At 32.9% G+C, this 40,833-nt stretch carries 43 protein-coding genes, 6 tRNA genes and 2 other annotated features; of the genes, 4 read left to right on the top strand and 45 right to left on the bottom strand.

The genetic code is table 11. The annotated features are described in order from the left end of the window. The first annotated feature begins 200 nt into the window (after positions 1–200). Positions 201–277, top strand: a tRNA-Pro gene (locus C3E88_RS10095). Between the two features lie 240 nt (positions 278–517). Here the strand turns inward: C3E88_RS10095 and spoIVA are convergent. The 6 genes from spoIVA to glyA all read right to left on the bottom strand — a co-directional run bounded on the left by spoIVA (position 518) and on the right by glyA (position 7,782). Beyond that, positions 518–1,996, bottom strand: coding sequence for a stage IV sporulation protein A (gene spoIVA, locus C3E88_RS10090; RefSeq protein ID WP_236910057.1), 1,479 nt, complete (start codon positions 1,994–1,996; stop codon positions 518–520). Between the two features lie 115 nt (positions 1,997–2,111). Further along, positions 2,112–3,146 carry an NAD(P)H-dependent glycerol-3-phosphate dehydrogenase gene (locus C3E88_RS10085; RefSeq protein ID WP_236910056.1) on the bottom strand — a complete coding sequence of 345 codons (1,035 nt, stop codon included), beginning with the start codon at positions 3,144–3,146 and terminating at the stop codon, positions 2,112–2,114. Positions 3,147–3,163: 17 nt separating this feature from the next. Further along, positions 3,164–3,760, bottom strand: a complete 597-nt coding sequence (plsY, locus tag C3E88_RS10080; RefSeq protein ID WP_236910055.1) for a glycerol-3-phosphate 1-O-acyltransferase PlsY — start codon at positions 3,758–3,760, stop codon at positions 3,164–3,166. Between the two features lies 1 nt (position 3,761). Beyond that, a complete protein-coding gene (gene der, locus C3E88_RS10075) occupies positions 3,762–5,078 on the bottom strand; it encodes a ribosome biogenesis GTPase Der (RefSeq protein ID WP_236910054.1) in 1,317 nt (438 codons plus the stop codon). A gap of 9 nt (positions 5,079–5,087) precedes the next feature. Continuing rightward, positions 5,088–6,419 (bottom strand): DUF512 domain-containing protein, encoded by a 1,332-nt coding sequence (locus C3E88_RS10070; RefSeq protein WP_236910053.1) that lies wholly within the window; start codon positions 6,417–6,419, stop codon positions 5,088–5,090. Between the two features lie 130 nt (positions 6,420–6,549). Continuing rightward, entirely contained in the window at positions 6,550–7,782 is a 1,233-nt protein-coding gene (glyA, locus tag C3E88_RS10065; protein ID WP_236910052.1) for a serine hydroxymethyltransferase, read from the bottom strand. A 157-nt stretch (positions 7,783–7,939) separates the two neighbouring features. On the opposite strand from glyA, the gene C3E88_RS10060 reads away from it, so the two are divergent. Both C3E88_RS10060 and C3E88_RS10055 read left to right on the top strand, forming a co-directional pair. Then, positions 7,940–8,725, top strand: coding sequence for a threonine/serine ThrE exporter family protein (locus tag C3E88_RS10060; protein WP_236910051.1), 786 nt, complete (start codon positions 7,940–7,942; stop codon positions 8,723–8,725). Beyond that, complete coding sequence (locus C3E88_RS10055) at positions 8,725–9,162, top strand: threonine/serine exporter family protein (protein WP_236910050.1); 438 nt, start codon at positions 8,725–8,727, stop codon at positions 9,160–9,162. The genes C3E88_RS10060 and C3E88_RS10055 overlap by 1 nt, the downstream gene beginning before the upstream one ends. Here the strand turns inward: C3E88_RS10055 and C3E88_RS10050 are convergent. From C3E88_RS10050 to C3E88_RS09890, 33 genes are all read right to left on the bottom strand, one after another. Next, positions 9,159–9,437, bottom strand: a complete 279-nt coding sequence (locus C3E88_RS10050; protein WP_236910049.1) for a metal-sensitive transcriptional regulator — start codon at positions 9,435–9,437, stop codon at positions 9,159–9,161. The two genes, C3E88_RS10055 and C3E88_RS10050, sit on opposite strands and share 4 nt — an antisense overlap. Before the next feature lie 29 nt (positions 9,438–9,466). Continuing rightward, entirely contained in the window at positions 9,467–9,892 is a 426-nt protein-coding gene (locus C3E88_RS10045) for a SoxR reducing system RseC family protein (protein WP_236910048.1), read from the bottom strand. Then, positions 9,867–10,604, bottom strand: coding sequence for a tRNA threonylcarbamoyladenosine dehydratase (locus C3E88_RS10040; protein WP_236910047.1), 738 nt, complete (start codon positions 10,602–10,604; stop codon positions 9,867–9,869). The genes C3E88_RS10045 and C3E88_RS10040 overlap by 26 nt, the downstream gene beginning before the upstream one ends. Positions 10,605–10,636: 32 nt before the next feature. Beyond that, positions 10,637–12,415, bottom strand: coding sequence for an aspartate--tRNA ligase (aspS, locus tag C3E88_RS10035; RefSeq protein WP_236910046.1), 1,779 nt, complete (start codon positions 12,413–12,415; stop codon positions 10,637–10,639). A gap of 44 nt (positions 12,416–12,459) precedes the next feature. Beyond that, positions 12,460–12,657, bottom strand: a binding site (T-box leader). A gap of 35 nt (positions 12,658–12,692) precedes the next feature. Then, positions 12,693–14,168, bottom strand: coding sequence for a coproporphyrinogen dehydrogenase HemZ (gene hemZ, locus C3E88_RS10030; RefSeq protein WP_236910045.1), 1,476 nt, complete (start codon positions 14,166–14,168; stop codon positions 12,693–12,695). 11 nt (positions 14,169–14,179) lie between these two features. Further along, complete coding sequence (locus C3E88_RS10025; RefSeq protein ID WP_236910044.1) at positions 14,180–14,350, bottom strand: hypothetical protein; 171 nt, start codon at positions 14,348–14,350, stop codon at positions 14,180–14,182. A 52-nt stretch (positions 14,351–14,402) separates the two neighbouring features. Beyond that, positions 14,403–15,023, bottom strand: coding sequence for an MBL fold metallo-hydrolase (locus C3E88_RS10020; RefSeq protein WP_236910043.1), 621 nt, complete (start codon positions 15,021–15,023; stop codon positions 14,403–14,405). 11 nt (positions 15,024–15,034) lie between these two features. Continuing rightward, positions 15,035–15,484: a D-aminoacyl-tRNA deacylase gene (dtd, locus tag C3E88_RS10015; RefSeq protein WP_236910042.1), complete on the bottom strand. Its 450-nt coding sequence runs from the start codon at positions 15,482–15,484 to the stop codon at positions 15,035–15,037. 16 nt (positions 15,485–15,500) lie between these two features. Beyond that, positions 15,501–17,666: a RelA/SpoT family protein gene (locus C3E88_RS10010; protein ID WP_272878532.1), complete on the bottom strand. Its 2,166-nt coding sequence runs from the start codon at positions 17,664–17,666 to the stop codon at positions 15,501–15,503. 167 nt (positions 17,667–17,833) lie between these two features. Further along, a complete protein-coding gene (gene recJ / locus C3E88_RS10005; RefSeq protein ID WP_236910058.1) occupies positions 17,834–19,606 on the bottom strand; it encodes a single-stranded-DNA-specific exonuclease RecJ in 1,773 nt (590 codons plus the stop codon). A gap of 35 nt (positions 19,607–19,641) precedes the next feature. Beyond that, on the bottom strand, positions 19,642–20,067 hold the full coding sequence (locus tag C3E88_RS10000; protein ID WP_236910041.1) for a LapA family protein: 426 nt from the start codon (positions 20,065–20,067) through the stop codon (positions 19,642–19,644). A gap of 94 nt (positions 20,068–20,161) precedes the next feature. Beyond that, positions 20,162–21,034: a protein translocase subunit SecF gene (gene secF / locus C3E88_RS09995; RefSeq protein ID WP_236910040.1), complete on the bottom strand. Its 873-nt coding sequence runs from the start codon at positions 21,032–21,034 to the stop codon at positions 20,162–20,164. Positions 21,035–21,045: 11 nt separating this feature from the next. Continuing rightward, positions 21,046–22,308, bottom strand: a complete 1,263-nt coding sequence (secD, locus tag C3E88_RS09990; protein ID WP_236910039.1) for a protein translocase subunit SecD — start codon at positions 22,306–22,308, stop codon at positions 21,046–21,048. A 39-nt stretch (positions 22,309–22,347) separates the two neighbouring features. After that, entirely contained in the window at positions 22,348–23,709 is a 1,362-nt protein-coding gene (gene scfB, locus C3E88_RS09985) for a thioether cross-link-forming SCIFF peptide maturase (protein ID WP_236910038.1), read from the bottom strand. A 68-nt stretch (positions 23,710–23,777) separates the two neighbouring features. After that, positions 23,778–23,918: a six-cysteine ranthipeptide SCIFF gene (scfA, locus tag C3E88_RS09980; protein ID WP_236910037.1), complete on the bottom strand. Its 141-nt coding sequence runs from the start codon at positions 23,916–23,918 to the stop codon at positions 23,778–23,780. 71 nt (positions 23,919–23,989) lie between these two features. Next, positions 23,990–24,367, bottom strand: a complete 378-nt coding sequence (locus tag C3E88_RS09975; RefSeq protein WP_236910036.1) for a TIGR04086 family membrane protein — start codon at positions 24,365–24,367, stop codon at positions 23,990–23,992. Between the two features lie 105 nt (positions 24,368–24,472). Then, entirely contained in the window at positions 24,473–24,793 is a 321-nt protein-coding gene (gene yajC, locus C3E88_RS09970) for a preprotein translocase subunit YajC (protein WP_236910035.1), read from the bottom strand. A gap of 72 nt (positions 24,794–24,865) precedes the next feature. Next, on the bottom strand, positions 24,866–25,984 hold the full coding sequence (tgt, locus tag C3E88_RS09965) for a tRNA guanosine(34) transglycosylase Tgt (RefSeq protein ID WP_236910034.1): 1,119 nt from the start codon (positions 25,982–25,984) through the stop codon (positions 24,866–24,868). 14 nt (positions 25,985–25,998) lie between these two features. Next, positions 25,999–27,024 (bottom strand): tRNA preQ1(34) S-adenosylmethionine ribosyltransferase-isomerase QueA, encoded by a 1,026-nt coding sequence (queA, locus tag C3E88_RS09960; protein WP_236910033.1) that lies wholly within the window; start codon positions 27,022–27,024, stop codon positions 25,999–26,001. A gap of 23 nt (positions 27,025–27,047) precedes the next feature. Then, positions 27,048–28,412: a SpoIID/LytB domain-containing protein gene (locus C3E88_RS09955; protein WP_236910032.1), complete on the bottom strand. Its 1,365-nt coding sequence runs from the start codon at positions 28,410–28,412 to the stop codon at positions 27,048–27,050. Between the two features lie 10 nt (positions 28,413–28,422). After that, positions 28,423–28,632: a DUF2905 domain-containing protein gene (locus C3E88_RS09950; protein ID WP_236910031.1), complete on the bottom strand. Its 210-nt coding sequence runs from the start codon at positions 28,630–28,632 to the stop codon at positions 28,423–28,425. A gap of 10 nt (positions 28,633–28,642) precedes the next feature. Further along, a complete protein-coding gene (gene ruvB, locus C3E88_RS09945; protein WP_236910030.1) occupies positions 28,643–29,656 on the bottom strand; it encodes a Holliday junction branch migration DNA helicase RuvB in 1,014 nt (337 codons plus the stop codon). Between the two features lie 20 nt (positions 29,657–29,676). Beyond that, positions 29,677–30,258 carry a Holliday junction branch migration protein RuvA gene (ruvA, locus tag C3E88_RS09940; RefSeq protein WP_236910029.1) on the bottom strand — a complete coding sequence of 194 codons (582 nt, stop codon included), beginning with the start codon at positions 30,256–30,258 and terminating at the stop codon, positions 29,677–29,679. Positions 30,259–30,273: 15 nt separating this feature from the next. Then, a complete protein-coding gene (gene ruvC / locus C3E88_RS09935) occupies positions 30,274–30,768 on the bottom strand; it encodes a crossover junction endodeoxyribonuclease RuvC (protein WP_236910028.1) in 495 nt (164 codons plus the stop codon). Positions 30,769–30,849: 81 nt separating this feature from the next. Further along, positions 30,850–31,446 (bottom strand): BofC C-terminal domain-containing protein, encoded by a 597-nt coding sequence (locus C3E88_RS12460; protein WP_236910027.1) that lies wholly within the window; start codon positions 31,444–31,446, stop codon positions 30,850–30,852. A gap of 66 nt (positions 31,447–31,512) precedes the next feature. After that, on the bottom strand, positions 31,513–32,145 hold the full coding sequence (locus tag C3E88_RS09925; RefSeq protein ID WP_236910026.1) for a CBS domain-containing protein: 633 nt from the start codon (positions 32,143–32,145) through the stop codon (positions 31,513–31,515). A gap of 26 nt (positions 32,146–32,171) precedes the next feature. Further along, positions 32,172–32,906, bottom strand: a complete 735-nt coding sequence (locus tag C3E88_RS09920; RefSeq protein WP_236910025.1) for a hypothetical protein — start codon at positions 32,904–32,906, stop codon at positions 32,172–32,174. A 247-nt stretch (positions 32,907–33,153) separates the two neighbouring features. Further along, positions 33,154–33,561 (bottom strand): hypothetical protein, encoded by a 408-nt coding sequence (locus C3E88_RS09915; protein WP_236910024.1) that lies wholly within the window; start codon positions 33,559–33,561, stop codon positions 33,154–33,156. A gap of 46 nt (positions 33,562–33,607) precedes the next feature. Then, positions 33,608–34,585: an aspartate--ammonia ligase gene (asnA, locus tag C3E88_RS09910; RefSeq protein WP_236910023.1), complete on the bottom strand. Its 978-nt coding sequence runs from the start codon at positions 34,583–34,585 to the stop codon at positions 33,608–33,610. A 33-nt stretch (positions 34,586–34,618) separates the two neighbouring features. Beyond that, positions 34,619–34,873, bottom strand: a binding site (T-box leader). A gap of 60 nt (positions 34,874–34,933) precedes the next feature. Next, positions 34,934–35,152 (bottom strand): DUF3006 domain-containing protein, encoded by a 219-nt coding sequence (locus C3E88_RS09905; protein ID WP_236910022.1) that lies wholly within the window; start codon positions 35,150–35,152, stop codon positions 34,934–34,936. Positions 35,153–35,163: 11 nt separating this feature from the next. After that, positions 35,164–36,201, bottom strand: coding sequence for an MBL fold metallo-hydrolase (locus C3E88_RS09900; RefSeq protein ID WP_236910021.1), 1,038 nt, complete (start codon positions 36,199–36,201; stop codon positions 35,164–35,166). Positions 36,202–36,269: 68 nt separating this feature from the next. Continuing rightward, positions 36,270–36,914, bottom strand: a complete 645-nt coding sequence (locus tag C3E88_RS09895) for a zinc dependent phospholipase C family protein (protein ID WP_236910020.1) — start codon at positions 36,912–36,914, stop codon at positions 36,270–36,272. Between the two features lie 115 nt (positions 36,915–37,029). Continuing rightward, complete coding sequence (locus tag C3E88_RS09890) at positions 37,030–37,566, bottom strand: O-acetyl-ADP-ribose deacetylase (protein ID WP_236910019.1); 537 nt, start codon at positions 37,564–37,566, stop codon at positions 37,030–37,032. A gap of 124 nt (positions 37,567–37,690) precedes the next feature. Here C3E88_RS09890 and sfsA point away from each other — a divergent pair, with 124 nt between their 5' ends. Further along, a complete protein-coding gene (gene sfsA, locus C3E88_RS09885) occupies positions 37,691–38,377 on the top strand; it encodes a DNA/RNA nuclease SfsA (RefSeq protein WP_236910018.1) in 687 nt (228 codons plus the stop codon). Here the strand turns inward: sfsA and C3E88_RS09880 are convergent. From C3E88_RS09880 to C3E88_RS09855, 6 genes are all read right to left on the bottom strand, one after another. Further along, on the bottom strand, positions 38,369–40,021 hold the full coding sequence (locus C3E88_RS09880) for a glycosyl hydrolase family 18 protein (protein WP_236910017.1): 1,653 nt from the start codon (positions 40,019–40,021) through the stop codon (positions 38,369–38,371). The genes sfsA and C3E88_RS09880 overlap by 9 nt on opposite strands. A gap of 178 nt (positions 40,022–40,199) precedes the next feature. Then, positions 40,200–40,276, bottom strand: a tRNA-Arg gene (locus C3E88_RS09875). Between the two features lie 12 nt (positions 40,277–40,288). After that, positions 40,289–40,363, bottom strand: a tRNA-Cys gene (locus C3E88_RS09870). A gap of 58 nt (positions 40,364–40,421) precedes the next feature. Continuing rightward, a tRNA-Gly gene (locus tag C3E88_RS09865) sits at positions 40,422–40,495 on the bottom strand. Positions 40,496–40,612: 117 nt separating this feature from the next. Beyond that, positions 40,613–40,687: transfer RNA gene (locus C3E88_RS09860), tRNA-Gly, on the bottom strand. Positions 40,688–40,735: 48 nt separating this feature from the next. Then, positions 40,736–40,821: transfer RNA gene (locus C3E88_RS09855), tRNA-Tyr, on the bottom strand. Between the last annotated feature and the right edge of the window lie 12 nt (positions 40,822–40,833).

Raw genomic sequence — 40,833 nt, 5'->3', positions numbered from 1 at the left:
TTTTTTCTTTTAATACAACTAATATATACCCCAATATATTAATAATTAATACCATAACCAAAATCTTTTGAATATATGTTAGCAAAACAAAATCTACCTCCACTTAATCTTTAATGTATATTAAGTATACCACAACTATTCTATAGGTTAAACCTACTTTACAAATTTAATATTTTGATATATAATATTAAGTGTAAATTCGGGATGTAGCCCAGTCAGGTAGGGCACAAGTCTGGGGGACTTGGGGTCGCTGGTTCGAATCCAGTCATCCCGACCATTTTGCATTTTGATACGTTAAGGTAGTCTTGAAAAAGACTCTAGGGATTTAACCTAGAGTCTTTTTGTTCATAATAATTAATATAGTTATATTTTTTACAATTCAATTTTAACTCATTGAATTGAATTGTATATATTTTAAAGCATAGCGATATTCCGCTTACTCATCTAGATCATATCTGTATACTAAGGGTAGAAAATTATGTTTTCTACCCTTCAATATAATCTTGGTGCTATAATATTAGATAATAATACAAATCAATCCACCATTGCCATCGTTAATAATCCTTTCTAATGCCCTTCTCATCTTATGTCTAGCATCCTCTGGCATACTATTTAATTTACCCTGTAGTTGCTCATTTACTAAATCGTACAAGGACTTACCAAATAGGTTGGATTGCCATATCTTTGATGGATCCTCTTCAAACTCATCTAAAAAGTATTTGACCAGTTCCTCAGATTGTTTTTCCGTTCCTATTAAAGGAGATACCTCCGTTGTTATATCGCAACGAAGTAAATGAAGAGAGGGGGCTTTTGCTTTTAGTTTTACCCCAAATCGATTCCCTTGCCTATATATTTCCGGTTCAGCTAGTTCTAAGTCCTCCAAACTTGGACTTACTAAACCATATCCAATTTCATTAGCTTCAATCAAGGCTCTTTCTATTCTATCGTATTCCTTTTTCGTATGAGCAAGCTTATTAACCAATCCAAGTATCTGATAATCACCTTCTATCTTATATCCAGTCATCTCCTTTAATACTTGATAGAATAATTCATTATCTATTACCAAGTCTACATTTACTACTCCTTCTCCTAAATTGATCTCTTTAATATCAATCTTTTCAACTATATCCAATTCATTTAGAGTTTCTAAAGAATATTCTACCTCGTTTAATTTCTGTAAAGTCTTAATGGACTCTCTAATGGAATCAAAGATGCCCATTTTTATCCAATGACTTCTTGGTAAACCTTCAATCCACCCAGGTAGATTTATCGTAATTTCTTTTACTGGAAACTCAAATAATAGTTTTTCAAAAACCTTTTCCACATCTTCTATGTCCATCTTTAAACAATCAATGGTTAAAACTGACACTCCGTACTTTTCTTCCAAGCTTTCTCTAAGGGCTATGGTGCTATCTAAATTGGGATGTTTTGTATTAAGTATTATAACAAAAGGCTTCTCCAACTCCTTAAGTTCTGATACAACCCTTTCCTCTGCCTTTATATAATTTGAACGATCTATATCCGTAATTGAACCATCAGTAGTTACAACAATCCCTATAGTTGAGTGATCTGCTATTACCTTCCTTGTTCCTATTTCTGCAGCCTCTTCAAAAGGAATTTCCTTTTCATACCAGGGAGTTGTCACCATCCTAGGTATTTCATCTTCTATATGGCCTAAGGCTCCCTTGACTAGATACCCTACACAGTCTACCATTCGGACTTTAAATTTAACATTTTCTTTTAATGTCAGCTCAACGGCTTCATTTGGAACAAATTTAGGTTCAGTAGTCATAATAGTTTTACCTGCACCACTTAAAGGCAATTCGTCTATTGCTCTTTCTTTCTTATATTTATTTTCGATATTAGGCAATACTAATAGCTCCATAAATCTTTTGATAAATGTAGATTTACCAGTCCTAACAGGTCCTACTATACCAGCATATATATCTCCTTCAGTCCTTTCGGCAATATCCTTGTATATGTCAAATCTATCCATGTTTTCCCTCCTTATCTATCATATATAATAATATTTAACATTATATATATATGTGGCAAGTTCTATTTTATGATAAGGATTATAAAAACCTGCTAATATTAGCAGGTTTTAAATATTACCAATCCTTTATTTGTTCTTTTATGACCTCTTCCATTTCATGTTTTTTGTCCCTAAGCATTAGGTTTGTCACAGAATTTTTAACATCCTTTCCTTCATATAGTACTTGATAGATCTCTTCGGTAATAGGCATAACTACTTGCTTTTTCTGTGCCAATTCATAGGTAGACTTGGTAGTTTTTATTCCCTCCACCACCATGCCTACAGAATCTATAGCTTCATCTAGGGTATTGCCTTGTCCTATTAATATGCCAGCCCTTCTATTTCTACTATGCATACTAGTACAGGTTACGATTAAATCCCCAATTCCAGTAAGTCCAGCAAAGGTAGCACTATTAGCTCCCATCTTCTCACCAAGTCTTGCCATTTCAATTATCCCTCGAGTCATCAATGCAGCTTTAGTATTATCGCCATATTTTAGCCCATCGGAAATGCCTGCACCTAAAGCTATGACATTTTTTAAGGAACCTCCTAATTCTACCCCTACTACATCTGGGTTAGTATATACTCTAAAATAAGGAGACATAAATACATCCTGGACATATCCAGCTATCCTTTTGTCTTTTGAAGCCGATACTACGGTAGTAGGCAGATTTTTAGCTACTTCCTCTGCATGTGATGGTCCGGACAGTACTGCATAAGGATTCCAAGGGAGTATTTCTTCTACTATCTCTGAAACCCTAAGCAGGGTATCGTTTTCTATCCCCTTTGCTACATTAACTATTACCTGATCTTTCTTAATAATATTTTTAGTACTATTTAAAACATGTCGAACTCCATGAGAAGGGACGGACAATAATATTAATTGTTTATTATGTACTGCTCTAGATATATCGTTAGTTGTATTCAAATTAGGGGGAAATGTTATCCCTGGGAGATATTTCTTGTTCTCCCTTGACTCCTTCATCTCCCGCAATTGTAAACTGTCCCTCACCCACATATCCACATTATGTCCATTGTTTGAAAGCAAAATTGCTAAAGCAGTTCCCCAGCTTCCTCCACCAATAACACCAATATTTATATAATTATTCATACCCTATTCACCTCTATCTATATCCTTTCTCCAAGCTTGAACTCCTCTCCATTGATCAATCTTTTAATATTATCTTTATGTCTACATATTGCTAGAATAGCCAATATCAATGTAGTTATGAAGAAATCCTTATTGAAAGGTCTGTTTGCAACTATACCTATAATAGGTACTAGACCTGCAGCTACAATAGAGCCTAGTGAAACGTACCTTGTAATAATAATAACCAGTACACCTATCCCAATACATATAATAGCAGTAGGCCAGTGTAATGAAACTACAACTCCTAGGGAAGTAGCAATACCCTTTCCCCCTTTAAACCTTAAAAATATAGGCCAGTTGTGTCCTAATACAACTAAAACTCCCGCAATTAACTTACCCCTATCTCCTAACAGCAAGCCACCAATATAAACGGCCAATATACCCTTGAATACATCCAATATAAATGCAAATAATCCCACTTTCTTTCCAAATACCCTTAAAGCATTAGTTGCACCAGCATTCCCACTGCCAAATTTCCTTATATCCTTATTTTCAAACCTTTTCCCCAAGATATAAGCTGATGAAAAATTCCCTATTAAATAGGATATTAGAGCAACAAAAAATGGATTTTTCAATCTAATCACCCTTTTCCCTAAACTCAAATCGAATTGGTACCCCCTCAAATCCAAAATATTGTCTTATCTGATTTTCCAGGTACCGTTGATAGGAAAAATGCATTAATTCCCTTTTGTTGATAAATACTACAAACTTAGGAGGTCTAACAGACACTTGGGTACCGTAGTATATTTTAAGCCTAACTCCTTTATCTGAAGGAGGTTGGTTCAATATAACCGCCTCGTTTATTATATCGTTTAAAACTCCCGTGCTTATTCTTAAATTATAGTTGTTATTTACCACCTTTATAAGTTCCAATAGTTTATTTACTCTTCTACCAGTTTTAGCAGAAATAAACACAATAGGTGCATAAACTATAAACCCTAGCTTATTCCTAATGTCTTTCTCAAACTCCCAATAAGTATTGGTTTCTTTATCTACAATATCCCATTTGTTTACCGCTATAATAATTCCCTTCCCATTTTCATGGGCGTATCCAGCAATCTTTGTATCCTGTTCTGTAACTCCTTCGGTACCATCAATCACCAATATACATAAATCAGATCTATCTATAGCAGCTAAAGTACGAACTACGCTGTATCTTTCTACATTTTCGTAAATACTCCTTTTCCTTCGCAAACCTGCTGTGTCAATAAATACGTATTTTTCATCATCATAGGTAAAATAGGTATCTATAGCATCTCTGGTAGTCCCTGGTATATTTGTAACTATAACCCTTTCTTCTCCTAATATATTGTTTATTAAGGAGGATTTTCCTACATTAGGCTTGCCGATAACCGATACCTTGATAATATCTTCCTCATAGTCCGTATCCTTATCTTCTGGGAAATGCTCTATTACTTCGTCTAATAGATCTCCAATCCCCAAACCCTGTTCTGCAGATATTACTATAGGCTCACCAACGCCTAGTTCATAAAACTCAAATATTGCATCTGGGGTTTTGTGGGTATCGATTTTATTACACACAAGCAATACTTCCTTCCCCGATCTACGCAATATACTGGCTATTTCTATATCAGTTGTAGTAACTCCATCTATACCATCTACCACAAATAATATTACATCAGCAGTATCTATAGCTACCTCAGCTTGCCTTCTAATATTTAGGGGGATTATCTCTTCTGATTCTGGCTCTAGTCCACCTGTGTCTATTAAAATAAAATATCTATTAAGCCACTCCGCCTCAGAATAAATTCTATCCCTTGTAACTCCCGGGTTGTCTTCGGTAATTGCAATTCTTCTGCCAACTATTCTATTAAACAATGTAGATTTCCCTACATTAGGTCTTCCAACTATACAAACAACTGGTCTATTCATAATATCACCTCATGCTTTCCTAAATAAATCGACAAAATCTTTGCCTGATACTTCTACTGGAATTATTTTAACCTTTAATTTGTTTTCTATATCTTTTATAGTTAAATCATCTAAAAAAACGTCGCTATCTTGTCTTAACATGGATTTTGGTATAATAATACCGTCTATACCATCATATATCTCTAGCTGCTCCACTATATCCTGGCCAGTTATTAGGCCTGATACAGTAATAGTTGTGCCAAAAAAATTGTTTTTTATAGGAACCACCTTAAGATCCAAGTCGCTAAATTTACTCATTATATGACTCTTTATATGATTCATAAAGCCCTCAGCAAGTGTACCTGTAGCAATTACATATTTTTTACCTACCGAAATCTTCTCCCTTACACTGGACAGTTCTTCCTCTACTTCATATTCAAAGGATCTCATAAGCCCCACTCCATTTTCTAGTTGCGGAAATCCCTCATAAGCATCATAATTTGGTAAAGCTCTACCAGACATAGCATAAAATTCATCAGATGCAAATACAAAACGTGTTCCTAATTTATTCAAAAATTTATTTTGAGTCTTCTCTATTAAATATAATAATTCCTTTGAGCCATCACTGTCAAAAGGATCTATTTCATATAAACCTTCCCTATATTTAGTTACGCCTACTGGTACAACGGCCACAGATCTTACACTTGGATATAAACTAGATAATTCCATCAAAGTCCTATTTAATTCTTCTCCATCGTTAACACCTGGTACTAATACTATCTGACAATTCACCTCTATATCCGCCTCTTTAAATCTTTCAAGTATTGGAAAAATTTTACCTGCATTTTTATTGTTTAACATCTTTATCCTAAGTTCTGGATTTGTTGTATGGATAGAAATATTTATTGGGCTTAACCTGTAGGCAATTATCCTGTCTATGTCTTCATCGCTCATATTTGTTAATGTAATAAAATTCCCCTGTAAAAAGGATAATCTTGAGTCATCATCTTTAAAGTATAAGGTTTCCCTCATATTTGGTGGTAATTGATCTATAAAACAAAAAATGCATTTGTTTCTACAGGATTTTGCTCTATCGATTAGAGGATTTGAAAATTCAATTCCTAGATCCTCATCGAAATCCTTCTCAATTTCCAACTCCCATATATCCCCATTGGCCTTTTCTATTTCTACTACTACGTATTCGTCTGAAATCAAATATTTATAATCTATTATATCTCTAACTTTTCTACCATCAATAGATATTAATATATCACCACTTTGAATACCAAGTTCCTCGCCTATGCTATTTTGTTTTACCTTTTCTATTATGTTTTTATTATTATCAATGTTTTTTAATTCCATATTCCATCCTTCCATCTATTGGTTCTAATTACTATCTATTATATTATAGCAAAATACCTAATCAATAGATAGTGTATTATATTATGATATTTAAAACATATAAGCCTACATAATTGTAGGCTTATATGTTTTATTCATATAGTGGGAATCTAGAACACAATTCTAGAACTTTGTTTTTAACTAATTCTCTATCATTACTCTCATCTAATGCTAAATCGATTATTTTCGCAATTTCCTTCATTTCTTCTTCTTTCATGCCTCTAGTTGTAACAGCTGGAGTGCCTATTCTTACACCACTAGTTACAAAGGGGCTTTCTGGATCAAAGGGGATAGTATTTTTATTGGTAGTTACATTAACCGCCTCTAATAATTCCTCAGCTTTTTTCCCAGTTAACCCTTTAGTCCTTACATCTAACAGGATTAGATGATTATCTGTACCCCCAGATACCAACCTAAAACCTCTTTCTTTCAAGCTATCTGCTAGTACCTTAGCATTTTTAATAATTTGCTTTTGATATTCCTTAAAACCATCTTCCAAAGCTTCCCCAAAGCTTACAGCTTTTGCTGCAATTACATGCATTAATGGTCCACCTTGAATACCTGGGAATATGGCTTTGTCTATCATCTTTGCATATTGTTCCTTGCAAAGTATTGCCCCACCCCTAGGTCCCCTTAATGTCTTATGGGTAGTGGTAGTAACAAAATCAGCATAGGGTACTGGATTCGGGTGAAGACCTGCAGCAACAAGGCCGGCTATATGAGCCATATCCACCATTAAATAAGCACCAACTTCATCTGCTATCTCCCTGAACTTCTTGAAATCGATTGTTCTTGGATATGCACTAGCTCCAGCTACAATCATCTTTGGTTTTTCTTCTAAAGCGATTTTTCTTACATTTTCGTAGTCAATCATCTCAGTTTCTTTGTCTACCCCGTAATCAACGAAATTATAGTAAACACCCGATATATTTACTGGGCTGCCATGAGTTAAATGCCCACCTTGAGACAAATTCATTCCTAATACCTTATCTCCTGGTTTCAGCACTGCAAAATATACGCCTAGATTTGCATTAGATCCTGAATGGGGTTGGACATTAGCATGTTCAGCACCAAATAGTTCTTTTAATCTATCCCTTGCTAAATCCTCTACCATATCTACATATTCACAACCACCATAGTATCTTTTTCTAGGATAACCTTCAGCATACTTGTTAGTCAATTGACTACCCATAGCTTCCATAATCTGTGGTGTAACAAAGTTTTCCGAGGCAATTAATTCAATATGTTCCCTCTGTCTCTTTGTTTCTAATTCAATAATTTCCATTACCTTTGGGTCAAACTTTTTTAAATTGGTGAAATCCATTATATTCGATCCCCCTTCTTTGGTATAATAAATTTAATCCATTGATTAATCATAGAATAGTACTATAATATAATCATACAAAATCCTTTTCTTCCAAATTAATTATATAGTTAATTCTTATTATTTACAACTCTATTATACTTATGAGGTGAAATTTATGGATAATATCAATAATAAAAGAAAAGAGGCAAAACAATTATTACTGTTAGCAGCTTTAACTGGTAAAACAATGTTAAAAAACGGTGCTGAAACCTATAGAGTAGAGGATACTATTGAAAGAATCTGTAAATCTAGAATGAACATCAAATACGCAGATGCATTTGTAACTCCTACGGGAATCTTCGTTTCCTTGGAGTACGAAGGGGAGATGATGACCTATTTGATAAGGGTTAAAACCATTAAAATCGACTTGAATAAAATCGATCTTTTAAATCAATTTTCTAGGGAATTCGTAAACTCTACTATATCACCAGACGAAGGTATTGCAAAGCTAAAGAAAATAAATAAAATGGGAAATTATACTCCAAAAACTAAAATGCTATTTGGTAGTTTGGCTTGCGCATTTTTTTCCCTGTTATTTGGTGGAACTTTTTTAGATTTCCTAGTCACTTATATTATTAGCTTAATTGTACTGATAACCATAAATAAGATTGATAGATATAAGATGACCTTTTTTGTTAATAATTTTATTGGGGCTGCACTAGCTTCCTTTTTATCTGTCATATCAACTACTATAGGTTTTGGTCGGAATATGGATATAATAATCATAGGTTCCATTATGTCTTTAGTACCTGGCGTTGCAATTACCAACGCTTTAAGGGATACTATATCAGGAGACTTTGTATCAGGATTGTCTAGAGGAATGGAGGCCATATTTTCAGCCTTAGCCATTGCTTTTGGAGTAGGTTTCGTATTAAATATTTATTATAAGGGGTTGATTTAATGTCTATTTTAAAACAATTTTTGTTTTCTTTTTTATCCACCATAGGATTTGCCATGCTATTCGGCATCCCCAAAAATTCAATTTGTAAATCCGGCATAGCAGGCGCACTAGGCTGGGTAACCTTTTATATTATATCCATTAATTTCAACAGTTATATATCCGGTACATTCTTTGCTGCCATAGTAGTGGGCATATTAGGAGAATTATTAGCAAGGCATTATAAAAAACCAGCAACCGTATATATAATACCAGGAATAGTTCCCCTGGTTCCGGGTGCTGGCATGTATTATACTATGTTAGCTTTGGTAAGGAAAGACTTTTATGTTGCTATAAGCAAAGGAACTGAAACCTTCTTTATAGCAGCTGCCATATCCTTAGGAATAATTATCTCTACCTCCCTATCTAGATCTATAAAGCGAGTTAAATATAAAGGTTAATTTTGTTTTGCATATTTGATCATTACATCTACTAAGCTATCCAATGTTTCATCTCCTGCATCACCATCTAGATAGCTTTTTAGACAATCCTTCATATGGTTCTCCAATATTAATCCACCAACAGAGTTCATGGCAGATCGAACAGCTGCCACTTGTATTAATATATCACCGCAACATTTTTCCTCTTCAACCATCTTTTGAATACCCTTTACCTGTCCTTCAATTCTTCTTAATCTTTTGATTATGGCTTCATTATCATTTGTCCTCAAAGTCAACCCCACTTCCTCCCTTTATCTAGTACAAGTTATTTCAATACTCGTACCATTTCCATGGCACTTTCATTTTTCTTTTTAATAGAAGTATCTATTTTTTTTATTATTATAAAAGAAATTCCTAAAAATAGTAGTCCCACAAAAAAACTATAGGTTTCATAATTGACTATATCCATGGACTTAAATAAACTCATACTCAAAATTATTCCTAATATCAACATAACAAAAGGTATCATATAAACTATTAGAGCGTATCTGATGATCTTGTTGGATTTAGCTTTAATTTCCACATAATCTCCAGGTTTTGCATCTATTAGGTTTTCTATTGCTATTATTAGACTGGGAGCATTGCAAGAACCTCCACAACTACTACAACCACCACCACAACCTGAAATCCTTCTCACTTCTACTTCTGCCATGCCATTAGTGGTATTACGTACATAGCCTATTTGTTCCATGAGAATCACCTCCATATACCAAGTCTTTAATAACTTCAGAAGCAAGAATTAAACCCGCTACGGAAGGAACAAAGGAAACACTTCCTGGTACCGATTTTCTAACATTATTTTTTTCTAAATTAACTTTTATGGGTTTTTCCCTGGACCATACAACCTTTAGATCTTTTATTCCTCTTCTTTTCAACTCTTTTCTCATTACCTTAGCCAAAGGGCAAGTATTAGTTTCATATATGTCACCAATTTGAAACATAGTAGGATCCAATTTATTTCCTGCTCCCATACAGGATATGATAGGAATGTTCATAGCCTTGCAGTTTTCTATCAAGTTTAACTTAGAAGAAACCATATCTATTGCATCTATTACATAATCCCAATCTGAGGATAGGAAGTTTTGACTTTTCTCCTCAGAATAGCATTGATTGTAAGTGGTTATATTTAGATCTGGGTTTATCTCAAGCAATCTATCTTTCATCACATCTACCTTTGGCAATCCTACAGTCTTTAATGTAGCGTGAATTTGCCTATTAATATTAGATACATCTATTATATCATAATCTATGAGAATAATATTGCCTAATCCTGACCTAACTAGGGCTTCGGAAGCAAAGGAGCCCACACCTCCTATACCAAATACGGCAATCTTGGACTTATCTAATGTTTCCATTGCTCTTGCTCCCAATAATAATTCTGTCCTTGAAAACTGTTCCTTCATCCCTATCTCCTTTCATCTAATAGCAAAAATTACTATTCTAAATCCAAATTTATATGAAGTTCTTCTAACTGCTCTTTCGAAACATTCGTAGGAGCTTTAGTTAATAAACATGTGGCAGACTGAGTCTTAGGAAATGCTATTACATCTCTTATATTGTCGTTACCTGTTAATAACATTATCAATCTATCGAAACCATAAGCTATACCACCATGAGGAGGAGTGCCATATTTAAAAGCTTCTAATAGAAAACCGAATTTATCCAAAGCTTCTTCTTCTGAAAAGCCAAGAGCCTTAAACATCTTTTTCTGCAAATCTTGATTGCTAATCCTAATACTACCACCGCCTATTTCGTCTCCATTAATAACTATATCATAGGCTTTAGCTCTAACTTTTTCTGGTTCTTCCTCTAACAAATGTATATCCTCTTCCATTGGGTGGGTAAAGGGATGATGTTTCGCAACATACCTTTCTTCTTCATCATCATACTCAAATAATGGAAATTCTGTAATCCAAACTAGTTTTAGCTCTTCACCATCTAAAAGATTAAGTCTTCTTGCCACTTCATTTCGTAAATTACCCAAACTATCAAAAACAACTGATGGTTTATCAGCAACAAACAACAGTAAATCTCCTTCTTCACCACCCATTCTATCTAATATGCCATCTAGTTCTTCTTCCGATAAAAATTTAGCAATAGGAGATGTTATTCCATCAGGAGTAATCTTTATCCAAGCCAATCCCTTAGCTCCAAAGTCCTTTACATAGGATTCAAGATTTGAAATATCCTTTCTTGTAAACTCTTCTCCATAGCCTTTTACATTAATTCCTCTTACACAACCATTATTTTTAACGGTACCACTAAACACTTTAAATTCAGAATTTGCTACTATATCCGTAATATTGACCAATTCAAATCCAAACCTCAAATCTGGTTTGTCTATTCCAAACCTTTCCATTGCTTCCCTGTAAGTCATTCTCTGTATAGGCAGTTCTATTTCTATACCTTTAAGTTCCTTAAATAATCTATATAGTAATCTTTCATTTAGTTCTATCACATCATCTACATCCACAAAGGACATCTCTATATCTATCTGAGTAAATTCGGGTTGCCTATTCGCCCTCAAATCCTCATCCCGGAAACATTTTACTATTTGGTAGTATCTATCCATACCTGATACCATTAAAAGCTGTTTCATAAGCTGTGGTGACTGTGGAAGAGCATAAAAATGGCCTGGATTTACCCTGCTTGGCACTAAATAGTCCCTAGCTCCTTCTGGTGTCGGTTTTGTTAACATAGGAGTTTCAATTTCAACAAAATGATTTTCATCTAAAAAATCTCTAACTAGCTTAGCAGTTTTATGTCTCATCTTTAAGTTATTTTGCATAGATGGTTTTCTCAAATCCAAATATCTATGTTTTAATCTCATAGTCTCGGAAACATTATCATCATCTTTTATATATATAGGCGGTGTATCAGCTGTATCCAATATCCTCAGTTCTTCCGCCAAGACTTCTATTTCTCCAGTAGGGATCTCCTTGTTTATAGATTCTCTTTTTCTTACCTTCCCTCTTACAGCTAATACAAATTCACTTCTAACTTTTGCTGCCTTATTAAATATTTCTTTAGAAACTGTACTATCAAATACAATTTGACATATACCTGTAGTATCCCTCAAGTCGACAAATATCAATGAACCTAAGTTTCTTTCCCGTTGAACCCAGCCCATCAGTATAACTTCTTTATCTACATCTGATGTTCTTAAATCTCCACACATATGACTTCTTCGTAAACTTCCCATATTTTCTCTCATCTAATTACCTCCCTATAAATAATAAAAACCCCTCATCTCTGTGTTTCAGGGACGAGAGGCTATTTCTCGCGGTGCCACCCTAATTAGGCTTTTACCTCGCTTATAACTGTAACGCAAATTATGCGAACAAACCAAGTTTGTTAACTCAGAAGTGTCTTCATTAAATATTGGCATCAGTTTCCACCAGTCCTGACTCTCTATAACCAAGGGATTTAACTACTCTTCTTCTTCATAGTTCTTATGTTTTTAATCATTATAAGATATATTTTATATGATGTCAAGATAATAGATTTCTCTTTCTTTCTACCATTTCCTCTACTCTATCCAGATATTCCTTTAAACTTTTAACATTTGGAACCCTTTCTATTCTATCTTCCTTAGGGTAGAATATTTTGGACACTCCCCCCATACCTGCTGCTATTACTGTCTCCTTCTCTTCCATCATAATGATATTATAAATACATTCCTTATCTTCTTTTGAATAACCAATATTCTCAAGATTACCTAGGATCTGCTTTTGTCTATATAGATAGTAAGGTTTAAGATTCATATATCTTGCATATTCCATAGTACTTTCCAACATCTCATTTATTATCCTTTGGCTATTAATCTGGTATTTGTCCATAGTCTCTTTAAATTTTGATCCTCTTTTTACTGACAATGTATGAACTGTTAAGTTTTCTGGATCTAACTTTTTTATCTTATGTAATGTATTTCTTATCTCACATAATCCCTCCGAGGGAAGGCCGATTATCAAGTCCATGTTTATAACTTCAAAGCCGATCTCCCTTGCAAGATAATAAGCATTAACTATATCTTTAGAAGTATGGTCTCTACCAATAAGTTTTAATGTGTGATCATTCATACTTTGCGGATTTATGCTAATCCTTTCTACATTGTTTTGATTGAGCATCTCTAGCATCTGTCTATCGATAGTATCTGGTCTACCAGCTTCCACCGTTATTTCCTTAATATTATCATAGCCAAAATACTTATATACCGATTGAATTATATTCTCTAAATTATTTACAGGAATTGCGGTAGGAGTCCCACCTCCAAAATATACCGTAGAAATGTTCTTTCCCTTCATCATATCGCCAATCATACTAATTTCATAAATCAGCCTATCCGTATATTCATCAATATATTCTCCATATTTAGATACATTGCATGTTGGAAAAGAACAATATAAACATCTTGTCGGACAAAAAGGAATGCTCACATATAAGCTAAATCTACTCTCATCTAAAGGGTATATATATTTTCTTTGTCTTTTGCATATATCTAATATCAATCTTGCCTTATCAGAAAATAACCTATATTCGTGAGTCAGTATATGAAATATCTTCCTATTATCCACCCCCTTATCCATTAGACTATGAACTATCTTAATAGGTCTAATTCCAGTTAGTATACCCCATGGGGCAGATATTTCTGATATTTGTATTAAGATGTCATATATACTCTGTTTAATTCCCATCTTTACTTTCTTCTTAACATCATCTTGTTCAATCTTTATATCTTTTATGTTTTTAACATATTGACTAGCGATAAGTTCACCATCTTTATATACTACAGTAGTTGAGCTTAATTGACCATTATCGTTAGACAATATACTTTCAATAAGTAAACTCCTACCTTCATATTCATCTTTACTATGTATAAAAATTATATCTTCATTGAAAAAGAAAACTTTAAGCAATTCTCGAACATCATATTCAAAATCATGGCCATTTAAATAAACATAGATCATAGTTACTCCCTTCAATAATCGTCATAATAATCATCAATCATCTTTTGAATATATTTTTTTGAAATTCCAAATTCCTTAGATATCTCTTCCCTATTTAAGCCCATTTCTATTAATTCGTGAACATCATGTAAATCTACAGCTCTTTTACGTCTCTTGTAGTTTTCCTTTTGTTGCTTTCTCAACTAAGCCACCTCCTATGGCATAAGATTCCCAAAAAGGTGGCTATTAATTCTTTTATCTTAAAAAAGGATTTGTAACTTTCTCTGTCTTAATAGTAGAAGAAGGACCATGCCCTGGATATACTACGGTATCTTCTGGATATTCAAGTATCTTGTTCTTTATTGAATTTATTATATCTTCAAAAGAGCCTCCCTCAAAATCTGTTCGGCCAATAGATCCTGCAAATAAAGTATCTCCTGTAAATATGCTGTTTTCAATTTTAATGCTAATTCCGCCTGGAGTATGACCTGGAGTATGCAGTATTTTTGCATTTAGATTCCCAAAAGATATTTCGTCCTCATCATCAAGTAATATATCTGCAGTTAACTCCACCGCTCCCATAGCCATAATGCTAGATAGATTGTCCTTTCCATTCTTTAGCAGGTGTTCATCATCCTTATGAATAGCCACTGGCGCATTAGTATATTCTTTAATTTCCCTAACCCCTGCAATATGATCCCCATGACCATGGGTTAGTATTATATATTTAATATCCAATCCTAAGTTCTTTATTTCAGCTATTATATCATCTGCATCTCCACCTGGATCGATGATAATCCCTTCCTTATTGCTTTCAGAATAGACTAGATAACAGTTTGCTGCATAAATTCCCGCAGGTATCCTTACAACTTTCAATAATATCCCTCCTAAAAAATTTTTTTACTATCAATTAATATGGTTACAGGACCATCATTGATAAGCTCTACCTTCATATCAGCCCCAAATATCCCTTCTTCAGCCTTTATTCCCCTCTCTTTGCACATTGCAATAAATTTATTATACATACTCTCTGCCATTTCTGGACGAGCCGAAGAAGAAAAACTAGGCCTTTTCCCTTTTCTAACATCCCCATATAGAGTAAATTGAGATATAACTAATATTTCTCCCTCAACATCCAAAAGAGATAAGTTCATCTTGCTATTAGTATCTTCAAATATTCTCAATCCCAAAATCTTTTCTACCATATATTCTAAATCTTTATTATCATCATCCTCTCCAATACCAAGGAAAACTAACAAGCCTTTCCCTATCTTACCAACTGTATCCCCATTAACTTTTACATTGGCATTTAATACCCTTTGTACTACTGCTCTCATAAATACCGTCCTTTCTCTAACTGATCACTCTATATACATCTATTACACCTTTTAGTTTCTTAATTCTTTTCATAAGATCACTCAATTGATCTGTATCCTTTATTTCCAAAGTCATATTTATTAAAACGAGCTTTTCCTTATTGGTCCTTGCATTTAATGATAATAAGCTAATATTCGAATCCGTAATCCTCTGAGTAATTTCCGTTAACAATCCAGACCTATCGGTGGCCTTTATCTGTATTTCAACTGGATACTCAGCCTTTTCGCTATTATCCCATTCTACATCAATAAATCTTTCCTGTCCAGTTAAGTCAGATATATTAGGGCAGTCTTTCCTATGAATAGACACTCCCCTTCCTCTAGTTATATAACCTATTATTTCATCACCTGGTACAGGATTACAACATTTAGAAAATCTCACCTTAATATTGTCTACCCCTTTGATGCTTATACCTTGTGTAACCTTCTTTTCTTTTTTATGGAGAGGTTGCTCCTTAGTTTTTTGGTCAATCCCCATCCTATCGTCATCAATTTTATAGTATTCTCTATAGAACTCCTTTAACCTTGGAATTACTTGAGATAGAGTAACACTGCCATAACCCAAGGCTGCATATAAATCGTCAGAAGTATTTAAGCTAAGTTTATTGGCAATATTTTTCAACCAATCCTCTTTTAATATATCCGTAAACTTATATCCCTGTCTTTTTATTTCCTTTTCTAACATCTCCTTACCTCTATTAATATTTAAGCCACGTTCTTCTCGTTTAAACCACTGACGAATTTTAGTTTTAGCTTGACTACTTTTTACAATTTTAAGCCAATCCCTACTAGGCCCAGTGCTGCCAGAAGATGTTAACACTTCAACGATGTTGCCATTCTTAAGCTTATAGTCTAGGGGAACTATCCTACCATCAACCTTTGCACCAACACAGCTATTGCCTATAGCTGTATGAACTCTGTATGCAAAATCTATAGGAGTAGAGCCATTAGGTAGATTGATTACATCCCCTCTAGGCGTAAATACAAATACTTCATCCGTAAAGAAATCTATCTTCAAAGTTTCCATGAACTCCTGTGGATCCTTTAAATCCTTTTGCCACTCTAACAATTGTCTCAACCATGTCAACTTCTCATCAAAGTTATCCGTTTTAACTGTTCCCTCTTTGTATTTCCAATGGGCTGCAATTCCATATTCTGCCGTTCTATGCATATCCCAAGTCCGAATCTGTACTTCAAATATCTCCCCTTCTGGCCCTATTACCGTAGTATGAAGGGATTGGTACATATTAGGTTTAGGCATAGCAATATAATCCTTGAATCTCCCTGGAATAGGTTTCCACATTGTATGAACAATGCCTAGAACTCCATAGCAATCCTTTACACTATCCACTATAACTCGTATAGCAGTTAAATCAAATATCTGTTCAAAAGATTTATTTTGATATACCATCTTCTTATAGATGCTGTAAAAATTCTTGGGTCTACCGCTAATGTCCCTAGAAATATACATTTCCTCTAACTTTTCATCTAAATCATTTATTATTCTCTGAATATAAGCTTCTCTTTCCCTTCTACGCTTGGATACCTTATCCACTAAATCATAGTAACCTTCTGGATCAAGGTATCTTAAAGATAAGTCCTCTAATTCCCATTTGATTTTTGACATACCTAATCTATGAGCTAAAGGCGCATAGATTTCCAGAGTCTCAATAGCTTTTTCCTTTTTCTTTTCTTCGCTCATGTATTCAAGGGTTCTCATATTATGAAGCCTATCTGCCAACTTTATTATGATAACTCTAATATCCTTTGCCATAGCCATTACCATTTTTCTTAAGTTTTCCGCTTGATTTTCTTGCTTAGTCTTATATTGCAGTTTTTTTAATTTTGTTACACCTTCCACTAGATCTGCAACTTCTTGACCAAACTCTACCACTAAAGTATCATATGTTACTTCTGTATCCTCTATTACATCGTGTAATAGACCAGCAGTAATAGTAGTAGCATCCATGCTTAAATCTGTCAGAATCATAGCCACATTATATGGATGTACAAAAAACTTCTCCCCTGAATTTCTAAATTGTCCCTCATGAGCAGATTCTGCAAAGTTGTAAGCTTTTATGATTTGTTCCACATTTACATTAGGATTGTACTGCTCAATCTTTAACAACAAATTTTCGATCATTACTTTCACCTGCTTAAAATTAATTATGACCTATTATTATAAACTTAAATCCATTTTCATAAAAGTAAAATAATTTTGATTATTTATAAGAATACAGTTACAGTCATAGATATATTATAGCAATAATACGTCAATATTAAAGTTTTTTCTTCAATTTATTTTAATAACTATCGATAATTTTGAATATTGACTTGTAGACTTCTATTGCCCATATATTCATTTATCATAGGCGTATATATGATGTCTAGTACAACTTCACTACCTGTACCTTTAAACATTTTATTCAATTCTTCCTGGCTAAACTTTCTAGCCATCCTCCATTCAAACTCTTTAATATCACCAAAATATATACCCTCCATTATCCTGCCACTATTAGTTAAAAGCAACAATTTAAGTACATTTTGATTCTTCCCTAGAATAAACCCCCTTTTAACCCTTATGTTCTTTTCAGCAAATAAGGGCTTAGGATTTCCTTTTCCAAAGGGTTCCATTTTCTTTAGTTCTTCAACCAAACCAAAGCTTATATAGTCCAATGGAAGTTGCATATCTATATATACCTTTGGCATCAAGTCCTCAACTGTTAAAGACTCTTCTCCATTTAATCTATATCTAAATTCATCTATATTAGATATATCTAATGAAAGACCAGCTGCCATTGGATGACCTCCGAATGCCAACAATAGATCCTTATGATTAGATATCTCATCAAACATATTATATTCCTCTATAGATCTTCCAGATCCTTTAGCAATATTTTCTTCCTTAGATTTAGTCAAAACAATAGTGGGTCTATAATATTTGTCCTTAACTCTCCCAGCAATAATACCTGCTACACTTTCATGTATCTTCGGTTCAAATACTACCAACACATCATCTTCCTTTAGATCTGTAGATTCTATCTTTTCTACTATCCTTTCATACCCTTCCGTTGTCATAGATTTTCTTTCTTCGTTCAAAAAGTGAAGTTTATTAGCATATGTTTCAGCCTTTTCTGGATCCTCCGTTAAAAATAGCTCTACAGCAATATCAGCGCTATCTAGTCTTCCTGAAGCGTTAATACATGGTCCTATTACAAATCCTAAGGAATAGGTGTTGATAGATCTCCCTTCTAATCCTGTGGCATTAATAAGGGCTTTTAGCCCTATGTTATTTGTACTATTTATCCTTCTCAATCCTTCTTTTACTATGATCCTATTTTCATCTATTAAATCCACCACATCACAAACAGTCCCCATTGCAACAAACTCTAATAATTCGTAAGATTCCCTAATATCTATATTCATCTCATCGTAAAGGGCTTGTATTAACTTAAAAGCCACTCCTGCACCACATAGTTCTTTAAAAGGATATTTGCAATCCCATCTTTTAGGATTGATGATGGCTTCTGCTTCTGGTAATTTATATTGTTTATCACCCTGCTCATCCTCAATATAGGCTATATCATGATGATCCGTTACAATAACCTTTATTCCCAAATTCTTCGCCAATTTTATGGGTTCAAAAGCAGATATCCCATTATCACATGTTATGATTAAATCTATTTCATCCTTTTTTGCCTCTTTGACCATCCTTTCATTTATTCCATAACCATCCATTATCCTATGAGGAATTACATAATCAACCTTTGCACCGCATCTTTCCAGCCCCTTATAAAGGGTCAATATAGCCGAATTGCCATCTTGGTCATAATCCCCAGCAATTCTAATATATTCACCTTTATCAATGCTATTTTTGATGATATTTATACCTTTATCCATATCTTTCATTAACCACGGATTATGTAATTTATCTAAACTTGGGTTTATAAAGCTGTCCATCAATCTATAGCTTGTAATATCTCTATTTACCAGTAATTTAGATAAGAGCTTGCTTATCCCTAAGGTTTTGGATATCCTGTCTAAATCTGTCTTTACATTTCTTAAGTACCATCTTTCCAAAATTTAATCACTCCTACTATGTCTAACCTTCAAACCTATTATTCTAAACTGGAATTCTCTGTAACAGGACCGTCTTCCATTAATTTATTAATCTCTTCATCCTTTTCTTTAAGAAGAGTATAAAGTTTGTCTTTCTCTGCTTCTATGTCATCCATCATGTCTTTTAATCTAGCAATTTCTTCTCCTCTATTTTCTAGTAAGGATTCTATATCCTTCTTTTCTTCTTCAAGAGGTTCGATTTTTTTGTTTAATTCTTTTATCTCCTTTTTAAACTTTAAATTTTTGACTCCACCTAATATTGCCACTATAACTGCACCTAATATGGCTGACAAGAATATAACAATAGCTTGGGATATTTCCACTTTAGTAAATATAAAATCTATAAGTACTTTATCTCCATTCTTTAATGCAAAAACAGCCACAATAGCTGCAAATATTAATGAGAATATAAACCCTCTCTCCATAGTTCTCCTCCTTATATAGTATATTTAATACAATATTACAAGATTTCTACCCAATTTTAAAGGATTAACTACATAAAACTGCCATATGGCAGTTTTATGCTCTTTTAGTATTTAATTTTTCTCTGTTTTTCAATGCATACCATATAGGGCTGGCAATAAACAAAGATGAATAAGTTCCAGACATTATCCCAAATATAAGGGGTAATGCTAGCACCTTAACATCTTCAACTCCCACTATATACAGTATTATAACTGCCACTAAAGTAGTCAAGGAAGTGTTGATTGTCCTAGTTAAGGATTTCTTGATGCTTCCGTTTATCGTATCCTCTATAGACTGTCTTGGATTCAATTTAGATTCTTCTCTTATTCTATCAAATATTACAATAGTATCGTTTATAGAATACCCTAATATAGTTAGTATAGCAGCAATAAAGGCACTATTTACAGGTATCCTAAAAATTGCATATACAGAAAATGTTATCAACACATCATGAATCAATGCAACGATTGCTGCTAAAGCAAACTTAAACTCAAATCTCCAACTAATGTATATCAGCATGGCAATAACAGCAATAATTGATGATAATAAGGCCTTTTTCTTAATTTCTCTTCCCATAAATGGACCAAATTTTTCTGATTGAAATTCCTTTTCTTTTATATCATATTTTTCTGCAAATTTATCAATAATTTGGTTGATTTCATCATTTGTAAAATCCTTTTTACTTCTAATCATTATTTCGTCTTTATTTGTACCAATATGAAGAATACTTGCTTCTTTATCGTACTCATCTATTATTTCTCTAGCCTCGTCTACAGTTATCATCCTACCTATTTTGATTTGGATTGAAGTACCACCTGTAAAATCAATACCGTAGTTTAGACCATTAATCAACATCATAGCTAAACCTAATATGATGATTGCTAAAGAAATTATATAATATATCTTCCTATTCTTTATAACATTCATCTCCTCACCCCTTACATACCGTATAATTTTGTATTCTTGGTATTAGTCATACTAACTGTTAACTTCAATAGTTGTTTTGTAATAAAAACCGATGTTATCATGGATGCAATAATACCAAGGATTAATGTTACTCCAAATCCTTTAATAGGTCCAATACCAAAGTAATATAATACAATACCTGCAATTAATGTAGTAATATTTGAGTCTAATACAGAAGATAATGCTCTGTTAAATCCATGATCTATAGAAGCTCTAATGGATTTACCATTTCTTAGTTCTTCCTTTATCCTTTCAAATATCAATACATTGGCATCTACCGCCATACCAACTGATAGTATAAGACCTGCAATACCAGGTAAAGTCAATTTTACACCTAAAAATTTCATAGCATACACTACAATTAATATATATATAGTCAATCCAATATCTGCTACCAATCCAGGTATTTTATAGTAAATCAACATAAATAAAAATATAATTAAAATTGCAATGGCTCCAGCCTTTATACTTTTGTCTAAAGCTTCTAGACCTAATGTAGGCCCTATAATAGAAGTTTGAAGTTCTGACATTTCCACAGGTAGTGCACCTGCTCTAATTAATGTGGCTAACCTATTAGCTTCTTCCACATCAAATTCACCTTCAATTACAGCTTTTCCATCTGTAATTGCAGCATTTACAATAGGGGCTGAAATTACCTGTTCATCTAATACTATATATATTATCTTCTCTTGCATAACGTCTTTTTCTACCAATCTTGAAGTAGCTTCTTTAAACCTTTCTGCCCCTTCCTTATCAAACTCCAAGGATACTACTGGCTTATCTCCCATTTCAGTCTGATGAAAACTTACATCGGAACCTTTTACATTCTTACCAGTCAATATCTCTTTTCCATCTGGATCTACAAATTGCAATTGAGCAGTTTTACCAATTAGATCTATAGCTTCTTGAGGATTTTCAATCCCTGCTAGCTCTATTCTAATCCGTTTATTGCCCTCTATGGTTATATTTGGCTCTGCAACTCCAAGACTATCAACCCTTTCATTTATTATCATCTTGGATTGCTCCATAGCTTTTTGTAATTCTGCTCCTTGTAAATCCGTTTGAGCCTCTAGAACCACATAAACACCACCAGCTAAATCCAAACCTAAGTCGATGGAATCTTTAACTTTAGAAATCTTCATCTTACCAACTTCTATACCATTTATGGCTGTAAAGGAAAATAAACCTACTATAGCAATAATTAGTATAAAAAGTATGGTTTTTTTCATATTCATTACCATTACCTCCCATAATAAATTTCACTACATTGATTCTTATTCTTGTAGATTGGCTAAAATTGAAATAGCACATTCGATCCTTTTTTTCTCCATTTCACAGCCAATTTCATAAGGCTTCATTATATCCTCGTGATGATTGTACGCATTAGCATGGCAACCCCCACTACAATAAAACCTTGCCCAACAATTTCTACATTCATCTTTGTTATAAACATTCGCTTTTTTAAATTCTTCCCTTATTTCAGTATTTGAAATACCTTCATATACATTTCCCATTATAAACTTTTCATCCCCTACAAATTGATGGCAAGGATATAGATTCCCTTCTGGTGTTACTGCCATATATTCGGAACCAGCACCACAGCCTACAGCTCTTTTTACAATGCAAGGTCCTTGGTCTAAATCAATCATAAAGTGGAAAAATAAAAAGTCCTCATTCCTTCTCTTTATCTTTATATATTCTCTTGAAAAGTTTTCATATTCTTTCAATATAGCTCCCATATGCTCTTTCCTTAAAGCATAATCCTTGTCAGGTGAAGTAACTACCGGTTCAATAGATATCTTTTTAAATCCTTTATCATAAAAATCTAAAGCATCTTTAGAAAAATCTAAGTTATAATTAGTAAAAGTTCCTCTCACATAATAATCCTTGTCCCCTCTTTTTGCAACCATTTCTTGAAACTTAGGAAGTATGATGTCATAGCTACCTTCACCAGAGATGGTCTTTCTCATATTGTCATTTGTCTCTTTTCTGCCATCAAGGCTTAGCACCACATTGTCCATGTGTTCATTTATAAAGTCCATCTTATCCCTATCTAACAAAACTCCATTGGTAGTTATAGTAAATCTAAAATGTTTATTATGGTCCTTTTCCAAACTTCTACCATACTGTACCAATTCCTTGACTAAATCAAAATTCATCAGTGGCTCTCCACCAAAGAAATCTACTTCTAAATTTCTTCTATTTCCTGAATGTTCTATCAAAAACTCTAATGCTCTTTTTCCTACTTCTAAAGACATTAAAGATCTATCTCCTTTAAAGTCCCCTTGAGAAGCAAAACAATAATTACATCTTAAGTTACAATCATGAGCTACATGGAGACAAAGGGCTTTAATAATATTGTCTTCGTTGTATTTTAGTTCACCTATAGGAATTCCTTCTGAGAAAAGAACTCCTTCTTCTTCTAGCATGGATATCTCTTCGTAAGCTTCAGCTACAATATATTTATCATATTGACCTTCAAATAACCTTATTATCCCCTCTAATGTATGACTTTTATAATAATCTAGCATACTATATACTATATCATCTACTATATGAACAGCACCACTGTTTATATCTATTACTATATTTTTGTCATTTAGTATATATTTATGAATTCTTACCTCATTATTCATATTTATCCTCCTAAAACTAAAATACAGATAAATTAAAAAGGAGTGGTATAAACCACCGCCTTTATAGTTTATCTATTTTCGCATTTCTGGTTTCCTACTGTGCAGGAAGTTTTACATGCAGACTGACAAGATGTCTGACATTCCCCACAGCCACCTTTTTTTAATGTATCTTTTAAATTACTACCAGATATGGTTTTTATATGTTTCATTTCACAACCTCCTCAATAGCTGGAATAATACCTTCATTGATTATATCATATAAATATTATTATTTAAAGTTCTATTTCATATTTATCCCTATAATCCCTCCTATAATTCCTGTAATTAAAGATAATATAAACTTGCCAGTTAAATACAGATCCAATACAAGGGATTTCATAAATAGATAGTTTAGTAATACTAATATTATAAAATAGACAACTCCAACGATCCCACCGTTTATCCAGCCTTTTTCCCCTATTTTAATTGAAGCATAAATACTACCAATAGTTATGCTAACAATCATTATTATCGTATTAAATAAGGGTATGTTAGATTCTTTAAAAGGGGTGTACAATAATATTAATGATAAGATAAATATTAAGAACATTGTTAATAATAAGGATAAAGCTAGACCCTTCATTACATAAGTTGTATTATTTAGATTTTTTTCTTTCATAAACTCCACCTCCCATCCTACTTTAAATCTATTTTGTTTTGGTGAAGTTTATTACAAAATAAAAAACTTCCCTGTCAACAAGGAAGTTTTATGTTGTATTTCCAATTAATCTTCTTTTGTATCTTTCTCATCTTTTGATTCATTTTTATTGATTACTGTACCTATTGCCCATTTTGTTAGCTCAAGTTTAATCTTATTTGAACCAACTTCTATAGTAACCATATCGTCCTTAACTTTTACTATCTTCCCATAAATACCTCCTATGGTTATTATCTGGTCCCCTACTCTTAAGCTTTCTCTCATTTCTCTGATTTCTTTTTCTCTTTTCTTCTGTGGTCTTATTGCAAATAGATAGAAAAAGACTAAAAAAGCTATAGGTATAATTAATCCTCCTATACTTGCACCACCTGGATTTGCTGCTGCCATAAATATTTCCTCCTTTTCCTTTTTGTTATTTAAATACTATATTCAATTAATTTAATAAAAAACCTTTTTTAACTAATCTATATATCCATATTTTTTGTAAAATTCTTCTTTATATTCTAACAATCTATCCTCTTTTATAGCCTCTCTAATGTTTTCCATAAGCTTAATTAAGAAATATAGATTGTGAATTGTAGCAAGCCTTGCACCAAGTATTTCATTTACATTAAATAAATGCCTTATGTATGCTCTAGAATAATTTGTACAAGCATAACAATCACACTCTGGATCCAATTTACCAAAATCCTTAGAATATGTAGCATTTCTAATAGTCAATCTTCCTTGACTAGTCATAACTGTACCATTTCTAGCAATTCTAGTAGGCAATACGCAATCTGCCATATCTACACCATTAATAACCGCTTCAAAAAGATAATCTGGTGACCCTACGCCCATTAAATACCTAGGTTTATCCCTTGGTAACAAAGGTGCAGTAAATTCAAGCATCTCGCACATCAATTTTTTTGGCTCTCCTACGCTTAGACCACCTATAGCATAACCTGGGAAACCTATATCTGTTATATCTTTAACACTCTGCTCCCTTAAATCCTTATACATTCCCCCTTGTATTATACCAAACAATCCTTGATTTTCCCAGTCTTTATGATAATTTTTACATCTTCTTGCCCATCTTGAGGTCCTTTCCATGGATTTCTTTGCATATTCATATGTGGCAGGATAAGGTGTACACTCATCAAAAGCCATCATAATATCTGAACCTAATGAATTTTGAATCTCAATGGATTTTTCAGGACTAATAAAATGTTTAGAACCATCAATATGGGATCTAAACTCTACACCTTCCTCAGTAATCTTTCTTAAATCTCCAAGGCTAAAAACTTGAAAACCCCCACTATCCGTTAAAATAGGACCATGCCAGTTCATAAATTTATGCAATCCACCAGCTTCCTCTATTAGCTTGTGCCCTGGTTTTAAATACAGATGATAAGTATTGCTCAGTATTATTTGAGCTCCCAATCCCTTTACTTCTTCAGGGGTCATAGCCTTAACTGTAGCCCTTGTACCAACAGGCATAAATATCGGTGTTTCTATAGTACCATGAGGTGTATCCAGCTGGCCTAGCCTTGCCTTTGTTTCTGTAGATTCCTTCAATACTTTAAACTTAATTGCCATCTTATTCCTCCCAATTATTTGATTAACATTGCATCTCCAAAGCTAAAAAATCTATAGTTTTTGCTTACTGCCTCGTTATATGCGTCTAAAATATTCTCTCTTCCTGCCAAAGCACTTACCAACATTAGTAGGGTTGATTCTGGTAAGTGAAAATTGGTTATCAATCTATCTATAACTTTGAACCTATAACCAGGATAAATAAATATATTCGTCCAACCTTTACTAGGCAGGACTATACCTTCTTCCGTAGCTACAGTTTCCAAAGTCCTAACAGTAGTGGTTCCTACAGCCACGATCCTTCCACCACTTTTTTTCACAGTATTTATCTTATCTGCTGCTTCAACAGAAACCTCAAAATATTCTTCATGCATATGATGTTCTTCTATGTTCTCTACTTTCACCGGTCTAAATGTTCCCAGACCCACATGAAGAGTTAGAAAAACTATATTTACACCTTTCTCTTCAATCTCTTTTAATAGTTCTTTCGTAAAATGCAAACCTGCTGTTGGCGCTGCTGCAGAACCTTCATTTTTTGAATAAACGGTCTGGTATCTTTCCCTATCTTCCAATCTTTCCTTAATATATGGTGGTAAAGGCATTTCACCTAATCTATCCAATATCTCCTCAAATATTCCATCATAAATAAATTCTACTATTCTCGTCCCATCTTCTTCAATGCGCAAAACATCAGCTTTTAGAAGACCATCTCCAAATACTATTCTACTAGATGGCTTAACCTTTTTACCTGGCCTTACAAGGGTCTCCCATCGATTATTTTCAACTCTTCTTAACAGTAAAAATTCGATTTTTTCATCTTTCCCTTCTCTGCTCCCAAATAGTCTAGCAGGGATTACCCTAGTATCATTTAATACTAAACAATCTCCTTTGTTTAGATAATCCAGTACATTTTTAAATATTTTATGCTGGATCTCACCTGTCTTTTTATCTAATACAAGCATCCTTGAAGCTTCTCTATTGTCTATAGGATGTTGAGCAATTAAGCTTTCTGGTAATTCATAGTAAAAATCTTCTGTTTTCATTAGATCATCCTTTACATATTTATTTAATTTTTTATGGTAATTTCAACCCCCGTATAATAATGTTTCAGTATACTATCAAAAGAATAGCCTTCCTCTGCCATCTTCTTTGCTCCCCATTGGCTCATGCCAACTCCATGACCATACCCTTTCCCTTGGATTAAAAAGCTATCTGCAGTCTCTTCGTAGCTATCTTCTAATTGTATGGTTTTGTCCCTGCCTAAGGCTCTGTTGTTTATACCCCTAGATGGCCTTTTGTTAAAATTGCCATCCAAGATATGAGCTTTTGATAGATCTATTTTTTGTGGTTTTTCATTATAATCATCTATGACATATACGTCATTTCTACTAGTAGAATCTCCATTAGTTTTAATCGTAAACCAGGTGCTTTTCAATTGGTCATTACCTAGCACCTGTCTAATTTGAGATTTGTTTAAAATTTTCTCTCCATATGTTCCTATCACTTTAAGATTTGAGACCCTTCCTTTAGGAGTTGTCCCTACAACCTCCATGTCAATAACATCTCCTATGTGAATTCCACTATTTTTTAGTCTATTATTTAATTCACTAGACTTAATAGTAAAAGACCAATCACTATTTGGAGTACCTTTAGAAAAATCATCTTCTACACCTATTAAATAAGGAAGATAATTACCCCAGGCTTCTACAGAATCTTCTGTATGTCCTCCACTAGTAGAATGATACAAAGCATCAATTATTTCTCCATTATATGTAATTACTAGACCTTTTGTATCATCTACAGCTTCATTAGTTCTTTCCTGTTCTCCGTCCATTCCGCCATAGACCTGGCAATGGGTAGTATCACATAGATTATAACCATCATTTATATGCTTATTAATATTTTTTAATGCATAAGTCCTAGCAGCAATAGCTTGAGCTTTTAAAGCTTCCATAGGAAAAGAAGCTGGCATCTCTCGAGGTATCAATCCATATAGGTAGTGATTAAGCTCTATATAATTTAGTACCAATAGCTCTTCTTGTTTATTTATAAATTTAATATAATCTCTATAGTGTTTATCCTCTACTTTAATAATACTATCCCATTTATTTGATGAAGACAATATCAAATTGCTCTCATATGTAGAAAATAATATATTATCGATATCGTCCCTTATTTCTATTTCACCTGTAGGTCCCAAAACAACATATATACTTTCAACCTCAATATATTCTATTTCATTAAATATATTATCTATATATACATAAAACCCATCTTCACTATATAGTCTTACAATATTTTTTGATTTTATAGGGCTTGTCAACTTTATATTTAAATAATCATCTAAAGAGTTAGCATATACATGTTTGTTCTGAAAAGGTAATCCTAAAATCAGCATAGCTATTAATATGCCCACAAATAATTTTTTCATCTTTATCCCCCTATTTTTTAAAAATATTCAATAACAGTGTAAGGATTATACTTATGATTAAAGTAGATACGATTGGAAAGAAAAAAGTAAAATTCCCTTTTTGTATAAAAATATCTCCAGGTAATTTCCCAAGTCCAAATTTATCCCCTAAGATTAAAATTCCACCTACCAAAACTAAAACTACGCCCATTAATAAGATTATTCTACCAAAAGGCGCCATCTAATCACCTCTATTTCTTTTCTTCATAGTCTATTTTAAAATGGTCATATGCTTTTTTCGTTACAATTCTACCCCTAGGAGTTCTATTAATAAATCCTATCTGGAGCAAATAAGGCTCATATACATCCTCTATGGTAGTTCTTTCTTCTCCTGTTGCTGCAGATAGTGTGTCTACTCCAACGGGTCCACCATCGAAGTTCTCAATCATATTAAGTATTAGTTTTCTATCTACCTCATCTAATCCTAACCCATCTATCTCAAGGACTTCCAGACCTCTTTTAGCCACTTCATTAGTAATAACTCCATCTTCAACTACCTGGGCGTAGTCTCTTACCCTTTTTAGCAGCCTATTGGCGATCCTAGGTGTGCCTCTAGACCTTTTAGCAATTTCCATGGCTCCAGCATCATCTATTTCAATATTTAGGATATTAGCAGAACGTTTAACTATTTTCTGCAAATTATAATCATCATATAGGTCTAAATTCAACATTACACCAAACCTATCTCTTAATGGTGAGGTCAATAATCCAGCCCTAGTAGTAGCTCCTATTAATGTAAATCTGGATAGATCCAATCGAACTGATCTAGCACTAGGTCCTTTTCCAATTATTATATCTAGAGCATAATCCTCCATAGCAGGATATAGTATCTCCTCTACCGTTCTATTTAGTCTGTGGATTTCATCTATAAACAATACATCGTCTTCTCCTAAATTAGTCAATATACTAGCTAAATCTCCTGGTCTCTCTATAGCAGGTCCTGATGTAACTCTAATATTAACTCCCATTTCATTAGCTATAATATTAGCTAATGTGGTCTTCCCTAAACCTGGTGGTCCATAAAGTAGAACATGATCTAAAGGTTCTTTCCTTCCTTTTGCAGCTTTAATAAATATTTGTAGCTTTTCCTTAGCTTTATCTTGACCGATATATTCATGAATCCATTTAGGCCTCAAAGTTACTTCATTATCCAAATCTTCGCTTTGAATCGTACCTGTGACTATTCTTTCATTCCCTTTATCCATTAAATCATTACCTTCCTTTATTATTTTGATAATTTTTTGAGCACTTCCCTAATAATCTCTTCCGTATCCATATTGGATGTATCTATTCTATTTAACGCCCTACGTACCTCGCTTCTAGTATAGCCAAGGGACATGAGGCCATGGATAGCCGTTTCAACATCAGTACTATCATCTACAACACCAATCTCATCAATAATATCTTCATCGTCGATCCTATCCTTTAGTTCAAGGATTATCCTACCTGCAGTTTTCTTGCCTACACCTGGTGCATTACATAGTATATCAGATTCATTATTTATTATAGCTAGTTTTATCTGATTAGGCGTCAAAGTTGACAATATATTCAAACCTACTTTAGGACCTATCTTAGAAACTAAAAGAAGCATATTAAACATATCTAATTCTTCTTCGGCTATGAACCCGTATAGATACACCCCATCCTCCCTTAAATTATAATATGTATACATAGTTACTCTTTCATCTATGCTTAAATTAGCGATAGAATTCTTGGAAGTAAATATTTTATATCCAATTCCGTTATTCTCTAATACTATATAATCCTCCTTTATCCCCACTACCTTTCCCATAATATATTCATACATTCATATCACCCTTTATCATTTCATTTTAAACATATCCTTAAAATTCAAACAACTACTATGACATATTGCCACCGCCAATGCATCAGCTGCATCGTCAGGCTTTGGTATTTCTTTTAAATTTAATAGCATTTTTACCATCTCTTGAACCTGTCTTTTCTCAGCCCTACCATAACCGACTACACTTTGTTTAATCTGTAATGGTGTATACTCATATACATCTATTCCCTTATTTACAGCAGCTAATATCTCCACTCCCCTTGCTTGTCCTACTTTTATGGCAGTCTTTACATTTTTGTTAAAAAATAATTCCTCCATTGCTAAATCTTCCGGATTATATTTATCTATGAGAAAGGTCAACTCGTCATAGATTATTTTCAACCTTTCGGGAAATAATATACTAGCATCAGTCCTTATGCAACCATAGTCGATGGTTTTATATCTATTACCTATAAGTTCAATTACACCGTATCCAACTATTGCCAAACCTGGATCAATCCCTAATATGACCATATCTTCTCCTCCTAAACTTACATACTATTTTAACACATTTTTAATAAAAAAACTAAGTTAGAAGATCTAACTTAGCTTTTATTAACTTATAAAGTTCTCCAGCACGTCTGATAATTCTTCTTCGCTATCAACAACAATACCGGCTTTCAATCTCAGCTGATCCACCTCTTTTAATAGGGAAATAGAATAGTCTTTAAATACCCTATTCAAGTATTTTTCTCCTCTTTCATCAATTCCATAGATAGCTATTTTGCCATCGGATTCACCTATGATATAGTGATTAGGACATAGATGATTTCGTTCTTCTCTTAGCACTATTTCTTTTACAGAAAAAGAAAGTATTTTTATATTGGAATAGTTTTCCCCCATATATTTTCGGAATTGCTCTTCTGTCATATTTACTATATCATCTTCTGCAGTGCTTACATTGGTGATACTATGTTTACATTGGTTGTAATACATTCTTTTCTCTACAAAGGTATTAGGCGAAATTCTTTCTTCGTCCTTTAATATTTCCAATTCCGATAAATCTTCCTGATACCTTTTTTCCTGTTTTTCACCTGTAAGCATAGGTTTTTTATTAACCTTACTCCCCATCATCTTATAACCATATACAAAGCTTAAAAAAAATAATACCCCACAGAAAAGAAATATTAAAATAGCATTCTGTTTTTTCACAAATATCCCTCCAGTACTATCTAAAGGGATATTTTTCCCATTTTAAATTTAATTATACATTTATTACTATTTTGTAATCTCTCCTACCCTAAAGCCTGCGGCATCAATCTTATCAACAAGTCCTCCTACATCTTCCGTATCAACTCGCAATACTACTCTATATACATCCAATACCTTAGCATCCATTACAGTAAAGTTTAAAATATTGATATTTTCTTTCCTAATTACTTCAGTTAGCCTAGCTAATTGTCCTGGAATGTCGAACATATGGACTACAATTCTAGTGCCCTTATCAAATCCAAATATTTCAGCAAAAGCGTTAAAAATTGAGAAGTGAGTCAAAATTCCCACAAACTCCTCATCTGAATTAAATACAGGTAGAAAAGGTGTCCTCAATTCTTTTAATAGATAAGAAGCATTTTCTATTAGTTCATTCTCCTTTATCGATTTGTATTCATCTTTATATAGTTCTTCAACAGTAGTATCCATTAAAAATTGATTCTTATCCATATAGTTGCCTTCAAAGTATCCTCGAAAGATGGCTTCTTTCATTATGATACCTTTGAATTGATCCCCGTCAAAAACTGGTAAAGACAAAAAATCCCCTTCGTTTATCTTGTCTAATGCATTCTTTATACTTTCCCTCAACTGTACAGTAGTTAATCTGTCCTTTGGTAACATGTGATTTTTTACATACATTAGAATCCCCCCATTTTATTTAATTCTTATTTGTACCGATTCAAAACCCTATCGTTCACACCAAACCAGCTAGCATCTTTGTATAATTTGATATTGTTTTTCATTATAGTGTTGACTATGGTCTTGTAAATCTTATTTAATTCTTTCATTGATAACAATGAGCCCTCTTCTTTGATATTTAACTTATATAAATCATATTCTATTTTTAATTGTTTATCAATATAATTATTTAAATTATACACTTTTCCCTTTATGAGTTTTTCACAATATGTATTAATAAAGTCATGTAAAAAACTTACTTTCTTCTCCTTTTGGTCAATTTCTAAAGAAAAATCCTCTTTGATCTTCATTATATCCTTTAAACATATGCTATGATGAAATAAAAAATTCTTTTCATATATATCTTCAATAGAATAATGTCTAATAGTTTCATCCTCTAGTGTGTTTACCCATTTATTGTTATAGTAACCATATTTATAACCTTCTAGATATAAAACTAGCTCAAGCCTAGCTATGTCCTCATGGAGTAATAGCGCAATATTATTGGAAATCAACTGCCTATCTTTTCTATATACTAATTGTCGCCTGATTCTTTTTCTTATATCATTTGTACATATGTACTTAGGACATATATTTTTCATATTATCTTCCAAATCATATAGGTTTAGGAGGATATGTATAGAATTGATATCATTTTTATATAAAAAGTTATACTTTAAACCTTCATAAATTTCCCAAAGATCAACTTTTGCTAAAACCAAATCTCATCCCTCCTCTTAGCAATTGTTTCCAATTTTTCAAAGGATTAAACCCTCTTCACATTAGTTTTTTATCTGACAGTATAATATATTATACTACAATAATTTCAATTGTTGTGGAGAATATATTACTATATTTTTCAAAACCATTGTTATATTAAAATGCAAGCCAATTAAAGCATTGGAATTACTCCAATGCTCTAATCAACAGTTTAGTAATAGATACTTTCGTACTATTTTATTAGAAACATTATTTGATTTGTTTAGTTAATATATCCAATATTTTATCATATTCAAGATCTAATCCTAATTCATAGGTACCTACCCTTATCTTTTTGTCTATCCCTTTATCTTTTGCATATTGATGAAACTTCTCTGCATTATCTACTACTCCCAATTCAAAAAGTTTCTTTGATACCTTCTCTAGCGGGTCTCCTTTATCTACTATAAGCTTCACCTTTTGTTCCTGAATGTTAATAGAGCTATCAATATTCTCTTTTACAAAGACCATACCTAAGTCAGAAGCCAATGTAACTATCTCTTCTTCTGTATAATCTCTATATTTAACAATAGGATTGAGAATATAGATAATACTGGTTAGTAGAATTCCCATACCTAATCCTAAAATAATATATGGAAGCCTAACTTTGTTAAACATATCCTAACTCCTTCGGTTTTTAACTATATTTTATCCCATTTTTAGTCTAAAGTAAAAAGATATTATTTTCTCTACATTCCTGGATTATTTCTTCTGTCCAGACAGAAGCTTGAACTTGTCCTATATGTTGTTTTTCCAAGAAATACATGCATATTCGTGACTGGCCTATACCTCCTCCAATAGTTGCAGGAAGTTCTTCTTCTATTATCATCCTATAGTAGGGTAATGTCATTTCATCCTCTTTTTTTGCCATTTTCATCTGTTCAACTAAACTATTTTTATCAACCCTAATCCCCATACTAGATAATTCTATGGCTTCTCCTAACACAGGATTCCAAAACAATATATCTCCATTTAGTTCCCAATCATCATAATCTGGCGCTCTTTTATCATGAGGAATACCGGAATTCAATATGCAACCAATCTTCATCAAGAAAACAGCTTTGTGCTTCTTACATATTAGATTCTCTCTATCCTTTGGGCTATAGTGAGGGTAAATGTCTTCCAGTTCCTGTGAAGTGACGAATTTTATATCATCTGGTAATTTATTACTCAAATGAGGATATATATTATTGATTTTTTCTTCGGTTTTCTTAAATACATCATATATTACCTTAACAGTATTTATAATATATTCCTCATTTCTATCCTTTTTTGATATGATTTTTTCCCAATCCCATTGATCAACGTAAATTGAGTGGGTAGGATCTAATTCCTCATCAGGTCTAATAGCATCCATATCTGCATAGATCCCTTCCCCGATATTAAAATCATACCATTTTAGAGCCATCCTTTTCCATTTAGCTAAGGATTGAACTATTTCTATTTGTTGATCATATTTTCTCATATCAAAAGTTACAGGTTTTTCAACACCTGTTAAATTATCATTTAATCCGGTGTCTGCCTTAACAAATAAGGGAGCAGATACCCTGATTAAATTTAAATTATTAGATAGCTCCTTTTCAAAATAATCTTTTATTATCTTAATTGCAACTTGGGTTTCTTTAACATCCAATTTCTCCATTTAATCCCTCCTAAACTAAAAAAGCCTCTCATCCTAAAGGACGAAAGGCACATATTCGCGGTACCACCTTTATTAGCAAAGGGCTCACTCTATTACCAGTACAGAATGTTACTTCGATACTGTATAGCTTTTAACGGGCTATAGCCGTCTAATTCTACTTTCTTCAATTTATAGATTTCGATTAGATGCTCTGGGATGTTCTTCGTCTATAATTCCGTATCGAGATTCCACCATTCCTCGACTCTCTCTGACATCCTTACAGATTACTCTTCCCTTCACAGCTGTGATATAAGGCTTGTTGATTAATGATTATATTATAAATTAAGCAATATGTCAATATTGTCATAATCATGATTCTTTATCTATTAGGGATTCAAACATTTTATTGATATAATTCTTTCTTTCTAAGGTCTCCTCAACTCTAATGATAAATTTATTATCTATATATTCGACAACATCACCTTCCTTGACATCTTCAGGAAATAATTCTCTATCAAAGCTTAGAACTCCATCTTTTAACTCTAATAGAACCTTGTCTTCCTCAAATCTATCGATTATACCCTTCACCAAATTCCCCCCTATTTCACACATTTTTCATGAGGCCTATAGCCACTATTTATGGCTTCGTCCATTGATTTAAATATTATTTGATTCTCTTTATTAGGCAAGGATTTACAATCTATTGTATGGAATACCTTAGTATTTTTATTCCCTATATACTTTACTTCATTTACATCTTCAGTAACGATGGCATCATCTAGAACTAATTCCTTTCCGTTGGATCTTATGATTATGTCTCCTAGTTTATCTGTCCTTAGAATATTTGAATTTGAATTGATTTTGCTAATCCTGTCCATGGTTTCTCTATGGGGATGGCCATAGGAATTATCAGAACCAACGCTGATAACAAAACAATCTGCCTTTACCGCTTCTAAAAATTCATCAATGGAAGATGTTTTACCACCATGATGGCCTATCCTTAGTACATCTGCTTTTAAATCATATCCACCTTTTAATATATCCATCTCCGATTCCTTTTCTGCATCTCCTGCTATTATAAAAGAGGTACTCCCATAGTTAACCTTGGTCACAATGGAAAAATCATTTGTTTTATCGTAGTCATTCCTATTAGGTGCCAATATTAAGAAATTAATATCAGCTTCATCTATTATTGCATCGGCTCCTTTGGCTATGTTTACCTTAAGGCCTTTAGCTTTAATCGCCTCTAATAATTCCTCAAATATTAAAGTATTAGCAGTCCTCTCTGGCATATAAACTTTTCCAATGTCAAAGTTTCTAATAACGTCAGGCAATCCTCCAATGTGATCTTCATGTGGATGGGTGGCTATCAAATAATCTATACGATCTATTTTTAAGTCTTTAAGATATTTTACCACTTTTTCTCCATTATTCCTAGTACCTCCATCTATTAAAGAAGTATCTCCATTAGGAAATTGAATAAAAGTACTATCCCCTTGCCCAACATCTATAAAATGAACTACTAATTCAGTATCATAATGCCTATCCACATTGGTTGTTTCAAATTCACAGCCTGTTAGCATAACTGCAATAACTAGTGCTAATATCAAATAATGTTTAATCTTTCTATTCCTCATTTATACCTCCACATATTTTATTATAACTATTTTATGAAAAAACCTTCCTATCCAATTGATAAGAAGGATTAAAGTTCAAATGCAAAATCTTTATAGCGATCTTCTGTATAAGCATTTACTGTATCGATGATAAAGTATGAAATCTTCAAGTTTAAAGATAATGCAAAATTTAGATCATTTTTGAAGCCACCATTACAAGAATATTCTTCTATTACATCTTCAATATATGTTTTAATTATAGGTTTAAGCCTAATGACCTTATCTTGAAATATATCTATATCCTCTACAGTGATTACATTTTTTTTAAAATTATGCTGGATAGAATAATCATTAAGTTGGGATTCATAACTCATATGTTTAAACATATTGTTTGGGAAGGTCCACCTTTCTGCATGGGGCAAGCAGACAAAATCGCTTAAATAATGGGATATAATCCCTACTTTTTTACTTATTATTTTATTTATTATTGGATCTATATTTGATCTAAACTCCAAAAATCTACTAATATATATTAATTTGACTATTTCAGTAACTACATAATTCAAACTTTCTTTTTTGTAATGTCTATGAAGTTTAAATTGTGGCAATATATCTGGAGCTATAGCTCCCCATAAAAGAGCATCCTTATCTAAGGTTATATCATAAATATCATAGATGTTTTCATGAATATTGCTAGCAATAATTTTATGAGTATCGCTGAAAATTTTAAACACATCCTTTATATAGATTGGTTACTTTAATTAAGTTAACCTTATTTGATACTACAATAAATAAAATAAAAAGTCAATATCATAATGATCTAGTTAGTGCAAATTTTACCTTTAATTATTAATCATCTATAAAATTCTGCTCCATTAGTTTTTTATAAAGTTGATAATCTTCGCTACTAAACAGTACAAAATATACTTCATCAATATATCCTTCGTCATCTATAAAATTCATTACCGCTTTAAGTGCAACCCTACTAGCCTCTCCTTTGGGATATCCATATACGCCTGTAGAAATAGATGGGAACGCTATTGATTTTAACTCATACTTTTTAGCTAGCTTCATTGAATTATAATATGCATTGTAAAGTAATTTGTCCTCCCCTTTTAATCCATCTTTATAAACTGGACCTACGGTATGAATTACATATTTACTAGGCATATTGCCAGCTGTAGTAATCCTAGCTTCACCAGTAGGACATCCTCCTATTTTTTTGCATTGTTCAAGTATAATAGGACCTCCTGCTCTATGTATAGCTCCATCTACACCACCACCTCCTAAAAGAGTATTATTAGCAGCATTGACTATGCTATCTACTTTCATTTCTGTAATATCCCCTTCAACAATGTATAGTTTTGTCTTTCCGTATTTATACATATATTTTCACTCCTTTTCCCCTTATTTAATATATACCTCTAATAGTTTATTAATAACAATGGTATAATTAAAGTATATTATATCATTTGTTCCTTGATTTATTCAATTGAATGGAGGTGTTGTTTTGATATATCATAATATTGTTGAAGCTACTTTTATTGAACGACCAAATCGTTTTATCGCAAATGTACAACTAGGGGACAAAATAGAAAAAGTTCATGTTAAAAATACAGGAAGGTGTAAAGAAATACTAAAAAAGGGTACAAAGGTATATTTAGAGAAATCTAATAACCCGAATAGAAAAACTAAATATTCTCTAATATCTGCTTACAAAGATGGATTTCTTATAAATATCGACTCTCAAGTTCCAAATCAAGTTGTATATTCTAGTATTCTTTCCAATAAAATTCCTGAAATATCTCCCGTTGCCTTTTTAAAGAAGGAAGTCAACTATGGAAATTCTCGATTTGATTTGTATTTTGAGAAAGGTGATGCAAAAGGTTTCATTGAGATAAAAGGTGTTACTTTAGAAATCGATGGACTATCCCTTTTTCCCGACGCACCTACTGAAAGAGGTACAAAACATGTATATGAAATTATTTCTTCAGTAAAAGCTGGTTACGAGAGCTATATTTTCTTTTTAGTGCAAATACCTGATATACGATATTTTAAGCCTAATGAAGCAATGGATAAAAAGTTTAGTGATGCATTGATTTTGGCAAAAAAAGAAGGAGTCAATATATTAGCATATAACTCCATTGTTAAATATAATGAAATAAGCCTAGGAGAAAAAGTTGAGATATTAATTTAGTATGATAGTATTAAACAAAGCAGGCCATACTTCTTCTGTTTCGAAGCCTCTCCTCCAAGAGGCTACACCTGCTAGATCATATTTGTTAACTAGCGAAGTTTTTAAACTAATAGATCGGACATCTTCAACCCATAGCTTATAAACTATTCCCTCCTTCTCTACTTCTCCATAATACTGCCCACTTTCTTTATCCCATATTAAATCAATATCATTTTCATCTATAAATTTGTTTGCTCTTTCCATAGATATAGCTTCAGAAGAAACTTTCTCTCCTTCTTCTGTTTCATCTACCTTCCATAGTCTAGTATAAAAGGGTATTCCTAGGATTAACTTATTCTTCGGAACTTCTTCTAGTACTTCTAATATACATTTTTCTACCCAATTATACTGAGCAACAGAACCAGCTATAGGACTTGCCGCCCAATGTTGGTCATAAGCCATTAATGCTATATAATCTACCGTTTCTGCCAATCCCCTCCTGTCAAAACTTAAGGACCAATTTTCAGAAGTAGATATTGGAGTTACATCTATTGAAACTGTCATTCCCCTACTTTTAAAAATCGGGTACAATTCTCTGACAAATTGTGTTAATAGGGGCTTGTCCTTTAAATAGATATTTTCAAAGTCAATATTTATACCATCTACACCGTATCCATCATATATATGTACTATTTTTTCTATCAACTCCCTACGAGTATTGCTACTTATTAATAGTTCATGAGTTAAATCCGGATCAAAACTATTATCTATCAAGGGCCAAATTTCATAGCCTAGTGCCTTATATTTTGCTACGTATTCATGGTTTCCCTTATCTTCTATATTTCTTTTGCTATCCTTTATAGAGAACCATGTAGGAGATATTACATTTATACCTTCAATTGGTTCAATACTATCTAAATTAGTCGTTTTTTTATTTGTATAATCCCAGGTCATATTAATTTTACCATTAATAGAAGGTTTCTTATATTTATTACTTTGCTCTATCTCATGGGAATTCCCGGGAAGATATGTTTTTATGAACTTTTTCTCAATATAGCCAACAATTCCATCACTAGTTCTTATCTTATACCAATCCTTGAGCTCTTCAAACACCAATACCGAAGTTTCCACTGGAAGATCATTTACTACTATAGGTGCTTTTCTATTGAAACTGGTTCTAACGTGAGCACCATCTAAAATTATCTCTCCACCTACCCATTTAGAGTTGAGTTTATCCATTACAATTGCATTGGAATCTTCAAAATAATCTAATGAAATATCATAAATATTAACTAGTATTTCCCTCGGAATATATACCTTCCCGTTTATCAATTTTATAGGATTCATTATATAAATATCCTTATAATTTATATTTGCTTTATTATTTTCTAATTCATATCTTATGACCTTCTCTTGATCGGTATAAATAAGCATTTCTTCATCTAAATCATAAAAAAGGTTTGTATCTATCTTTTCCTTTACAATATCATAGGCTATATATATATCATCAATAATAATTACATAATTATCGTCAATATAAAATTCATCAGCAATTACTAAATATGGTTCATCGGGTGTAGACATTACTTCCTTATTTGGACTTGATACTTGCCAACAGATTAAAATAATAACTACTATTACAAAAATAATTAATATCTTTTTCATGCCCCTCTCCTTTTTAATTGATTTGATTATTAAAATTATAGTAATTATATCATATTGGTATCGGTAAAAGAAGTAGTTATATATTTATGTTTAACTATTATCATTTATGATGAGGTTTGTTATGATATCCTTCTAATAATTAAAACCCTGTAGTCATTATGATTACAGGGTTTCTATATGGCGTACCTAGGAGGGATCGAACCCCCAACCTCCTGATTCGTAGTCAGGCACTCTATCCAATTGAGCTATAGGTACAAATATTATTTCTGGAGGCGGCACCCAGATTTGAACTGGGGAATAAAGGTTTTGCAGACCTCTGCCTTACCGCTTGGCTATGCCGCCATTTTAGAATTTGTGAATAAAAGTACTTTCTACCAATTTCATGTTAAAATAATATGAATGGAGCGGGTGAAGGGAATCGAACCCTCGCAACCAGCTTGGAAGGCTGGGGCTCTACCACTGAGCTACACCCGCATTTATTACTACCATAATTAGTATATTATAGAAAACATTAAATATAACATTTTAGTGTATTGCTATATTACTCAGAATAATACTCAGAAACACTACGTTCCTGAGTCAATCTTATAATGGAGCGGAAGACGGGATTCGAACCCGCGGCCCTCGCCTTGGCAAGGCGATGCTCTACCACTGAGCCACTTCCGCATAATTATTTTATAATTATTTTATAAATTATCCACCCTAAGTAAATAATGGTGGAGGAGACTGGATTCGAACCAGTGAAGGCTTAGCCAACGGATTTACAGTCCGTCCCCTTTAGCCAACTCGGGAACTCCTCCATATTGTACTTG

Origin of the sequence: Clostridium sp. Cult3 (assembly GCF_021655115.1) — a bacterium.
In the GTDB taxonomy this organism is placed as follows: Bacteria; Bacillota; Clostridia; order Tissierellales; family Tepidimicrobiaceae; genus PPXY01.
This window is presented reverse-complemented; position numbering and strand designations above follow the sequence as displayed.

What these genes read in the sequence shown, in the direction of transcription:
- hemZ (WP_236910045.1), bottom strand. Translation starts at nt 14,168, where the DNA reads ATGATCTATGTTTATTTAAATGGCCATGATTTTGAATATGATGTTCGA.
- C3E88_RS10045 (WP_236910048.1), bottom strand. Translation starts at nt 9,892, where the DNA reads ATGGAACAAATAGGCTATGTACGTAATACCACTAATGGCATGGCAGAA.
- C3E88_RS10010 (WP_272878532.1), bottom strand. Translation starts at nt 17,666, where the DNA reads ATGATCGAAAATTTGTTGTTAAAGATTGAGCAGTACAATCCTAATGTA.
- C3E88_RS10055 (WP_236910050.1), top strand. Translation starts at nt 8,725, where the DNA reads ATGTCTATTTTAAAACAATTTTTGTTTTCTTTTTTATCCACCATAGGA.
- spoIVA (WP_236910057.1), bottom strand. Translation starts at nt 1,996, where the DNA reads ATGGATAGATTTGACATATACAAGGATATTGCCGAAAGGACTGAAGGA.
- C3E88_RS10040 (WP_236910047.1), bottom strand. Translation starts at nt 10,604, where the DNA reads ATGAAGGAACAGTTTTCAAGGACAGAATTATTATTGGGAGCAAGAGCA.
- yajC (WP_236910035.1), bottom strand. Translation starts at nt 24,793, where the DNA reads ATGGCAGCAGCAAATCCAGGTGGTGCAAGTATAGGAGGATTAATTATA.
- C3E88_RS10060 (WP_236910051.1), top strand. Translation starts at nt 7,940, where the DNA reads ATGGATAATATCAATAATAAAAGAAAAGAGGCAAAACAATTATTACTG.
- C3E88_RS09915 (WP_236910024.1), bottom strand. Translation starts at nt 33,561, where the DNA reads ATGTTTAACAAAGTTAGGCTTCCATATATTATTTTAGGATTAGGTATG.
- C3E88_RS09950 (WP_236910031.1), bottom strand. Translation starts at nt 28,632, where the DNA reads ATGGCGCCTTTTGGTAGAATAATCTTATTAATGGGCGTAGTTTTAGTT.
- ruvB (WP_236910030.1), bottom strand. Translation starts at nt 29,656, where the DNA reads ATGGATAAAGGGAATGAAAGAATAGTCACAGGTACGATTCAAAGCGAA.
- C3E88_RS09955 (WP_236910032.1), bottom strand. Translation starts at nt 28,412, where the DNA reads ATGAAAAAATTATTTGTGGGCATATTAATAGCTATGCTGATTTTAGGA.
- der (WP_236910054.1), bottom strand. Translation starts at nt 5,078, where the DNA reads ATGAATAGACCAGTTGTTTGTATAGTTGGAAGACCTAATGTAGGGAAA.
- dtd (WP_236910042.1), bottom strand. Translation starts at nt 15,484, where the DNA reads ATGAGAGCAGTAGTACAAAGGGTATTAAATGCCAATGTAAAAGTTAAT.
- tgt (WP_236910034.1), bottom strand. Translation starts at nt 25,984, where the DNA reads ATGGCAATTAAGTTTAAAGTATTGAAGGAATCTACAGAAACAAAGGCA.
- ruvA (WP_236910029.1), bottom strand. Translation starts at nt 30,258, where the DNA reads ATGTATGAATATATTATGGGAAAGGTAGTGGGGATAAAGGAGGATTAT.
- secD (WP_236910039.1), bottom strand. Translation starts at nt 22,308, where the DNA reads ATGAATATGAAAAAAACCATACTTTTTATACTAATTATTGCTATAGTA.
- C3E88_RS09975 (WP_236910036.1), bottom strand. Translation starts at nt 24,367, where the DNA reads ATGAAAGAAAAAAATCTAAATAATACAACTTATGTAATGAAGGGTCTA.
- glyA (WP_236910052.1), bottom strand. Translation starts at nt 7,782, where the DNA reads ATGGATTTCACCAATTTAAAAAAGTTTGACCCAAAGGTAATGGAAATT.
- C3E88_RS09880 (WP_236910017.1), bottom strand. Translation starts at nt 40,021, where the DNA reads ATGAAAAAGATATTAATTATTTTTGTAATAGTAGTTATTATTTTAATC.
- asnA (WP_236910023.1), bottom strand. Translation starts at nt 34,585, where the DNA reads ATGGAGAAATTGGATGTTAAAGAAACCCAAGTTGCAATTAAGATAATA.
- C3E88_RS09890 (WP_236910019.1), bottom strand. Translation starts at nt 37,566, where the DNA reads ATGTATAAATACGGAAAGACAAAACTATACATTGTTGAAGGGGATATT.
- C3E88_RS09925 (WP_236910026.1), bottom strand. Translation starts at nt 32,145, where the DNA reads ATGTATGTAAAAAATCACATGTTACCAAAGGACAGATTAACTACTGTA.
- C3E88_RS10000 (WP_236910041.1), bottom strand. Translation starts at nt 20,067, where the DNA reads ATGGAGAGAGGGTTTATATTCTCATTAATATTTGCAGCTATTGTGGCT.
- C3E88_RS09900 (WP_236910021.1), bottom strand. Translation starts at nt 36,201, where the DNA reads ATGAGGAATAGAAAGATTAAACATTATTTGATATTAGCACTAGTTATT.
- secF (WP_236910040.1), bottom strand. Translation starts at nt 21,034, where the DNA reads ATGAATGTTATAAAGAATAGGAAGATATATTATATAATTTCTTTAGCA.
- ruvC (WP_236910028.1), bottom strand. Translation starts at nt 30,768, where the DNA reads ATGGTCATATTAGGGATTGATCCAGGTTTGGCAATAGTTGGATACGGT.
- C3E88_RS10070 (WP_236910053.1), bottom strand. Translation starts at nt 6,419, where the DNA reads ATGGAATTAAAAAACATTGATAATAATAAAAACATAATAGAAAAGGTA.
- aspS (WP_236910046.1), bottom strand. Translation starts at nt 12,415, where the DNA reads ATGAGAGAAAATATGGGAAGTTTACGAAGAAGTCATATGTGTGGAGAT.
- scfA (WP_236910037.1), bottom strand. Translation starts at nt 23,918, where the DNA reads ATGAAACATATAAAAACCATATCTGGTAGTAATTTAAAAGATACATTA.
- queA (WP_236910033.1), bottom strand. Translation starts at nt 27,024, where the DNA reads ATGAAAACAGAAGATTTTTACTATGAATTACCAGAAAGCTTAATTGCT.
- C3E88_RS10085 (WP_236910056.1), bottom strand. Translation starts at nt 3,146, where the DNA reads ATGAATAATTATATAAATATTGGTGTTATTGGTGGAGGAAGCTGGGGA.
- scfB (WP_236910038.1), bottom strand. Translation starts at nt 23,709, where the DNA reads ATGAATAATGAGGTAAGAATTCATAAATATATACTAAATGACAAAAAT.